We start from the raw sequence: 57172 nt of genomic DNA, 5'->3' as shown, positions 1-57172 counted from the left end.
TGGCGATCTGGGTGCGGCCGGCGCCGTAGAGCTTGCGCAGCACGATTTCGCGCGCACGGCGCTGCACGATCGAAGCCGACAGCGCCACCATGCCGAAGGAAGTGATCGCCAGCGCGATCAGGGTGGCCAGCGCCAACAACTGGGCCAGGCGGCGGTCGTCGGCGTAATTGGCGGCCAGTACGTCGCCCGCGCGCTCGGTATGCAGGATGGCATCCGGGAAGTAACGGTTCCATAGCGCCGCCACGGCGCGCTCTGCATCGAGCACCGACGTGGTGCTGCGCACGCTGAGCACGGCGGCCCAGTCGGTATTGAGCACATATAGCGTGGCGCGCGGCGCGTCGTGCAGCGAGCGGAAGCGCAGCTCGGGTGCGATGCCGAGCACGCGATAGGGAATCATCTTGCCGTCGTCGCCCGGGTGCAGCAAGGTCTGGTCCACCGCGGCCTGGGGCGTGGCAAAGCCGAGCTGGCGCGCGGCGATGGCATTGATCACGACCGGCCCGACGGCGTTTTCCTGGTCGAGGCGCGGGTCGAACAGGCGGCCCGCCACCGGCTTCAGGTCATACACCTCGAAGAAATTGGTGTCGATCATCTTGGTTTCTGCCGATACGCTGGCGCCGCCGTCGCGCTTGATGTCCTGGATGATGCCATTGCCGGTGCGCCCGACCACGTGCTCGGACAGCACCATGCTGTGCACGCCGGGCTGCTGGCCCAGCGCCGTCATGAAGCCGCGCACGGCCTCGTTCTTCTTGCCGCGCTCGGGCAAGTCGACGATCAGCAGCGGGGCCGCGTCGAAGCCGGGCGAGGCATCGACCGCAAAGCGGGTTTGCAGCGCGATGCCCATGGCCAGGCTGGCCAGGCCGACGGCGGTGGCGATCTGCAGCACGGTCAACGCCTTGCGCAAGCGCGCACCGGCGCGCGACTCGGTATTGGCGCGTCCGGCCAGGGCCTGGGCGGGGCGCACGCGCAGCGCCGTCCAGGCGGGCTGCAGGCCGGCGACCACGCCCAGCACGACGCCGATCGCGAGCGCCGCCGCCACGTTGACGGGCGCGAACAGCCGATCCAGATTGCGGTCGACCAGTTCGGCGAACAGGGGCAGGGCGAGACGGGCCAGCAGCAGGCCCAGCACCGTGGCCAGTAGCGACACCAGCAGCGATTCGGCCATGAATTGCAGGACGATCCGGCGCACGCTCGCGCCCAGCACCTTGCGCATGCCGATTTCGCGCTGGCGCCGCAGTACGCGCACCGTGGCCAGGTTCACGTAATTGATGGCGCCGATGGCCAGGATCAGCAGCGCCACCACGGCTAGTCCGGTCACGGTGGTGCGATCGCCCCGGTCGCCGGGCGGCGAGACGGGATTGCGCGCCACGTCGCGGTCGAAATACGCTTCGCGCAGCGGTGACAGCGCCAGGTCCATCACCTTGCTGTCGCCCAGGCGCGCACGCACGTCCGGCGGCACACCCTGGACCGCGGGCGCGGTGTCGAGCGCGCGCTGGAGCGCCGCCGCCACCTGCGGTACGGCCTCCGGGTTCTCGATGCGCAGCAGCAGACGGCCCCACGCGCCGTGTTCGCCCGTCTGCAGCTCGGTGCGCATGCCCGGGTCGTTCAAGACCGAGGTCACGCCATACAGGGCTTCGAAGGGAATGGTGGTGTTGGCCGGCGGGTCGGGCACGATCGCCGCCACGCGCAGCACCTTGTCGCCGACCTGGACGGTCCGGTCGAGCGCCCGCGCGGCGCCGAACAGGCGCCGGGCGGTCGATACCGTCAGCGCCAGGCCTTCGGGCCGGGTCAGGGCCGCATCCAGGTCGCCCTCGATTGCACGCAGTCCCAGCACCTGGGCGAAATGGGGCAGCACCAGCAGGCTCGGCATCTTGTGCAGGGCGCTGCCCACTTTGACGGTCGGCGGCTCGGGGCGGAAAAATGCGGTGGCGTCGTCCACGTCCGGGGTCTTCAGTGCGATCGTGCGCAGCAGCAGCGGGGCCTGGTCGAACCAGGGCGCCACCGGGTCGACGTTGAAGCGCTGCTTGACGACGTAGATCTGTTCCACCTGCGGCACGTGGGCATCGTAACGCCACGAGTACTGGACAAAGCCGAGCAGCAGCAGGCAGGCCGCGAAGCCGACCGAGAGGCCCAGGATGGCGATGGCGCTGTAGCCCGGCTCGCGCACCAGGTGACGTAGCCCGATCCGGAAATCGTCCAGTCTCATGGCGCCACCTCGGCCAGGACGGCACTATCGGCAGCGGCTTCGATCCTGCCGTCCAGCAGGCGCACGGTGCGTCCGGCCTGGGCCGCGTGCTCGGGCGAGTGGGTGACCATGACCACGGTGGTGCCCTCGTCGTTGATCTGGCGTAGCAGGCGCATGACTTCATTGCCGTGCCCGGTGTCGAGGTTGCCGGTCGGTTCGTCGGCCAGCAACAGGGCGGGGCGCGCCACCAGCGCCCGCGCGATGGCCACGCGCTGCTGTTGTCCACCCGAGAGTTGGGACGGGCGGTGCCGGGCCCGATGGCCCACGCCGAGTTTTTCCAGGATCGCCGCCACGCGCTCGCGCCGCTCCTGCCGCGATACGTCGGTGTAGGTGAGCGCCAGCTCGACGTTCTCGGCCACCGTCAGTTCTTCGAGCAGATTGAAGTCCTGGAAGATGAAGCCGATGCGCCCGCGCCGCAAGGTGTTGAGCGCCATCTCGCTGTGGCCGGCAACGTCCTGGCCATCGAACCAGTACTGGCCGCTGTCACAGGTTTCGAACAGGCCCAGCACCGACAGCAAGGTCGATTTGCCGCACCCCGACGGGCCGATGATGGCCACGTATTCGCCGGCCTGGATGTCGAGCGAAATATGGTCCAGGGCGGTCGTTCGGACCTCGCCACCGGTAAAAGATTTGCTGAGGTTGACAAGCTTGAGCATGCGGTCTCCTGTTGGACGATGCGGCTGCGCCGCGTGGGGGCTAGTCGATGAGCCGCAGGCGTTCGGCCTTGCCGAACGCGGCGACACTCGACACGATGACGCGCTCGCCGGCAGCGATACCGTCGAGCACTTCGATCTGGCTATTGCTGCGCCGGCCAAGCCGGATCGGACGGCGCACGGCGCTGCGGCCATCGCCCGCCAACACATAGGCCCAGGCGCCGCCGCTGTCGTTGACGAAGGCGCCGTTGGGTAGCAGCAGGCATTGGCTGGCCGCGCCGAGGGTGATGCGGGTATCGGCGCTCTGGCCTGGACGCAGCGAGTCGGGCTGCGCCTTGGCAAAGACCAGCTCCACGACGAAGCGGCCATCCTTGATCTGGGGGAAGATGCGGCTGACGTCGACCGCGTAGCTGCGTCCGTCGACCTCGACACTGCCGCGATGGCCGATGGCCACGCGCCGCAGGTAGAACTCATCGACCTGGGCCGTGAGCTTGAAGCGTGCCGGGTCGTCGATGCGGCCGATGCGCTGGTCGGGCCTGACCGTTTCGCCCACCTGCAGGCGGAAGTCGGTCAGGCGGCCGGCCGCCGGCGCGCGCACGGCGAGCGCATTGACTGTGTTGCCGACCAGGCCCAGGCCAGTCTCCAGGCCCTCGATCGCCTTGTGCATCTGGCGCACCACATCCTGCTTGATGGCCAGGTCGGTGCGCGCCGCGCCGTTGGCTTCGGCCAGCAGGTGCTGCTGCTGGGCCAGGCGGTCGGACGCTTCTTCGGCCTGGGCCGGGGATAGAAAGCCCTTGGCGGCCAGTTCGGCGGCGCGCTTGTGGTGCTTGTCCGCCTGCGCCGCTTCGTAACTGAGCTCGGAGATGCGGCGCTGGTGGTCGGCGCGGCTCGTTTCGAGCGCGACCCGCATGCTCGAGAGGTTGGAAATCTGTTGGGCGTGTTCGGATTGGCGGGCCAGCAAGTCGAGGTGGCGCTGCGGGTTCGACAGGCGAAACAGCAGTTCGCCTTTGGCGACGACGAGGCCATCGCGTGCAATCACTTCCTCGACCCGGCCCGATTCGGTCGAGTCGAGCATCACCGAGGTCAGCGCTACCGCCTGGGCACGCACCACCAGGTCGTCGCGAAACGCGCCGGGTTCGGCGCTGGCGATGTGGACGTCGGCGCGCGCTACTTCCAATCCGCGCGGCCAGGCGGTGTAGCCGGCAATGGCGATGGCGACGCCGGCCAGCACGGCGGCGGCAAGCGCGCGCCAGGCAGGGCGCTTGGTCGTGATGGGTGCATCCATGGCCGCCCCGGTTACCGGGCCGGTGCGGGCAGGGTCCAGGCCGGACCCGTTCATATAACGCCCGCTGCGTTGTCCGGCTCGTGCACCTTGCATTCCCCTCGCTGATGTGTGTTATTAGCTTAGCACGATGATTCCATTTGGTAGCAAGAAAATTACCAGCTTATAGAAATAAAAATTCCTAATTTACGAATTGATGCATGCCACATAAAGTCAGTGAAACGTACTGCCTCAGAGACTACTGGCCGTTGTCGTTGTATTCACCCCTCACTCTCGATGGATAAATTGCCGTTGGGAAACTGCTGTGATACAGTCGCCCCCGAGCGTGCGCCAGTCCGGCCGCGCCACTGACCGACAGGATTCACGATGGCTTACCGAGGCGCCTGCGCACTCGCCGCCGGCCTGCTGCTCGCAGGCTGCGCCATGCCCTACAGCCCGGCCCCCGTGGCCACCAATTTCCCCAGCACGCACCAGCCCAAGCTCCAGGCCGCGGCCCATTGGGGCGTGATCGCGCGCCATATGGCGACCGAGTTGGGCCCGACCCTGAAGACGGCGCCGAGCCGCTCCCTGTACGTGGAGCCGCTGCAACCGTCGATTTTCAGCACGGGCGTGAAGTCGCACCTCGTCACCGCCCTGGTCAACGATGGTTTCGTGGTCGTCAAGAATCCGGTGCCGGGTGCCCTCAAGATCGAGCTCGACACGCAAGTGGTTGCCTTCTCGGCGGATCGTCCGCAGTACCGCTATGCCGGCCTGCCGACCGCGCTGGCCAGCGGCGCCTGGGTCCTGACCAGCATCCAGCACAGTCCCGAGTGGCTGCTGACGGCCGGCGTCTACGGCTTTGACGCGCATCGCTGGTTCACCGCCCAGTTCGCGCCAGGCGATACGCCGAAGACCGAAATGATCGTGACCGTCTCGGTCGCGGACGAGCAACGCTATTACGCGCGGAACACCTCGGTCTACTACACCAGCGACGAGGATCTGGCGCTGTACGACGCCGCCCTTGCCGCGCCGGTGCCGACATCGAAGACCTTCGCGGTCAAGGACCATTGAGCTGAACATGCGCACATTGAAATTATCGGCGGCCGCACTGGGCCTGTCCTTGCTGCTGGGCGGCTGCGCGCTGATCGAGCAGCCCAACTACACGTCGGTGAGCGCGAACGATTTCGTCGCCGCCAACTACCGTGCTGCCGACGCCTTGCAGGCCCAGCTGGCCGGCAAGCTGACCGGCGACCAGCCCCTGATCATGGCCACCCTCGTCAACATCGACGCCCTCGAACATAGCTCGATGCTGGGCCGCGTGGTGTCCGAGCAGATCGCCACCCGCCTGGCCCAGGGCGGCCTGCCGGTGCTGGAAATGAAGCTGCGCAACAGCGTCTACCTGAAGCGCAACCAGGGCGAGCTGATGCTCACCCGCGAGCTGGGCGAAGTGGCCGGCACGCACAACGCGCAGGCCGTGGTCGTCGGTTCGTATGCCGAGACGCGCGACACCATCTTCATCAACGTCAAGGTGATCCAGCCGACCACGAATCTGGTGCTGGCGGGGCATGACTACGTGCTGGCCAAGCAGGGGACGATCCGTTCCATGCTGGTGCCGGACTGATCAAGGCGACCTGGCGCACGATTTCCGGCAGCTGATTGCGCACCCAGCGCAGCTCGGCGTCGTCCAGCGCTTCCGGCGCCTGCGCCAGCATGGCCAGCCGGGCCATGACGTCGGGGGCGATCCCGACGTCGTCCGCCGCGTCGATCGCCAGCACGAAGCGCTGCGCCACCGGGCCGACCGGCCCGCCTTGCGCGCGATAGCGCTGCAGCTCGCCCATCAGGTGAAGGGCGAGGGCAGGCTGGCCCGCATCAGGCGGCGTCGCCGCTGGCATTGAGTTCACGCACCAGCGTCTCCACCAGTTCCGCCGCCGGCATGGCCCGCGCGAGCGGCGCGCCTTGTCCGGCCCAGTGGGCCGCATATTCATGGTTGCCCGACTTCGCCGCCGCCGCGTGCAGCTGCTTGGCCGCGTCATACGCCACCGGATAGGCGGCCGGGACGCTCGAGGCGCCATGGCTGACCAGGCGGTTGACGATGCCGCGTGCCGGGCGTCCCGAGATCGCCGCGGTCAGGGCCGTGGTGGCAGCGCGTTCTCCCTGCAGGTTGGCGCGGTAGGCGTCGTTCGCCGCTGATTCCGGCGCCAGGATGAAGGCGGTGCCCAGCTGGGCGCCGGCCGCGCCGAGGTCCAGCGCGGCCCTGATGCCGGCGCCATCCATGATGCCGCCGGCTGCGATTACCGGCAGCCCCGTCCGCTTGACCAGCAGGCGCACCAGCACCGCCATGCTCAGACGTTCGTCGGTCGCATCGAGGTCGAACATGCCACGGTGGCCGCCGGCTTCGATGCCTTGCGCCACGATCGCGTCGATTCCCGCCTGTTCTATGCGCAGCGCCTCAATCAGGTTGGTGGCGGTGGCCATGGTGCGGATCCCGGCCGCGCGCAGCGCCGCCAGCCGTTCGCCCGACGGCAGGCCGAAGTGGAAACTGACGACTTGCGGGCGCAGGTCGAGCAGCATCCGGAACGTCTCTTCGTCATCGTTGAAGCTGCGGTAGATTTCATCGAGCGTGGAGGGCGGCGTCGCGCCGGCGTCGGCGAACAGCGGCGCCAGGTGGGCCAGCCAGGCCGACTCGCGCGCGGCATCGCGCTGGGCCGGCGCGTGGCAGAACACGTTCACATTGATCGCTTTCCCCGTCAGCGCCTGCGTTTCTTCGATCGTCGCGCGCGCCTGCGCCGCCGTGCTCGCACCGATTCCCAACGAACCCAGCGCGCCGGCATTGGATACCGCCGCCGCCAGCTGCGGCGTGCCCACCCCCGCCATCGGCGCCTGGATGATCGGATGCGCGACGGACAGCTGGGAAAAGAATGGATTGGACGGTTGCATGGCGGCTCCTTTCGTTTGAAGTTATTCTCAATTTGAGAATGAAGTGATGGTATCATTCTGTTTTGAGAAAAGATATATGGAAACTGAATCTTTGCGCATTTTTTGCGCCGTGGCGGTGGAGCTGAGCATCACGCAGGCTGCGGCGCGGCTGGGGCGGGCGCCATCGAATGTGACGACCCGGATCCAGCAACTCGAGGCTGACCTTGGCGTCGGACTGTTCGTGCGGACGGCCAAGCGCATTGCCTTGTCGCCAACGGGCGAGCAGTTCCTCGTCTACGCCGAACGGCTGCTGGCGCTGGAAGACGAGGCGCGGCAGGTCGTGTCGAACGGCGCCTCGGGCGGCGTGCTGCGGATCGGCAGCATGGAGAGTACCGCGGCCAGCCGCTTGCCGGGCGTGCTGGCCGCCTTCCACGTCGACCATCCTGCCACGCGGCTGGTGTTGCGTACCGGCCCGTCGCGCCAGATCGTCGAACAGGTGAGGACGGGTTCGCTCGATTGCGCCTTCGCCGCCCTGGTGGATGGCGGCGCCGACCTGGCCGAGGTGGGCTTGCGCTCGATGCCGGTCTGGGTCGAGGACTTGCTGTTGCTGCTGCCGCCCGGCGAAGCCGATGTCGATGAGGTCCGCAAGATGACGGCGCGGTCCCTGGCTGCCTTCCCGCAGGGCTGCACCTATCGCAGCCTGGCGGAAGACCGGTTAGGCATCGCCGGCGACCCGGCCTGGCGGGTGCAAGAGATGAATTCCTATCACGCGATGATCGCCTGCGTGGCCGCCGGCGCCTGCGTGACGGTGCTGCCGGCCAGCGTGCTGGCGCTGGGCGGTGCGCCAGCTTCGTTGAAGACCCTGCCATTGGGCCGTCTCGATACCTGCCTGGTCTGGCGGGATGGCTTCGCGACGCCGGCATTTCGTGCGTTCGCCGAGCGGCTGGGAGTGGGGCTCGAACCGCGATAGCGGGCAGCCAAATGCGCGTACAATGTGTCGTTCCAGATACCACATTCGCCCCATGCTGAAAGTCGACCTGCACTGCCATTCCACCGTCTCCGACGGCGTACTCGCTCCTTCCGACGTGGCGGCCTACGCGCGCAAGGGCGGGGTCGACGTGTGGGCGCTCACTGACCACGACGAGGTCGGCGGCATCAAGGCCGCGCGCAAGGCGGCGGGCGAGCTGGGCATGCGTTTCGTGGCCGGGGTCGAGATCTCGGTCACCTGGGCCAACGAGACCGTGCACGTGGTCGGCCTGCAGGTCGACGAAGACAATCCGGCCCTGATCGCCGGCCTGGCCGCCACCCGCAACGGCCGCGAGCAGCGCGCGCGCGAGATGGCGGCCCAGCTGGAGCAGGCCGGTATTCCCGGCGCCTACGAAGGCGCGCTGCGCTACGTCGCCAATCCCGACCTGATGTCGCGCACCCATTTCGCGCGCTTCCTGTGCGAGATCGGCGTGTGCGACACCACCTCCGAAGTATTCCGCCGCTTTCTCACCGAAGGCCGGCCCGGCTATGTGCCGCACCGCTGGGCCACGCTGGCCGAGGCGATGGGCTGGATCCGCGGTGCGGGCGGCATCCCCGTGATCGCGCATCCGGGCCGTTACCGGTTCAGCGACACGGCGCAAGGCGTCCTGTTCGACGAGTTCCGCCAACTGGGCGGCAAGACCATCGAGGTCGTCACCGGCAGCCACACGCCGGACCAGTACGGGATCTATGCCGAATTGGCGCGGCGCTATGGTTTCTTGGCCTCGCGCGGCACCGACTTCCATGCGCCGGGCGAGGCGCGGGTCGAGTTCGCGGAGTTGCCGCCCTTGCCGTCGAACGTGACGCCGGTATGGCATGACTGGTTCTGATCCCGCGCTACCGTCGATAAATGCCCGGGCGACCTGAGTGATCTCGAGCCAATTACTCTTTCTGTTCAGCGTCCTTGGCGGGGTCAATGGCGTTTTCCTGGCGCTGTATTTTTTTACCCGCTGCACCAACCGCCTCACACATGCCATGCTGGGCGCCTTGCTGATCGCGGTCGGCTTTCGCACGGTCAAATCGACGTTCTATTATTTCAATCCCGATCTCGCCATCGAGTTTCTGCAGATCGGCCTGGCGGCCTGCCTGCTGATCGGGCCACTGACCTATCTTTACGTGGATAGTCATCTGGCCGACCTGAAGGCCAGCGCCGCAAACGGTCGCTGGCGCTGGCATCTCTCGTCGGCGTCGTGCATCATCCTGATCGCGGTGAATTTCCCATATTCCCAGTATCCGAACGCATGGTATTACTATGTTTGCGGCATCCATGCGTATTGGTTCGCGTATCTGCTATTGGCCGGGAATGCACTGTGGCAATCGCGTGCGGTGTTGCGCGATACGGACGGCAAGCTTAATCGCAGCAATATATTGTTGTTGAGCGTATATTCCGGTAGTTTCCTGCTGCTGGCCGCGTATGTGACAACGCCGCTGACCTCATATATTGTCGGCGCCTTGTCATTCACCTTCTCGGTACATGTCGCCATGTTGTCGTGGATCGTGCACCACGGAGCGAAAGCCGAGGTCGCCAAAAAAGAAAAGTACCAGAATCGTAAATTGACTGACCAGGATGCTGGCGAGTTGATCGAATCGCTCAACCGGGTGATGCGTGAACAGCAGCTCTACCTGAATCCCAATCTGAGCCTGGCGCTGCTGGCAAAGAAGGTCGGGAATCTGCAAACCACGGTGTCCCAGGTAATCAATGAGAATCTGGGTAAAAGTTTTAACCTGTATATCAATGAGTTCCGCATCCAGCATGCCCAGGACTTGTTGATCAGTGAGTCTCGCATGAATATGGAACTCGTTGCCGAGCGCAGCGGTTTTAATTCGACCTCCACCTTCTTCGCTGCATTCAAGAAGACCACCGGACAGACACCGGCGAGCTACCGCGCCGCCCGCGCGTCTGCCTCGCGTGCATCCTGTACGGATCGCACCGTGGGTACGCCCGCCTCATAGCCTTCCGGGCCGACGTCCGGTCCCTGGAAATACGCCACCAGCCCCGGCTGCGGCCACCTCTCTCCCTGATCGTTTCTTGCTCCCGCCCCGGGTGAGCCGCGGCGCTGCGCATGCCAGCGGCTGCGGAATCATGTATCCGGAGTCCGAAATCATGGTTCATGAGCGCGGCGCCGGGCGGTCCTCCTATATTGGCTAGCGATGCCGTGTGTCGCCCCCGGACGACCGATCCGGGCGGGTGCGCGGCCGGGCAACCGTATCTACCTTCGGTAACAGGTATTTCTACATTTCAGGTGAATGTATGTGTCGACCTCTCTTTATTCAGATATTAATGGCGCTTTATCTTCTGCTATTCCGGCCTGACTGCGCATTCGCATCGCCGGCGATTGCCCAGGATGTGTTCAGGAAAAACAGCTATGTGGTGGATGTGGTGAACTCGGAGGGAGGAGCTGTTCCACTGAATTATATTGACACTGCTAATAAAAACAGGAATCGGTCCATATGAAGAAACACGGTCTCATCGCACTGCAATTTGTGCTGGTAGGTCTCGCATCGCTGTCGCTGCCGGCCCATGCCGGTAGCAGCATCGACGCCGCCACCATGCAGAAGTTCGACGCTGTGTTCAGCGACTTCAGTATTCCCCGACCGGCGCTGGCGGTAGCCATGTTCAAGGACGGCGAGCTGGTTTATCAGAAGGCCTACGGCCAGGCCAATCTCGAGCACGGTATTCCGGCAACCGTCGATACCAGCTTCCAGATCGATACGCTGGCGTGGGAATTTATCGCCTATTCTGCGCTGATGCTGGAAAGCCAGGGCAAGCTCAAGCTGGGCGACGACATCAGAACGTATGTGCCCGAGCTGCCCGATCTTGGCGAGAAAATCACCGTCAATCACCTGCTGAGCTCGACCGACGGCGTTGCCGGCTACAAGGTCTTGCAAGCCCTGGCCGGGTGGGAGGCGAGCGGCCCCGGGCAGAACGCAGCCGTCCTTGAACTCCTCAAGAGTCAGAAGACATTGCATTTCAAGCCAGGCGAAGAATTCTCGCCAGGCGGCGACAGCAGGTTCATCCTGTTGGCCAGGATCGTCGAAGTCGTCTCCGGGGAGGCCTTCGATGCTTTCTGCAAGAAGAATATTTTTGCGCCCCTGGGCATGGTGAACACGCAGTTCGTGGTTGACGACGCCCAGTTCATGGCCAACAGGGCGGTTCCTTACCGGAGTGCAGGAGATGGCGTCTACAAACACGATGTGGGTGGGCGCAACACTCCCGGCCTGGTCAATCTGTATTCCTCGATACGCGACCTGTCACTCTGGCGCACCAGCCTGGCATTGCCCGCGCCCGGCAATCAGGCGCTGGCCGACAAGCTGAATCAGCCGATCAAGCTCGATAGCGGGGTAATCATCCGCGATATCGCCAGGGTCTCGACCTACGGCCAGCAGCATGCGGGCCAGGAAAGAGGGATCTCGAAGAAATACCAGATCGGCGGCGTCGGCGGATACGCGAGTTCGGTGTTCAGCTTTCCGGATCACGATGTCTCGGTCGTCGTACTGAGCTCGGGGCTAAATTACAACGGAAGTTATGGCATGCGGCTCGCGTCAGTCCTGCTCGAAAAGCAGTTTGTCGAACCTCTGACGATCGACTATTCGCGCATCGAGCGCGTGAAGGTCGCGCCGGCCCAGCTTGCGCAGTACGCGGGCAATTACTGGACCGCGGTCCGGGCGGTTCCTGCTGCTATCTACGTCAAGGACGACGTCCTGTATTACGGCAGGGCAGGCGGAGCGCCTGGGCGTGAACTGATTCCCCTGGGCGGTACGAGATTCCAGCTGAAGATCGAGGGCGACGACCATTATTTCGTCGAGTTCGTCGCTGGCAAGCATGGACCGGAAATGCACTACAGCATGGGGGCCAGTGACCCGGTAGTGTTCGAGTCCTATACGCCCGTGTCGTACAGCGACCGGGACCTGGACCAGTTCACGGGCGCCTTCCATAACGAAGAACTCAATGCCTCTTATGTTTTCACTGTCAGCAAAGGGGTGCTCAGCGCACACAATCTACGCGTCGGCCAGATCGACTTCAAGCCGCTCGACGCCAACAGGTTTTCGGGCAACAAGCCGTTCATGGGCGGGCTCAGGTTCCAGCGCGGCACTGATCAGGAGGTGACCGGCTTCCAGATCATTGGCGATGAAGCCCGGGGGCTGCAGTTCAAGAAGATCCGCACCCCTGGCGCCTGATCGTCCCTTTCGTCTCCCGCGAAGCCAGGCAGCGCCTGGCTTTTTGCGTTCCAGCGTCTTCCTGCGTGCTCTGTTGTGCCCCTGCAACTCAAGTAAATTCCCTCAGCCACCTTGAAATTTGCAGTTTATACTCCAGATGGAGTATGTGAAGAGTATAGGAGGCGATATGAAGCTAGTTTCCCCAGAAAAAAAGCTCCCCGACAGTGACAAGGTTACGGTCAACGTTGGACTGGTCGACCTGGCCCAGGTCGATCTGCTGGTCGAAGAAGGGTTTTATTCGAACCGCACCGACCTGGTCCGCACCGCGATCCGCAATCTGTTGCAGCAGCACGTGGATGTCATTCGGCAAACAGTCGTGCGCAAACGCTATGTGATGGGCCTGTACCGCTACACCCGGCGTGAACTGGAACAGATTGTTGCAGACGGGCAGCAGCTTGAGATCCATGTCCTTGGCCTGGCCGTGATCGAGGACGACGTCCCCGCCAGCCTGGCGCGCGAGGCGATCGCATCCCTCCAGGTGCTGGGCGCCTTTATTGCATCAACGGCCGTGCGCGAAGCATTGGCCGACCGCCTCCAATCATGAAGAAGGATATACCCATGAAACCTTTCGAACAGTTCATCGGCCAGATGATGGAATCGGCGCGCCGCGTGCAGACGCGCGACCCGCAGGCCGCCACCGATATCATCCAGCAGGCGCTGGCCCAGGCCGGCCTGCTCACGCCCCAGCAAAAGACCGACGCATCGCCGCAAGCGCCGCAATTCGTCGACCTCAATTCGCCGCCGGCCTGGAGCAAGCCGAAGTCACGGCCCCGTCCGGCTACGAAGCCGCAGTCGCGCCTGCCCGGCCGCTTCATCGCCGGCAGCCACGGCGGCGAAGCGGGCAGCCGCCGCTACAAGTTGTACATTCCCGCGAAACCGGCCGAGGGACGCCGTCCGCTGGTCGTGATGCTGCACGGCTGCACCCAGAACCCGGACGATTTCGCGGTCGGCACCGGCATGAACGCGTTGGCCGAAGAACTCGGCGTCCTGGTGCTGTACCCCGAGCAGGACGGCCGCGCCAACCATTCACATTGCTGGAACTGGTTCGAGCCGGGCCACCAGGCGCGCGACGCCGGCGAGCCGGGCATCCTCGCCGGCATGACGCGCGAGGTGTTGCGGGAATACGATGCCGAGCCGTCGCAGGTGTTCGTGGCCGGCATGTCGGCCGGCGGCGCGATGGCGGCGGTGCTCGGCGCCGAGTATCCGGAACTGTTTGCCGCGATCGGCGTCCACTCCGGCTTGCCGGCGGGCAGCGCGCGCGACATGATCACGGGCTTGCAAGCCATGAAGAAGCCGGGCCGCGGGCGCAGCCTGCGCGAGGCGGTGCCGGTGATCGTCTTCCATGGCGATGCCGATCATGTGGTCAATCAGGGCAACGGTGAAGCGGTGTTGAAGCAATTCGTCAGCGCCCACGCCGGCCTGCGCGCCACGCCGCTGCACGCGAGCGAAACCGAATCGACCCAGGGCGGGCGCCGCGCTACCCACCGCACCTGGCGCGACGAAGAAGGGCGGGCAATGGCGGAACACTGGATCGTGCACGGCGCCGGCCACACCTGGGCGGGCGGCGATGCGGCTGGTTCGCATACCGATGCGCTCGGCCCCAATGCTTCGCGCGAGATGCTGCGCTTTTTCCTGCAGCGCTAGGGACGGCCCGGTCCGCTAATGGCTGGGCCTTGAATTTTCCCCGGTTCAGCCCAACCTTGGCATCCTGTCATCAATTTTCAGGAGATGTCTGCCATGAAGCGTGTTGTGCTGTTCCTTGCCACTAACCTTGCCGTCGTGCTGGTGCTGACGCTGGTCATGAACCTGCTCGGCCTGGGGCGTGCCGTGTCCGCGCAAGGGCTCAACATTCCTGCCCTGGCGGTCATGTCCATCGTCATCGGTTTCACGGGCGCCTTCATTTCTCTCCTGATGAGCAAGCCGATGGCCAAGTGGTCGACTGGCGCGCGCGTCATCGAGCAGCCGGCCAACTCCACCGAGCAATGGCTGGTGCAAACCGTGCGCCGCCTGTCCGAGCGCGCCGGCATCGGCATGCCCGAAGTTGCCGTGTATGAGGGCGAGCCGAACGCGTTTGCTACGGGCGCGTTTAAAAACTCGGCGCTGGTCGCGGTCTCGACCGGCTTGCTGCAGAGCATGAACCAGGACGAGGTCGAAGCCGTCCTCGGCCACGAGGTGGCGCACATCGCCAACGGCGACATGGTCACCCTGACCCTGATCCAGGGCGTGGTCAACACCTTCGTCGTGTTCCTGGCGCGTGTGGTCGGTTTCTTCGTCGACAAGGTATTGTTCCGCAAGGAGGGCGAGGGCCCCGGCATCGGTTACTTCGCCAGCGTGATTGTGCTCGAAATTTTGTTCGGCCTGCTGGCCTCGATCATCGTCGCCTGGTTCTCGCGCCAGCGCGAATTCCGCGCCGACGCCGGCGCCGCGAAACTGATGGGCAGCCCGGTGCCGATGCAGCATGCACTGGCCCGCCTGGGTGGTTTGGCGCCGGGCGCGCTGCCCAAGACGATGTCAGCGTCGGGCATTTCCGGCAGCGGCGGCGGCTGGGGCGCGCTGTTCTCGACCCACCCGCCGATGGAACAGCGCATCGCCGCGCTCCAGCAACTGCGTTAATCAATCAAGGACGTTTAGATGGGCCAATATTTCCAGATCCACCCCGAAAATCCCCAGGCCCGCCTGATCAAGCAGGCGGCGCAGATCGTCAGCAGCGGCGGCATCGTCGCCTTGCCGACCGATTCCGCGTATGCGCTGGTATGCCGCCTGGATGACAAGGCGGCGGTCGACAAGCTGCGCCGGATCCGCGGCATCGACGACAAGCACCACCTGACCCTGCTGGTGCGCGACCTGTCCGAGGTCGCGCAATATGCGCGCGTGGATAACACACAATATCGCCTGCTCAAGGCCACGATGCCGGGCCCATACACGGTGATCCTGGAGGCGACGCGCGAACTGCCGCGCCGCCTGTCGCACCCGTCGCGCAAGACCATCGGCCTGCGCGTGCCCGAGAACCGCATCACGCTGGCGCTGCTCGAAGAACTGGGCGAACCGCTGATCGGCACCACCCTGCAACTGCCGGGCGACGACCACATGCTGTCCGACCCGGAAGAAGTGCGCGAGCGGCTGGAAAAGCAGATCGAGCTGATCATCGACGGCGGCGCCGGCTTGCTGGAGGCGACCACCATCATCGACCTGACCGGCCCCGAACCGGAACTGGTGCGCGAGGGCAGGGGCGATCCGGCGGCCTTCGGTCTATGACACTGCCTTAAGAATTCCACAGGACAAGTGCGTACCGGCCTCTGATAGAATCCCTCTTATGGATGAAACGATACGCAACATCGCCGTCTACGCGCTGCCCGTTCTTTTTGCGATTACCCTGCACGAAGCCGCCCACGCCTACGCTGCCAAATTTTTCGGTGACAACACCGCCTATTCCCAGGGCCGCATGAGCCTGAATCCGCTGGTGCACGTGGACATCTGGGGCACCATCGTGATTCCGATCATGATGTATCTGTTTACGCCCTTCGTGTTCGGCTACGCCAAGCCGGTGCCGGTCGATTTCGGCCGCCTGCGCAATCCGAAGCGCGACATGGCCTGGGTCGCGCTGGCCGGCCCCATTGCCAACCTGATCATGGCCGCGCTGTGGCTGCTGTTCGCGGCATTGCTGGTGTTCTTCGGCGTCAGTGAAACCTTCCCGCGCCGCATGGCCGAGGCCGGCATCCTGACGAACCTGTTGATCATGGCCTTCAACCTGCTGCCGATCCCGCCGCTGGACGGCGGCCGGGTATTGACCAGCATGCTGCCCAACAGCCTGGCCTTTAAATTCGCCCGCATCGAGCCCTACGGCTTCTTCATCGTGCTGGGCCTGGTGTTCCTGCAGCTGGTGGGCTACTGGGTGGTGCCGGTGATGCAGCTGGGCCGCTGGATCGTCGACATGATGGTCCTGCCGTTCACTTTCGTGCTGTTCTGACGCCATGCCAGTCGACGCGCCGCGTGTGAACATGCAGACTCTGCCGCCGTCGCCATGGGTCGAGCGTTTCGTTTCCCTGGCGCCGCCCGGTGAGGCGCTTGACTTGGCTTGCGGCAATGGCCGCCACACGCGCCTGCTGGCGGCGCGCGGCCTGCAGGTGCTGGCGCTGGACGTCAAACCCGAGGCGCTGGCCGCCAGCGCGGGCCACAATGTCACGACGATGGCCTACGACCTCGAGGCCGACGGTTCGCCCTGGCCCTTCGAGGCGGGACGTTTTTCGGCGATCGTGGTCACCAATTACCTGCACCGGCCGCTGTTCGCGGCACTGGCGGCCAGCTTGCGGCCGGACGGCATCCTGATTTACGAAACCTTCGCACAAGGGAACCAGATCTACGGCAAACCATCCAATCCTGCCTTCCTGCTGGCGCCCGGCGAGTTGCTGGGGCTGGCGCAAGACGGCGGATTGCAGGTGCTGGCCTACGAGGACGGCCATGTGCAACGGCCGCATCCGGCCCAGGTGCAGCGCCTGTGCGCGGTCGGCGCGGGATTTGCCAAAACCGAGGCCCGGCTCGACCATATTGTGGTCAGGAATGAACCATAGCGGCGGGCTATCCGCTACAATCAGATTTTTTAATGAATGGCACGGCCAAGATTATGATTAAGGGCAGTATCGTAGCACTCGTCACTCCGATGTTCGAAGACGGCAGCCTTGACCGCGATAGTTTGCGCAAGCTGATCGACTGGCACGTCGCGGAAGGCACGGACGCGATCGTCATCGTGGGCACGACGGGCGAATCGGCCACCGTGTCGCCGGAAGAGCATTGCGAACTCGTCAAGCTGGCCGTCGATCACGTCGCCGGCCGCATCCCGGTCATCGCCGGCACCGGCGGCAACTCGACCGCGGAAGCGATCGCGCTGACCCGCCATGCGAAGGAATGCGGCGCCGATGCTTCGCTGCAGGTTGTTCCCTATTACAACCGTCCGACGCAAGAGGGCATGTACCGCCATTTCCGCGCCATTGCGGAAAGCGTGGACCTGCCGATCATCCTGTACAACGTGCCGGGCCGTACCGTGGCCGACATGGCCAACGAGACCGTCGCACGCCTGGCGCCGATCGAGAATATCGTCGGCATCAAGGACGCCACCGGCAATATCGGCCGCGGTATCGAGCTGCTCAAGATGGTCGACAAATCGTTCGCCGTCTATTCGGGCGACGATCCGAGCGCGATGACCCTGATGTTCTGCGGCGGCGCCGGCAATATCTCGGTGACGGCCAACGTCGCCCCACGCGCGATGCACGAGCTGTGCGTGGCCGCGATGGCCGGCGACGTTGCCCGTGCGGTCGAGATCAACAACCGCGTGCTCGGCCTGCACGGCAAGCTGTTCGTCGAACCGAACCCGGTGCCGGTGAAGTGGGCGCTGGCCGAAATGGGCAAGATGCCCGCCGGCCTGCGCCTGCCGCTCGCGCCGCTGTCCGCCCAGTACCACGAGACCGTGCGCGCCGCCCTGGTGGAAGCCGGCGTTCATTCCTAATCCCGGGCCCGCAAGGGTTCGGGTTCCTGACCTGATATCGAACGACATGACTAAAAGCAAGTACTCGGCATTCAACTCCGCGCGTTCCAATTTCTCGCCCCTGGCTTCCGCTCCTGCTGCCGCACGCGTGCTGACGCTGACCGCGCTCGCTTTCAGCCTGGCGGCCTGCACCACCATCTTTGAAGGCGACAAGGTCGATTACAAGGGCGCCAAGAAAGCCGCGCCGCTGGACGTGCCGCCCGATCTGACCAAGCTGCAGCGCGACAACCGCTACGCCATCCCTGACGGCCGTGGCGTCGCCACCGCATCCGGCCAGGCGGCCGCCGCTGCCGCCGGCACGGGCGGCGGCTTCGTCCCCGGCGTCGCCGCGAGCAACCAGCAGATCGGACCGATCTCGAGCGATGCGATCAGCGTCCAGCGCAACGGCGACCAGCGCTGGCTGGTGGTCAAGCAAACCCCGGAACAACTGTGGCCGCAACTGCGCCAGTTCTGGGAAGAGCAGGGCTTCGCCATCGAAACCGAATCGGCCACTACCGGCACCATGGAAACCGCCTGGGTCGAGAACCGTTCGAAGATTCCGCAAGACTTCATCCGCAACGCCATCGGCCGCGTGTTCGACCGCGCCTACTCGACCGGCGAGCGCGACAAGTTCCGCACCCGTCTCGAGCGCCTGCCGGACGGCTCGACCGAGATCTGGGTCAGCCACCGCGGCGCCGAGGAAGTCCTGACCGGCCCGCAGAGCGAAACCACCACCTGGACTTCGCGCCCGAACGATCCTGGCATGGAATCGCAATTCCTGGGCCGCATGGTCGCGATGCTGACCGGCACCAAGGAAGTCGCGACGGCCGAAGCGACGGTCGCCAACGCACCGGTGGCGCCGCAGCACGCCAAGCTGGTGGGCGATACGGTCGAGGTCGACGAAGGCTTCGACCGCGCCTGGCGCCGTGTCGGCCTGGCGCTGGACCGCGTCGGCTTCACCGTCGAAGACCGCGACCGCGTGCAGGGTGTCTACTTCGTGCGCTACGTCGATCCGGACGCGGCCGAGCAGAAGGAAGGCTTCTTCAAGCGCCTGTTCTCGTGGGGCGGCAAGTCGGAAGACGAGCTCAAGGAAGCCCAGCGCTACCGCGTGCTGGTCAAGACCGAGCAGGGCGCCAGCGTCAGCAAGGTCACGGTACAGACCAACGAAGGTCAGGCGGATACCTCGGCGACCGCAGGCAAGATCCTGAATCTGCTGCATACCGAGCTGAAGTAATCCCTGACCCGGTAGCTGGCTTCAAGCCCGGCTACCGGCTTCAAATACGTCGTCCCCGCGCAGGCGGGGACCCAAGTTTTCCAGCGTTTCGATAGCGCTGGCAGTACTTGGGTCCCCGCCTTCGCGGGGACGACGTTTTTGGGCAAGCGGTGGAGCTTGCAGCGGCGGCCTGCGTACATTACAAAACGACAGACGTAAAAAAACCGGCCCGCAGGCCGGTTCTTCTTACCGAAGTAACGAATTACTTGGTGGTAGCAGCAGCGTCAGCAGCTTGCTCAGCCGAACCTTGAGCAGCAGCAGCTGCGTCGGTTGCGGTGTTGGCAGCAGCAGCAGCGTCAGCGGCAGCAGCGTCAGCAGCAGCTGGTGCGGTTGCGTCAGCAGCTGGGGTTGCGGTTGCGTCAGCTGGTGCGACAGCTGCTGGGGTTTCGGTAGCAGCTGGTGCGACTGGAGCTTCTTCTTTCTTAGCGCAAGCAGCCAGGGTAACAGCGAACAGGGAGGCGATCAGCAGGGTTTTTTTCATGATTTTTCCTTAGTATTTACAAGAGTCGAACACTTGTTGCGATTAATAATTACCGGTAATTATTTCTCGGTGGAATTCTCGTGCTTTCACAAATAGCGTTAACGCCATAGACGCAACGGAACCTTCCTGATTGATATTATAGACAATTTTACAGTTTCGCAATAGCGAACACATGCCGTAATGAAAGAAATTTGCGGATGAATAAGCTTCATATTGTTACAAGATGCAACGTGGCTAAGAAACACGGCGATATGTAACTATCTGGCGTTTTTGACGCAACTATTGCTCTTGCTTACAAGCCTGTTGTGGACATTTGCAATGCAAGATGTGACTCTTGCCAGATGGCCTCGAAGCGGTGCCGTGAAAGTTCGCAGGCGGCAGGATCGTCGAAAGCTGCCTCGCCACGCAGATGGTCGCTATGAAAGCGGCGCACGATGTGCCGGTCGTCGCCGATACAGAAGGAGTCGGTGAGCTGGCGCAGGCTGCGCGGTGTTTGCCGGCACTCGCACAGGTGGCTGTAGTCGCGCAGCAGGCGCAAGAAGCGCGGATAGTGGCGCTCGATGTGGGAAGGATCGTGCAGCGCCAGGCGCAGCCGGCCGCCGCGGGCAAGAAAGGCCCGCAGCGCGGTGTCGGTGATGGTGCTGCCGAGTGGAAAGACCGAGAAGTCGGGATCGAAGACGGCCAGGGTGGCCCGTGACGCTTCGATGCAGGCGTGAAACTGCGCCTCGCAGTCGAGGCGGGTGTCGAAAGCAATCGTGCGTGGTTCGCTCATCGACACCTCGTCCATCAACCCAGCTCGACCCAGCCGTCCTGGTACCAGGTGTACAGGGCTTCGAGCACGTCGTCGGTGGCCTTGTCCAGTACGGCGCCGGCGATGCGGCGCTCGTTGGCCAGCACGTCCAGCACCGCCTTGTCGGCGCGGCCGACGGCGAACGATTCGCCGTTGATGAAGACGTGCTTGCCGCGGTACAGCATCAAGGTCTTGCTGGACAGCTTGATGCCGCGCTTGGCGGCGGTTTCCATGAAGCGGCCCACGGTCAGCGGTTTTGCCGGGCCAGTAAAGAAGACATTATGCTTGGGTTCGGACATGTGTTCGCCCAGGAACACGGTCACGTCTTCCTCGTCCCAGCGCACCTTGTTCAATTCTTCGGTGACGGTGTCGAGCATATCGCGTGGGATCTCGGCCGGGTTCTTGGCCGGCTTCAATTCCGGATCGCCATAACGGCCAGGCAAATCGATGGAGTCGGCCATGAATTGCAGGAAGGCCTCGCCCAATTCCTGGAACGAAGGGGAGCGGAAACCGATCGAATAGGTCATGCATTCGCCTTCGGCAATGCCGTCGTGGGCGTAATGCGGCGGCAGGTACAGCATATCGCCCGGTTCGAGCACGAATTCTTCTTCGGGCCTGAAATTGGCCAGGATCTTGAGCGGCAAGCCTTCGACCACCGTCAGGTCTTGCTGCGAACCGATCTTCCAGCGGCGCTTGCCGTGGGCCTGCAGCAGGAATACATCGTAAGAATCATAGTGGGGGCCGACGCCGGCGCCATCGGTGGCGAAGCTGATCATCAGGTCGTCCAGGCGGGCATCGGGCACGAAGCGGAACTGACGCAGCAGATCGTCGGCGCGTTCATCGTACAGGTTTACGCCCTGGACCAGCATCGTCCAGTTGGGTTCGGTGCGGGCCGGGAGCTCGGCCAGGGGGCCGTGCTGCATGTCCCAGTTGCCACCCTTCTGGGTGACCAGGCGCGATTCGACGTGATTCTGGCGCGCCATCTCGGCCAGTTTCTCGAACTTGAGCAGGGGCTTGAAGCCGGGGATGGCGCCACGGATCAGGAGCGGTTTCTTGTGCCAATAATCGCGCAGAAACTCGGCGGGAGTAATATTCCCGAGAAGCGGTAATTTTTTCATGCGTCATTATAACCAGCCGGGCAAGTCGTAGAACCCATCGGGGGTATAATCCGAGCCTTACAATGAAAGGATGTGCGATGAAGATTGCCAAAGACACGGTCGTGACGGTTAACTACAAGCTGTCGGATGCCCAGAACAACCTGATCGAAGAAGGCGCGCAGCCGATGGTTTACCTGCACGGCGGCTACGAGAATACCCTGCCGAAGATCGAAGAAGAACTCGACGGCAAGGAAGTCGGCTATTCGTCGACGATCCAGGTAGAACCGGACGACGCGTTTGGCGATTACGAGCCAGAGCTGGTCAAGGTCGAAGAGCGCGCCCGCCTGCCGGAGCCGATCGAAGTCGGCATGCAGTTCGAAGGCATGGCTGAAGGCGGCGACGACGAGCCGGTGATCTTCACCGTGACCGAGATCGCCGAAGACAAGGTGGTCCTGGACGGTAACCACCCGCTGGCCGGCATGGCCCTGCGCTTCGATCTGTCGGTGATCGACGTGCGCGCAGCCACCACTGAAGAAATCCAGCACGGCCACGTGCATGGCGCAGGCGGTCATCATCATGAGATGGACGATAGCGACGAGGGCGACCACTTCCGTAGTCAGCCACTGCAGTAATCATCGAATCGTTCGCGGTCCCTGCAGCGCAGGGCCGCGGATGCCTCATTGCTTCGCGTCTTCGACCGCGAACGTCGCTTCCTTCCCCGCCTTCACATTTACCTCGACCGCCTTCGTCCCTACCGACAGCTGTCCCAGGTTGCCGTTCCACTCGATCTCGGGTTTCTTCCCATGCGGCTTGCCGCCGTCGACCAGCAGCACCTTGCCATCGAATTTGAGCGCCTGGCCCTGGATCTGGCGCCGCACTGCCTCGAACCCATCCTTCTCCACCGGATCGCGCCGCAGAAGGCCGCGTAGCCCCGCTGGCTGGTCCAGGTAGAACGGCCGCACCGCGCCTTCCGAGAACAGCACCAGCGCCTCGGCCTTGTCGCTGCGCGCGATCGCGAACAGGCGGTTCAGCCAGAAGCGGTTGGCGACCGTCCGGTCTTCGTATTCGCTGTTGCGCCCGGCCGCCGGCAGGAAGTGATTGTTGCCGGCCGGGAGATTGATGGTGGCATACAGCACCTTGCCGACCTTCCAGTGGGCATTCTCGGCATAGCTGCGAAAACGCGGGCTGGCCGACAGCTGGGTCAGGTGGATTTTCTCGCGGCCCAGCGACTCGGGCTCGCCATGGAATAGTTCGCGCAGGCGGTTCAGGCGCTCGATCGCATTGGTGCGGTTGGCCGAGTTGCGGCAGGCCGTCCAGTCGCTGCCGGCCAGCGACACGACGGTCGGCCGCCGGGCGCGCTCGATGATGTCGCGCCGCTCCTGGTACAGCCGGTCGCCGCAGCTTTCCTTCTCGCCTTTGATGCCGTTGATGACGACGAAGGCCAGCGATTTTTCGGATGAATCGGCCAGCGCCGCTTTCAGGCGCGCCTCACCGTCCTCGCCCGAGTCGTTGCCGATCACCGCGAACCGGTGCGCGCTGCTGTCCGCCTTGTCCTTTGCGCCGGCAAGCGACGCGAAGGACAGCAGGGCGGCCAGCAGGAGTGATCGGCGCCGTGCTTGCATCAGGCGGCGAGGCGCTTGAGCTCGTAGAGACGTTCGAGCGCTTCGCGTGGCGTCAACGCGTCCGGGTCGATCGCATCGAGCGCGTCGCGCAGGCCGTCGTCCAGGGGCTCCGCAGCAAACGCCGGCGCCGGGGCCTCGTCGATTTCTTCCTCGGCGAGCGGCGCGGCGAACAGGTCGCGCTGCGGCGTCGCATCCAGCGCCTGCGCTTCCAGGCGCGCCAGGTGCTTGCGCGCGGCCTTGATCACAGGCTGCGGCACGCCCGCCAGCTGCGCCACCTGCAGGCCGTAGCTTTGCGAGGCAGGACCATCCTGCACCGCGTGCAGGAACACGATGCTGTCCTTGTGCTCGACCGCCGACAGGTGCACGTTGGTGGCGCTCGGATAGGTCTCGGGCAGCTGGGTCAGCTCGAAGTAGTGGGTTGCGAACAGCGTGAAGCTGCGGCTGGTGTCGATCAGGTGGCGCGCGATCGCCCAGGCCAGCGCCAGGCCGTCGAAGGTCGAGGTGCCGCGGCCGACTTCGTCCATCAGCACCAGCGAGTGCTCGGTGGCGCCATTCAGGATCGCGGCCGATTCGGTCATCTCGACCATGAAGGTCGAACGGCCGTTGGCCAGGTCATCGCTGGCGCCGATGCGGGTGAAGATGCGGTCGATCGGGCCGAGCGTCGCGCTGGTGGCCGGCACGTAGCTGCCGACGTAGGCCAGCAGCGTGATCAGGGCCACCTGGCGCATGAAGGTCGATTTACCGCCCATGTTCGGGCCGGTAATCAGCAATAAGCGCCGCTCGTTGGACAGCTTGCAGTCGTTGGCGATGAAGCGTTCGATCTGGTTTTCCACCACCGGATGGCGGCCTTCGACGATGGTCAGGCACGGCGCATCGCTCAGCGTAGGCGCGCACCAGTTGTGGCGCAGCGCGTGGCTCGACAGCGCCACCAGCACGTCGACCTGGGCCAGGGCGCGCGCGATGGTCTGTAGAACGCCGATATGGGGCGCCAGGTCGGCCAGCAGCTGGTCGTACAGGATTTTTTCGCGCGCCAGCGCGCGGTCTTGCGCTGACAGGGCCTTGTCTTCGAAGGCCTTCAGTTCGGGCGTGATGTAGCGTTCGCAGTTCTTGAGGGTCTGGCGGCGGCGGTAATCGTCCGGCACCTTGTCGGCCTGGCCGTTGGTGACTTCGATATAGAAGCCGTGCACCTTGTTGTACTCGACCCGCAGGTTGGCGATGCCGGTGCGGGCGCGCTCGCGCGTCTCGAGGTCGACCAGGAACTGGCCGGCGTTCTCAGACAGCGCGCGCAGCTCATCGAGCTCGGCGTCGAAGCCGCGCGCGAACACGCCGCCGTCGCGCACCATCGCCGCCGGCTCTTCCATCACGGCGCGCGTGAGCAGGTCGACGCACGCGCCCGGCGTGGCGAGATCGTCGTGGATCTCGCGCAGCAGGCAGGTGTCGCCCGGGATGAAGCAGCGCGCCACCTGTTCGCGCACGACAGGCAGCGCTGTCAGGCCAACGCGCAGGGCGGCCAGGTCGCGCGGCCGCGCGGTGAGCAGGGCGATGCGGGTGGTGATGCGTTCAATGTCCGGCACTTGGGCCAGGGTCGACGACAGCGCGTCGTTGGCATCGGCCTGGATCAGTGCTTCGATCGACTGGTGGCGGCTGCGTGCGATGGATTGGTCGCGGCGCGCGTGGTGCAGCCAGTAGCGCAGCAGGCGCGAGCCCATCGCGGTGCGGCAGCCGTCCAGCAGCGAGAACAGGGTCGGCGACTCCTGGCCGCGGATGGTCTCGGTCAGTTCCAGGTTGCGGCGGGTGGCGGCGTCCAGGCCGATGTATTCGTTCTCGGTTTCGCAGGCGAGGCCGCGCACGTGCTGCAGGCCGCGGCCTTGGGTCGACTGCGCATAGCGCAGCAACGCGCCGGCTGCGCCGAACGCGGCGCCGAGACCATCGGCGCCGAAGCCGGTGAGGGTGGCCACGCCCAGTTGCTCGAGCAGGGCGCCGTGGCCCTTGACCACATCAAAGTGCCATTCGGGCACACGCTGGAGGTGGGCATGAGAAGCATCAGTCTCGAACATGTCAGCGCAATCTGCGCGCAGGATCTCGGCCGGCGCGATGCGTTCGAGTTCGTGCGCCAGGCGCTGTTCGACGGCGCGCGCATCGCCCGAGAATTCCATCAGGCGCAGGTTGCCGCTGGCGAGCGACAGCCACGCCAGGCCGGCGGTGACGGTTTTACGCTGGTTGATCAGGCACAGCGCCAGCAGCGGGCGCTCGGCCTTCTCGGGCAGCAGGTCGGAATCGGTGAGGGTGCCGGGGGTGACCACGCGCACCACCTTGCGTTCGACCGGACCTTTCGACAGGGCCGGGTCGCCGATCTGCTCGCAGATGGCGCAGGATTCGCCCAGCTTGACCAGCTTGGCCAGGTAGCCGTCTAGCGAGTGGAAGGGCACGCCGGCCATCTTGATCGGCTGGTCGCCCGACTTGCCGCGCGCGGTGAGGGTGATACCGAGCACGCGCGAGGCTTTTTCGGCGTCCTCGAAGAACAGCTCGTAGAAGTCGCCCATGCGGTAGAACACCAGCATGGTGGGGTAGTCGGCCTTGATGCGCAGGTATTGCTGCATCATCGGAGTGTGCTTTTCCGTCGCGCTGTTCTTGATGGCGGCGGCGTTGATTTCTTTGGGGGCGGTGGTCATGTCGTCTGAATCGGTACGGCTTGGCGCGTGAAAGGCCAGGACTTGACATTTTAACCCGATCGACCCGGCAGTCCGCTGCAAAGATCGTCGTTGCTCAAGAGTTTTTTCTCGAGTGCTAGCCGCTAAAGTGCATTGTCAATAGAGGACGCTCGTGCTTCAAGCGGCGTGCGCGATATTGCTGAAGCTTTGCCTCGGCGCTGCCATCCGTTACAAGCGAGTCACCACGCGGTCCAGAAGCGCTTCGAGCGAATCCATTCGGCAATTGTACGCGTCGATATTCGCATCCAGCCATTCGCTACGGCTGAGCGGCTCCCAGCGCAGGGCGTACCCGGCATTAATGCTGATGACTTCAAACAGGAGCCGTTGGGCGCGACCATTACCATCCCGAAAAGGATGAATGACGTTGAGTTCGCTGTAGTAATGAGCCAGCCGACTGACAAAGCTCTTGCGCGATGAATTTACAAGGTAGTTTTCTTGTTCCAGCTGTCTGAAGAGCTTTTCCGCCTCGGGTTCGATCCTGCTCACGTTGGCGAAACGAGTTCCGCCTTTGCTGATGTCGACGGTGCGCAGTTCGCCGGCCCAGCGGTAGACGTCCTGGAAGAGATGGCGATGGATGGCACACAGCGCGGACAGCGAAATGTCGTCGAAGTCAGGTTCGAACTGTTCGATGCGCGCCTGGGTCAACTCGACCTCGGCGACTTCGAGGCCATCCTCGTCGGTGATGGCAAGCTTGTTGATCAGGCGTCCGAATTGGCGTAGCAGTACTGCGTGTCTCCGCCAACGCCATACTTATCAGGCACGGGTCGGCTTCAGCGTCGGCTTGGCTGTCGAGGGCTTCTTGGCAGCGACCGGCTGTGGCGACAGGCCCTCCAGGCGTAGGCTGGCGCGATAGTTCTCGGTACGGAGTTTCAGGAAAGCCCTGCGCTTCATCTCATTCGTCAGCATTGCACGCTTCCTTAAAGAGTTTCGGATATTGTAACCCTCTCTTGACGGCCAGGATACAGGGGCGCAGTCCATTCGTTGTAACGCGATTGTTCGGCGTGCTCATGGCGAGCGCATGGCGCTTGCGTCAAACAAAAAATCGTTGCTGCTCGCGAGTTTTTCGTCTGAAACACCGGCGGCCGGCAGAAGCCGGCCACCCTTTTCAACAATTACGGTTTCGCCGCAGCCTTCGCCTGTGCAATCCAGCTATCGAACAGTTCCTGATGGAACTTGATCCACCCGGCCGTATGGCGCGCGATATCGTCCTGCGACCCTTGCCCATTGCGCACGCGCTCGTTCTGCGCATTGATATCGGCAATCGGCAAGCGCATGACCTCGAACAGCTTGACCGCCGCCGGATTCTTCTCGGCCCAGGTGCGATTGACGACGAAGCGCGTGGTGTTGACGGCAAATCCATAATCGCTGCCGTCGGCCATGCGGGTATTGGTGTTTTGTGGATTCGATGAGTGCGGCACCTGCAGCCATACGACGTCCTTGCCCGGCACCAGCACGCTGCTCACCCAGTAGGGCGTCCAGGTGTAATACAGGATCGATTCGCCGCGCTTGTAGCGGCCGATCGTATCGGCGATCAGCGCCGAATAGCTGCCCTGCACATGCTTGACCGTCGGACGCAGCTTGTAGCCGTCCATATGGTGTTCGATCATCGCCTCGCAGCCCCAGCCCGGATCGCAGCCGGTCAGGTCGGCCTTGCCATCGCCGTCATGGTCGAACAGCTTGGCGATGGCCGGGTCGCGCAACTGGTCGATATTGGTGATGTTGTGCTTCTCTGCCGTGGCCTTGTCGATCAGGTAGCCCTGGGCGGCAGGGCCGGCATACTGGCCTACACGCAGCAACTTGGCGTCGCCGCCCGCGTTGTCGTAATAGTCCTTGTGCAGCGGGTCCCAGTGCACCGCGAGGAAGGTCGCGTCGCCATTGCTGACGGCGATGTGCGCGGTCGGGTAGGCGATTTCCTTGCTCGGCTGCGTTTCATAGCCCAGCTGTTCCAGGGCGCGATTGGCCAGCATGGTCTGGAAGGTTTCTTCGGCCAGCGGGCCTTGCAGGGCCTGCACCTTGATGCCCTTGCCGGGCAGGTCGGCGCTTGGCGTTTGCGCCGTCGCGATGCCGGTGCAGAGGGCGAGCCCGGCAAGCACGAGGGCCGAGGTCCAGCGAAACGCGCGCTGCGTTTTATAGGTGGCGTTGAAGTGTTCGGTTTGACGCATCGTTATCCTTTCCAGTCTTATTGTGCGGTGGTGGGCGTGGCGGCTGGGGCCGCATCGGAGCCGGCGGCACCGCCGAGGCGGCGCAGGACGAAGCCAACTGGACCGGTCTGGTGCCAGTGGCGCACGCCGCGGCGCGGTTGCCCCATGGCCTGGGTCAGGCGGTCCAGCATGATGGCCAGCAGGACGATGCCGAGACCGCCCACGGTGGCCAGGCCCATGTCCAGGCGGCCAATACCGCGCAGCACCATCTGGCCGAGGCCGCCGACCGCGATCATCGAGGCGATCACCACCATCGACAGCGACAGCATCAGCGCCTGGTTGATGCCGGCCATGATCGACGGCATTGCCAGCGGCAGTTGCACGCGGGTCAAGAGCTGCCAGGGCGAGGCGCCATAGGCGCGCGCCGCTTCGATCAGGTCGGGACGCACCTGGCGAATGCCGAGGTTGGTCAGGCGCACCAGCGGCGGCAGGGCGAAGATGATGGTGACGATCACGCCTGGCGCATTGCCGATACCGAACAGCATGACCACCGGCACCAGGTAGACGAAGGCTGGCGTCGTCTGCATGGCGTCGAGCAGCGGGCGCAGGATGTTCTGCGCGCGGTCACTACTGGCCAGGAAGATCCCCAACGGTAAGCCGATGATCAGGCAGAACACCAGCGAGGTCAGCACCAGCGACAGGGTGATCATCGCTTCCGGCCACACGCCCAGCGCGGCGACCGCCACCAGCGCCAGCACGGTGCCGACGGCCAGCGCACGGCTGGTGAACTGCCATGCCAGCAGGCCGATGATGGCGATCAGGGCGAGGGACGGCACGGCCAGCAGCAGCTGGCTGGACCCGGTCAGCGTTGCGTCGATCGGCGCACGCACGGCCTGGAAGAAGGGGCGGAAATGCTCGACCACCCAGCCCAGCCCATCGTTGATCCAGGATTGCAGCGGCAGCGCGCCATCGAGGGCGTGCGCCAGGTCGAAACTGCTGGCGTGCTCGGGCGTGACAGCCGGCCCCGCCGCGTCGAGCCAGGAAGTGTCGCTCGGTGGCGTCGGCAGCCAGGGGTTGGTCTGGGCGACTTGCTCTGCCGCCTGCTGTACTGCCGTGATGCTGTTTTCGGTCGTGCTCATGCTTGTCCTTTCTGATGCTGTGCCTCGGGAATGGCGGGCGTGTCGGGGTCGAGGAATTTCAGCAAGGTGGTCTTGCTGATCGCGCCGCACAGGCGTCCGTCATCGCCCACCACCGGCACCGCGTACGGCAGTTGCGCCACCTGGCCGAACAGGCCGGCGACGGGTTCGTCCGCCTTGATGGTCTGCACGTCCGCCAGGAAGGCATGCGCCAGGCCCAGCGGGCCGGTATGGCCGTCGAGGGCGCTGCGCAGGGAGTCCACCGACACCAGGCCGAGGAATTCGCGCTGCGGATTGACGACGTAGGCATAGGTGCGGTCCTGCTCCTCCAGCATGGAGAGCGCCGCGCGCGAACCGCGGGTCGGCGATTCCGACACCACGATCTGGCTCTTGCGGGCGATGTCGCTGGCCTTGAAGACCGCCGCCGCATCGACGCCGCGCACGAAATTGCGCACGTAATCGTCGGCGGGCTTGCGCAGGATTTCCTCGGGCGTGCCGACCTGCACCACGTGGCCATCCTTCATGATGGCGATCCGGTCGCCGATACGCATCGCTTCGTCCAGGTCATGCGAAATGAAGACGATGGTGCGGCGCTTGATCTGCTGCAGGCGCAGCAGCTCGGATTGCATCTCGGTGCGCATGATCGGGTCGAGCGCCGAAAACGCCTCGTCCATCAGCAGGATCGATGGATCGCTGGCCAGCGCACGGGCCAGGCCCACGCGCTGCTGCATGCCGCCGGACAGTTCGTCGGGATAGCTGGCAGCATAGCCCGCCAGGCCAACCTGGGCCAAAGCTTGCCGCGCCTGCTCATGGCGCTCGGCCTTGGGAATGCCGGCCAGCTCCATGCCGAAGGCGGTGTTGTCGAGCACCGTGATATGCGGCAGCAGCGCGAACGACTGGAACACCATGCTGATGTCCTTGCGGCGCAAGGCGCGCAACTCGGCGTCCGGCAGCGTGTTGATGTCGTTGCCGTCGACCAGGATGCGGCCGTCGGTCGGCTCGACCAGGCGGTTGAGCATGCGCACCAGGGTCGACTTGCCCGAACCGGACAGGCCCATGATGACGAAGATCTCGCCCGCTTCGATAGTGAAGGTGGCGTCGAACACGCCGATCGTGCAGCCGGTCTTGGCCAGGATGTCTTGCTTGTTGGCGCCTTGGCGAACCAGCGCCAGCGCGTCGTCGGGCTGGTCGCCGTACACCTTGAAGACATGGTCGATGATGATTTGTTTTGCCACGTTGTTGTTCTCCTTCGATTTGGCGAATGGAATGAAACCCTGCAGCCAATGGCGTTCATGGGAATCGATGGACCCGAACCGTCGGCAGTGCGAACGGTGCGCAAGCGCGCAGGCGACGGAAAGGGCGGACGCTTTGCCGGCGGGCGGGTGCTGACGCGCATTGCGTCAACGATGTCGGGATGCTGGCGCTAGGCCTAAGAGCTATTTCCCACCCAACGGATGGCAAATATGGTGCAGCAGGGGTGTTGCTACGAATAACTATTGTCTAGTGGGCATGAATTATAGAGCAAGTCGAATGATAAGTCAATTTGATTTATTTATTCGACGTGCGCGACGCTGGAGCGACTATCGCTTGTGCTCGGTTCGCCATGCGCCCGGCGCCAGGCCCATCATTTTTCGGAACGTCCTGCCAAAGTGAACCGGATCCGCAAAGCCCGTGGCGTGCGCCACCTCGCCCAGGCTCGCATCGGAAGCGGACAGCAACTGCTGTGCGCGCCGGATGCGGGCGTCGAGCTGCCATTGGTAGGGCGCCAGGCCGGTCGATATCTTGAACGCGCGGCTGAAATGGGCTTGCGACAGGTTGACCAGCGCCGCCAGGGTTTCGAGCTCGACACGGTGCGGGAGATTCGCATCCATATAGTCGATCACCCGTCGCAGCTGCCATGGCGCGAGTCCACCGGCTTTGAATTCCGTGATGCGCGGCGCTGCGAATAGCTGGGACGATACGGCGGTAATAATGCCGTCGCCATATAAATGCATCGACGGGTCGGGGTTATGGACTGCCTCGGAAAGCAGCTTGACCAGATGCCAGATCCGGTCGTTGGAAAAACGCAGCCTCGGGACGCCGATCCTGTCCGGATCCAATGTCGTTTCGAGGCGTTCGCTCAGGACGTCGAGGTCGAACACGAGCACGGCGTCGACGACGCGGCGCGCGTATTTTGTGTGGCCCCAGATCTCCATGCCGGCCGGCGCGAAATACATATGTCGCGGCACATGCTCGACGGGGCATGGTCGATGCTGTTGCAGACGCGGCTCGCATGCGCCTCCATGCTCTTCCAGCACGACGCTGAGGCGTGCGTGATCGCGGTGCGGCAGGATGCTCGTGCCCTCGCCGTCACAGTCGTAGCCTGTGACGACGAGCTGGACGCCGCTCCACGCGCGGCCCGCCTGCGAGAGACCGATGATGTTGTGGGGGAGCGGCGGGGGCGTGACCATTGGGGCGCTAATAAGGTTCTCCTAACACTGACTTCGTAGATCCGGCGCAGCAGGAATGAACCAACGATAGCAGGATTGAACATTGTCGCGCCTATATCGGATTGGTATCGTTCTATCTCCAACGCATGGGCGTCGGGACGATTTTGCTGGCCGCGCGTGGTGCGCGCTAGTGCCGTTCCCGGATGTGCTGTGTTGCGCATCCGGGAACGCCTGCGCCTGCCGTTGCGCCTGGCGCAATGTCCGATATATGCATCAAATGAATGAGATAAGCGAGGAGAGTTGATGGCTGGAGCAAGCCTGGGGCAGACGATCGGCCCGGTGGTCGTCCTGATGGGGGCGGCCGTGATCGCCGTGCCGTTGTTCCGGCGGCTGGGCCTTGGAGCGGTCCTTGGCTATTTTGGGGCGGGCATCCTGGTGGGACCGTCGGTGCTGGCCCTGGTCACCGATGCGCGCTCGATCCTGCATATCTCCGAGCTGGGCGTGGTGATGTTCCTGTTCGTGATCGGGCTGGAGCTGCGGCCGCACAAGCTGTGGGCGATGCGCGGCCAGATCTTCGGCCTGGGCCTGGCCCAGGTGTCCGCCGCGACCGCCGCGCTGGCGCTGGCCGGCTATGCGATGTTCGGCCTGTCCGGGCCGGCCGCCTTCGTCGCCGGCGCGGGCTTCGTCCTGTCCTCGACCGCCGTCATCATGACGGCGCTGCAGGACCGGGGCGAGATCGCGAGCGAGCAGGGGCAGAAGTCGGTCGCCATCCTGCTGTTCGAGGACTTGATGATCGTGCCGCTGCTGGCGGTGGTCGCCTTCCTGGCGCCGCCGCTTCACGGACAGCAGGGGCAAGGATGGTCCGACCTGCTGCTGGCGATCGGCGCGCTGGCGGTGCTGCTGGGCGTGGCGCGCTGGGGGCTCGATCCGTTCTTCGCCTTGCTGGCCAGGTCGCGCACGCGCGAAGTCCTGACCGCGGGTGCGCTGCTGGTGGTCCTGTGCGCGGCGCTGCTGATGGAATTGGCCGGCCTGTCGATGGCGATGGGCGCCTTCCTGGCCGGCGTGATGCTGTCGAGTTCGAGCTACCGGCACCAGGTCGAAAGCGATATCGAGCCGTTCCGCGGCCTGCTCATGGGGCTGTTCTTCCTGGCGGTGGGCATGTCGCTCGACCTGGCCATCGTCGCGGCCGAATGGCGGCTGCTGCTGGCCATGTTGTTCTGCTTCATGGTCGCCAAGGGCATCGTCGTCCACGTGGTCGCGCGCCTGTTTGGCGCTTCCAACCACCAGGCCCTTCACCGCACCTCGATGTTCCTGCAGGGCGGCGAGTTCGCCTTCGTGCTGTATGCCGCCGCGCTCTCTGCCGGCGTGCTCGACGAACGCGAAAACGCCTTGTTCGCCACTGTCGTGATCCTCTCGATGGCGCTCTCGCCGCTCCTGACGCTCGTGACCGACCGCCTCTTGCGGCACGAGAAGTCGATGGACGGCGTCGAGCATGCGCGCGACCTGAAGGGGCGGGTGCTCGTCATCGGCTTCGGCCGCTTCGGCCAGATCGCCTCGCAGGTGCTGCTGTCCAGCGGCGTCAGGCTGGCGGTGATCGACAAGGATCCGGACCGCATCCGCGATGCGCAGCGCTTCGGCTTCAAGGTGTTCTTCGGCGAAGGCACCAGGATGGATACCCTGCGCCATTCCGGCGCCGGGCAAGCCGATGCGATCATGGTGTGCGTCGACGAGCCCAAGGCCGCGAACGACATCGTCGCGCTGGCCAGGCGCGAGTTTCCGCAGGCCCGGCTGCTGGTGCGCAGCTACGATCGCGGCCATGCCATTACCCTGATCCGCGCCGGCGTCGATTACCAGGTGCGCGAGACCGTCGAATCGGCCTACCTGATGGGCGCCGAGGGCCTGCGCGCGCTGGGCTTTGCCGAAGCCGACGTCCACGAGGCGGCGCTCGACATCCGCCGGCGCGATGCCGAGCGCCTGGCCGAGCAAATCCACGGCGACGAGCTGTCGGGCCGCGATCGCCTGCACCTGCCCGTCATGCCGGAGCCGTTGGGCAAGCCGGCGACGCAGGGCAGTATCATCTAGGCGACGCCGCGTGGCGCAACCGGGAGCAGCGTAGTGGATATCGAAGAGTTGCAGACATTCGTGGAAGTCGCCGATGCCGGCGGCATTTCGGCGGCCGCGCTCCGGCTTGGCGTGTCCAAGTCGATCGTCAGCCGGCGCCTGGCCCGGCTCGAGGAGGAGCTGGGCATCCAGCTGCTGTCGCGCACCACCCGCGGCGCGGCGCTCACCGAGGCCGGCACCACCTTCCGCGACTATGCGGCCAGGGTCTGCGCCGAGATCGCCCTGGCGCGCGAAACCATCCTGCCCGCCGGCGAGCTGCGCGGCCGCCTGCGCATCGCCGCGCCGCTGTCGTTCGGACCGACTCACTTCGCGCCGGTGCTGGCGGAAATGGCGCGCCTTCACCCTCGGCTGCAGATCCACACCTGCTACAGCGACCACAATGTGGACCTGATCGCGGACGGTTACGACTGCGCGATTCGGCTCGGCTACCTGCAGGATTCCAACCTGGTGGCGCGGCGGATCGGGCCGATTTATGGGCTCACCGTCGCGAGTCCCGCCTACATCGCCGCCCACGGGGCGCCCGAGACGCCGGACCAGCTCTTGTCGCACCAGGCCCTCATGCAGGGCACCGAGGCCTGGCAGTTCCTGGATGGCGAGAAGATCGTGTCGGTCCGGCCCCAGGGCCGCTTCAAGGCGGATAACGGCACCGCACTGGTCGCGGCCGCGCTGGCGGGGGTGGGCGTCGCCTACTTGCCCTATGGCCTGATGCATGAGTACCTGGATTCCGGCGCGCTCGTTCCGGTCATGACGCGCTATCCGCCGCCGCCGGCCGGCGCCTACGTCGTGCGCCCGCCAGGCCAGCATCCGGCGCGCAAGATCCGCATCCTGACCGATCTGCTGGTGGCGTATTTCGACACCAAGCCGCCGATCGCCAGCGCCTGGCCCCGCGCCCAGGCTTCCCACAATTGACCAAGGAGCAAGAAAAACCATGATTGACATGATCATCGAGCAGCGCCGCCGCAGCCTGGGCGGCAGTTTCGAAGTCGGCCGCGTGCTGCCGTTCGCCAAGCAGCGCATGGTGGGACCGTTCATCTTCTTCGACCATATCGGGCCGCTCGACCTGGCGCCGGGCCTCGACCGCAGCGCCGACGTGCGCGCGCATCCCCATATCGGCCTGTCGACGGTGACCTATCTGTTCTCGGGCCGGATCATGCACCGCGACAGCGTGGGCGTCGAGCAGGAGATCCATCCGCACGAAGTCAACTGGATGACCGCGGGCAGCGGCATCACGCACAGCGAGCGTTTCGAGCATGCGCGAGCGCACGGCGACCACCTGCACGGCATCCAGGCCTGGGTCGCGCTGCCGAACGGGATGGAAGAAATCGCGCCGTCGTTCTCGCACCACTCCGGCGCCGACCTGCCGCAGTGGAAGGATGGCGGCGTCACCGGCCAGCTCATCGCCGGCAGCGCCTATGGCCTCTCCGCCGCCGCGAAAACCTGTTCGCCGCTGTTCTATGCCCATCTCGACATGCAGCCGGGATCGACCGCCGAGATCCCCGGCGGCTACAAGGAACGCGCCCTGTACATCGCCACCGGCGCGGTGGAAATGGACGGCATGCGCCTCGAGAGCGGCCGGATGCTGGTGCTGGGGGCGGCGGCCTCGCGCGTCAAGGCGCTGGAACACGCGACCGTGATGGTGCTCGGTGGGGACCCGGTTGGCGAGCGCCATCTGTACTGGAACTTCGTCTCGTCGTCCAAGGATCGCCTGGCGCAGGCGGCGGCCGACTGGCAGGCGGGCAGGATGAAGCTACCGGATGCGGACGACAAGGAGTTCACGCCGCTGCCGGATGCGCCGCCACCGCCGGTGATGGGCGGTAGCGCTGCCGCCGATCGTGCATCACCTTTGTGAAAGCTCCGGCCGTGTCGATCGACCATTTCCCCATCGGCCTCGAGATGGATGTCGCCTATCCCGAATTCCAGGTCAGCCTGACGCTGCTGTCGTCGACACAGCTGAAATTCGAGATCAAGGACGGGCCGTTTGCCCGCGCCGAAATCGTCGCCATCCAGGTCGTCCCGCTGGGTAACGGCATGTTTGTCGTGAGCTGGCAAGAAAGAGACGGCGCCAGCGTCGTCAATGTCCAGGACTACGATCGTGGCGTGGTCCACTCGTATGCGACGCTGCCCGGCGGCAGATTCCTGCGCATGGAAGGCACCATCACCGTCACGCGGCCTGCGCTACAGGCATCGGACGAGCGGCCGCGACGCAACAAGGCGCTGGTGCTCGAGGCGATGACCTCGCTGTTCCAGGCGCACGATGCGTCGGCGGTCGACCGCCTCTATGCCGCGGATTACATCCAGCACAATCCCGACATCCCGCAGGGGCGAGACGCCCTGCGCGCGCTGGTGCCCGGCATGTCGAAAGACGTACACTACGAACCGGGCATGATGGTGGCCGAGGGAGACATGGTTGCCATCCACGGACGCATCCGGGGCTGGGCCGAGGCGCCGCAGGTGGTGGTCGACCTGTTCCGTATCGAGGATGGCAGGTTGGCCGAGCACTGGGACGTGTTGCAGGATGAAGCGCCGGTCAGGACGGCTGCGGGCGTGGCGATGTTCGATCCTCGGGAAGGACAGTGCAGCGTCCCTCGATGACGATGCGGTCATCGCACACGGCCGCGAATCCGCCCGCGGTATCGCTCTGGAACAGCGCAACGCTCGAACCCAGGGGGACCGGCCGTCGGAAGCGGCACCAGACCGATGTGATGTCCTGGCCAGAAGCCGTTTGCAGCAGCGAACAGGCTTTCGCCAGGGTGTGCGCGCCGTGGATGATCGGCGCGCCCATCCCCATCAGGCGCGCCGACCACCGCCACAGGTGGATCGGATTCCAGTCGCCCGACAAGGCCGCATAGCGCCGGCCGGCGTCACGCGCGACGGTCCATTCTCCAAGCGCCTTGCCATGCGGCGCCTCGGGCGGCGGCGCATCGCGGCGCGCGCGGCTACCGCGCCGGATCAGATAGGTGCTGTCGCAGGAAAAGGCCAGCCGTTCGCCATCGAAGGCGCGCGTCTCGAGCACCGCATGCAGCGCGCCGTTCGAGGCGGGAGGCGGCAATTGCAAGGCGGTCGTCACCGTCAGCGGCGCGTCAATCAGGATTGGCCCGTGCATCGCCAGCCGGTTCTCGACATGGATCAGGCCTGGAATGCGAAACGGGATCGGGCAGGCCAGCATGGTCGCCAGCTGCGCGCGCTGCGCCAGCAGGTACAGGAAGGTGAGTGGAACGGCGTCGCCTTTGAATCCAAACGCGGCGTTATAGCGGCGCAGGTGATCGGGGTCGATCCGGTCGAGGCGCCAGGTGGCGCCGTCCTGGCCGGTCGACGCGCGTGCCGGACGCTTGAGCAGCGCCCGCAGCAGCATGGCTCCGCCAAAAGGAGGAAGCGAAGATAGGGAAGATAGGGGCGGAGTGCTCATCGGCGCAGGATAACATCCTCCCTCTCAAGTCCTGACGCAGCAAGATCCGTCAGCTAACCGCAGGAACCGTCATTGCCGCTCGACCGTCGCATTGCTACCTTATTGCTTCCCAAGCGCGCCCCGGTGCTTGGCCAATTTAAGGATAGACAAAATGAGCAAGAATGGACTCAAGGCGCTTCTGCGTCCAGAAGACAGCATCGTCGTTCTCATCGACCACCAGCCATTCCAGTTCGCATGCCTGAAAAGCCATGAGCCGACCATGATCATCAATAATGTGGTTGGCCTGGCCAAGGCAGCGAAAGTCTTCAATGTGCCAACGATCCTGACCACCGTGCTGGAAGAACGCGGCGGCTATCTCATCAAGGAACTGCAGGCAGTCTTCCCTGAACAAAAGCCGATCGACCGCACCTTCATCAACACCTGGGAAGACACCAAGGTCACCGACATCGTGAAAAAGAGCGGCCGCAAGCAGCTGGTGCTCGCCGGTCTGTACACCGAGATCTGCCTGGCGATGCCGGCGATCCAGGCTGCAGGCGAAGACTACGATGTCTTCGTCGTCACCGACGCATCCGGCGGCGTGAGCGAGGAAGCGCACGACATGGCCGTGCGCCGCATGGTCGCAGCCGGCTGCACGCCGATTACCTGGTTTGCCATCGTGTCCGAGTGGCAGCGCGACTACGCACGCGAGAGCACTCTCGAGGGCGTCACCAACATCATCTACGAAAACGGCGGCGCCGCCTCGGTGGCCCTGTCGTGGGAAACCCAACTGCTCAGCGCCCCCCGCGCCAGGAATCAGGCCTGATCAGCGGCAGCGCGCCACGAGCGCGTGGCGCGCTGCCATGCCACACAGAGGAAAACAATGCGACAGCAGGGTATCGTGGTGCTCGCCGACGCGTCGACGGGACGATTCGGCATGCGCCTGGCCGATGGCAGCCATGTGCTGGCCGAGCAGCTGGATGTCCAGCCGCTGCATGCGGGCGATGAATTCTACGGTTGGATGGATGCGGTCGGTGTGGAAGCGCTGACCGCCGATTCCGGGAACGGCGTCAGCGTCTTCGTTCTGGCGTATGGCCTGTCACGCGAGGCCATGGAGGGAGAGCTCGGCGGGTGACGATGCCGTGGCATCGTCACTGCCCTTTTTTCCGGCGAGATTCAGGCCGCCTTGGCCTGGGTCACGCGCCGCGTGATGTGCGCCAGCGCCGCATCGACCTGGTCGATCAGCACCAGGCACAGGTCGCCCTCGTCCAGGCGGTCGAGGGCGCGGTCGATGGCGACGAACTCGCCATCGATCTCTTCCACGTGCCCGGTGCGGGTGGCGCCGGCCAGGCCCGCGCGCAGCAGCGCGATCACCTCGCCGTCGGCGCGGCCGCGCTGGCACTGGTCCTGGTACAGCAGCACATCGTCGAATGACTTGCCGAGGATTTCGGTCTGCTGGCGGATGTCCTGGTCGCGGCGGTCGCCGGCGCCGCTGATCACCACCGAACGGCGCTTGGCCGGCATGCCTTCGACGGCATTGACCAGCGCCGCGATTGCGTCCGGATTGTGGCCGTAGTCGGCGATCACGGTCGCACCGCGGTAGTCGAACACATTGAAGCGGCCCGGCGCATTGTCGCTCTCGCCCACGAAGGTTTTAAGACCCAGGCGGATCGCATCCCACGACGTGCCCACGCCCCAGGCGGCGGCCACCGACGCCATCACGTTCTCGACCTGGAAGCCCACCACGCCGCCACGGGTGATCGGCACTTCCTTCAGGTCGATGCGCTCCACAAAACGGCCCTGCGCGGCCACCAGGTAGCCTTCTTCGACGAACACGACGCGGCGGCCCTGGGCGCGATGCATCGCCATGACCGGATTGCCGACGTCCTGGGCGAAGAAGGTGACTTCGCCGCGGGTCTTCTCGGCCATCGCCGCCACTGTCGGATCGGCGGCATTGAGCACCGCCATGCCGCCCACGGCCACGTTCTGCACGATCACGCGTTTCAGCACGGCGAGATCTTCCAGGGTGGTGATGTAGTTCAGGCCCAGGTGGTCGCCGGCGCCGATATTCGTCACCACCGCCACCTGGCACTTGTCGAAGGCCAGGCCTTCGCGCAGCAGGCCGCCGCGCGCCGTTTCGAACACGGCGGCATCGACGTCCGGGTGCAGCAGCACGTTGCGCGCGCTGCGCGGACCGCTGCAGTCGCCGCTGTCGATGCGGCGGCCTTCGATGTAGACGCCGTCGGTATTGGTCATGCCGGTGCGCAGGCCGGAGGCGGTGAGCAGGTGCGCGATCAGGCGCACGGTGGTGGTCTTGCCGTTGGTGCCGGTCACGGCCACCACCGGGATGCGGCCGTCGTCGCCATCCTTGAACAGGGTGTCCATGATCGCTTCGCCGATCGCGCGCGGCTTGCCGAACGATGGCGCCAGGTGCATGCGCAGGCCTGGCGCGGCGTTCACTTCGACGATGCCGCCGCTCACGTCCTCGATCGGTTTCAGCACGCTGTCGGCCACCAGGTCGACGCCGCAGATGTCCAGCCCGATCATGTGGGCGGCGGCGATCGCGCGCTCGGCCACTTCAGGGTGGACGTCGTCGGTGACGTCGGTGGCGGTGCCGCCGGTCGACAGGTTGGCGTTGTTGCGCAGGACCACGCGCTGGCCCAGGGCCGGGACCGAGTCGGCGTTCATCCCTTGCTGCACCAGGGTGCCCAGGGCGATGTCGTCGAAGCGGATCTTGGTCAGCGAGGTCGCGTGGCCGTCGCCGCGGCGCGGGTCGCGGTTGACCGCGTCGACCAGCTCGCGCACGGTGTGCTTGCCGTCGCCGATCACCTGCGGCGGTTCACGGCGCGCAGCGGCGACCATCTTGTCGCCGACCACCAGCAGCCGGTAGTCGTGGCCCGGCAGGTAGCGCTCGACCAGGATGTCGTCGCGGAACTCGCTGGCTGCTTTAAAACCGGCGTCGAGCTGTTCGCGGGTGGTGACGTTGACCGTCACGCCTTTGCCCTGGTTGCCGTCCTTCGGCTTGATCACGACCGGCAGGCCGATCTCCAGGGCCGCGGCCCAGGCGTCGTCCGGGTCGGCCACGCTGCGGCCCTGCGGCACCGGCACGCCGGCCGCGTCGAGCAGCTTCTTGGTCAGTTCCTTGTCCTGGGCGATCGACTCGGCGATGGCGCCGGTGGCGTCGATCTCGGCGGCCTGGATGCGGCGCTGGCGGCTGCCCCAGCCGAACATCACCATGCTGCCTTCGGTCATGCGGCGGAACGGGATGTTGCGGGCCACGGCGGCCTGCACGATCGAGCCGGTCGATGGGCCCAGGCGCACGTCTTCATCGGTATCGCGCAGCTGCTTGAGCGCGGCGGCCAGGTCGAACGGGGTGTCGGCGCGGGCCGACCCGATCAGCTGCTGCGCCAGGTCCAACGCCAGGCGGCCGACGTCTTCCTCGCTGTATTCGACCACGACCTGGTAGATGCCGGTTTCCAGGGTGGCGGTGGTGCGGCTGAAGGTCACCGGGCAGCCGGCTTCGGCCTGCAGGGCGAGCGCCACCAGTTCCAGCACGTGCGACAGCGGCACCGTGTCGTCGTGGCCGAAGGGTTGCAGGGCGCCCATCTGCGGGAAGCGCACGCGCAGGCGCGATTCGAAACCATTCAAGGTGGCGATCGATTCTTCTTCCGGCGTGCACGCCACGATGGCCTCGACCGAAGTGTGATGGCTCCAGAGATTTGGGCCACGCAGGGCCCGTACGCGAGATACTTCCATAAACCGTCTTCCTTTATTAATGGATTACTTCTTCGGCGTCGCGTCGAAGGCGCGCAGGCCACCGCACAGCAGGTCGCTCGGCACGCCGAGGGCCCACGCGGCGGCCACTGCGGCCAGCACGTTCTCCGGATACTTCACGGTCGACGGCTTCATTGCCGCCAGCGCGATCAGCGGCGTCTCCTGTTCGCCCGCGGCCAGCACGATGCGGCCGTCGCGTGCGAACACCACGCGTTCGCCGTCCTGGCGGTGCGCGGCCAGGACAGGGTTGGTTTCGTCGGCCGCGTAATAGATCACGCTGCCGTCGCACAGCTCGGCCAGGCCGGCCACCTGTTCGTCGGCCGCGTTCAACACCGCCACGCCGTCCGGCAGGATCACGTCGACCTGGCTACGGATCACGGTGCGCATCGCATCTGCGTCGCGCACATGGAACTCGGCCACGTCCTCGATGCCGTTCATATCGGTCACCACGCCCACCGCGCAGCGGTCGTAGGGCAGGCCGTCCTGCAGGATCGAGCGCGCGTTCGATTCGAACACGGCGGTTTCTACGTTGCGGTTGATCAGGATGCGCTGGGCCGCCTCGACGCCGGTCGAGTCGCGATTGGAGATGGCGCGCGCGTTCAGGTACAGGCCTTCGCCGTTGGCGACGCCGACTTCCTTGCGCGTGATGTTGACCAGGCAGCCGACCAGGCGCGTGATCAGGCTGCAGCCCTTGGAGCCGGTCACGCCGACCACCGGGATACGGCCTGTCTGCTCCTGCTCGAACAGATGGTCGACGATGTCCTTGCCAACGTTGCGCGGGGTGCCGCTGGCCGGCTTCATGTGGGCCAGGAGGCCCGGGCTGGCATTGACTTCGATGATGGCGCCGCGCTGCTCTTCGAGAGGCCGCGAGATGTCTTCGCACACCAGGTCGATGCCGGCGATGTCCAGGCCGACGATGCGCGCGGCCAGGGCGGCGGCGTGGGCGACGTCGGGGTGCACCAGGTCGGTCACGTCGTCGGCGACGTTGCCGTTCACCTGGATCAGCACTTTCTGGCCTTCAGGTGGGACGGAGTCGGGGCTCAAGCCCTGGCGCTGCAGCTGCAGCTGGTTCTCTTCGCTCTCGCGCGGCTTGACGGGGCTTAAGGGGAATTCCTCGCTCTCGCCGCGGCGCGGATCGACGTTGATCTGGGTTTCGCACAGCTCGGCCACGTTCTGGCGGCCATCGCCCGTCACCCAGACCGACTCGCCGCGCGCGGCAGCCACGACCTTGCGGCCGACCACCAGCAGGCGGTGTTCGTTGCCGGTGATGAAGCGTTCGACCAGCACCGATTTGCTCTCACCCTCCACCGAAGCGATCGTGTAGGCGGCCTTGACCTCGGCTTCGGTCAGCAGGTTGAGCGACACGCCGCGGCCATGGTTGGCGTCGATCGGTTTCACGACCACTGGCAGGCCGATGTCCTGGGCCTCGTCCCATGCGTCCTCTGGGCTGCGCGCGATCGCGCCTTCCGGTACCGGCACGCCGCACGACGAGAGCAGCGACTTGGTCATGTCCTTGTCGCTGGCGATGCCTTCGGCGATCGCGCTGGTGCGGTCGGTCTCGGCGGTCCAGATGCGGCGCTGGGCAGCGCCGTAGCCGAGTTGCACGAGGTTGCCGTCGGTGAGGCGGATCGACGGAATGCGGCGATCGGTGGCGGCGTCCACGATGTGGGCGGTGGACGGGCCCAGGCAGTGGCGGTCGACCATATCGGTCAGGCGCGCGACTTCGCTGGAAAGGTCGAACGGCTCGTCGTTGATCGCGGCCATCATCAGGCGGTGGGCGACGTCGAGCGCGGCGCGGCCGACGGTTTCGTCGCGGGTGCGGAAGGCCATCTTGTAGATGGCGTGTTCGCCGGTCGAGCGGGTCTTGCCGAAACCGGTCTTCATGCCGGCCAGGTTCTGCACCTCGAGCACGATGTGTTCGAGGATGTGGCCGGCCCAGGTGCCGTCACGCAGACGCTCCAGGAAGCCGCCGCGGTAGCCGACGCCGCAGTGGTGCTCGACCAGTCCGGGCAGCCAGGCGGTCAGGCGCTCGGTGAAGCCGGGAAGAAGGTTCGAGGGATAGTCTTCCAGCTCGCCGATGTCGAGCCAGGCCTCGAGTACCGGACGGTAGGTCCAGATATTCGGTCCGCGCAGATAGGTCACGCGCAGGAATTTGATGTCATTCTTCTTGGTCATGTAATCACTTTTGCCACCTGGCGACTCTCTTGCGCTGGCGACTTGTCCTTGTCTGCCCGACTTTCAAAACGGTGCCGAAAGCGGCCGCGTACAGATCGACTCATGTACACTTGCCGGCCTGCTGCGCCGCAACATTCCTACTAACACGTTTCTTGTGTCATCCAAACGATACGCACAAACGTTCTAGCGCTCTGTGGAGCGTTTCACGCAATGGCGTAACGACGATCCTCGTGCATCGCCGAACCGGCGCCATGTCCACCCTTAGAGAACAAAAGCCTGTTATCGGGCGCAATACATGACAACTCAACAACCTGCTATTCCATCGTCGCTTGCCTTGGCCGCCAGTTCCGTACCTGAACGGTGGCAAAGTGACGTCGCGAAACAGCTTGCACCAGGGGAAAACGTTTTAAGCAGCGTGGAGGTTGACCTCGACGCGAAATTACATTTTTCAAAAGGCCTGGTGCTGGTGACGGATCGCCGCCTGCTGGCGCGCGCGCCGGGCGAGACCGTCTGGCGCGACTGGCCGCACCGTGCGGGTACCGAACTGCGCCACCATGACCATGCCGGGGTCGGCCACCTGGAGCTGATCGACGATGGCGGGCTGCTGTCCGCCTGGCGCTTTACTCTCGGCCAGAACCTGCACGCGATCCGCGTCGCCGACCATTTCCGCGACCAGGTCCAGAGCGTGGCCTCGGGCGTGCCGGTGCAGGCGCCGGACCAGCATACTTGTCCAAGTTGCAAGGCCCCGCTCGAGCCGGATCAGGAAGATTGCCCGATCTGCGAGAAAGTGCTGCATACGCCGCCGTCGACCTGGACCCTGTTCCGCCTGTGGCGCTTCGCCCAGCCCTATAAAGGGCAATTGCTGCTGGGATTCTTGCTGATGCTGGGCTCGACCGGCGCGCACATGATTCCGCCGTACCTGACGATGCCGCTGCTGGACAATGTGCTGATCCCGTACCAGAACGGGCAGCAGATCGATACCAATCTGGTCTATATGTATATGGGCGGCCTGTTTGCGGCCGCGCTGCTGGCCTGGCTGCTGGGCTGGGCCAAGACCTATGTACTGGCGCTGGCCTCCGAGCGCATCGGCGCCGACCTGCGCTCGACCACCTATGAACACCTGATGCGGCTGTCGCTGGAATTCTTCGGCGGCAAGCGCACCGGCGACCTGATGGCGCGCATCGGCAGCGGTTCGGACCGGATTTGTGTCTTCCTGTCGCTGCACTTGCTCGACTTCCTGTCGGACGTGCTGATGATTGTGATGACGGGCATTATCCTGTTCACGATTAATCCCTGGCTGGCGGTGGTGACCCTGCTGCCGCTGCCATTTATTGCCTGGATGATCCACATCGTGCGCGACAAGCTGCGCACCGGTTTCGAAAAAATCGACCGCGTCTGGGGCGAGGTGACCAATGTGCTGGCCGATACCATTCCCGGCATCCGGGTGGTCAAGGCCTTTGCCCAGGAAAAGCGCGAGGCGGCCCGTTTCCGCGAAGCCAACAAGCACAATCTTGCCGTCAACGATAAGCTGAACCGGGTGTGGTCGCTGTTTTCGCCTACCGTGTCGTTCCTGACCGAACTGGGCCTCCTCGTGATCTGGTGCTTCGGCATCTGGCAGGTGTCGCGCGGCGACATCACGGTCGGTACCTTGTCGGCCTTTATCGCCTATAGCGGCCGCTTCTATGTGCGCCTCGATTCGATGAGCCGCATCGTGTCGGTGACGCAAAAGTCGGCTTCGGCCGCCAAGCGCATCTTCGACATCCTCGACCACGTCTCGAGCGTGCCGGACCCGGTCAACCCCGTGAAAGTCGACAAGATCGAGGGCAATATCGAGCTGCGCGAAGTCGGTTTCCGTTACGGCAATCGCGCAGTCAACCGCGGCATCTCGCTCAAGATCAAGGCTGGCGAGATGGTGGGCCTGGTCGGCCACAGCGGTTCGGGCAAGAGCACGCTGGTCAACCTGATCTGCCGCTTCTACGACGTGGCCGAAGGCGCGATCCTGCTCGATGGCCAGGACATCCGCTCGTTTGCCGTGGCCGACTACCGCCGCAATATCGGCCTGGTGCTGCAAGAGCCTTTCCTGTTCTTTGGCACCATTTCCGATAACATCGCCTACGGCAAACCGAACGCCACGCGCGAAGAGATCATTGCTTCGGCCCGCGCCGCCCACGCCCACGAATTCATCCTGCGCCTGCCGCAGGGCTACGATTCGATGGTCGGCGAGCGCGGCCAGGGCCTGTCGGGCGGCGAGCGCCAGCGCATCTCGATTGCGCGCGCCTTGTTGATCGATCCGCCGATCCTGATCCTGGACGAAGCGACCTCGTCGGTGGACTCGGAAACCGAAAAAGAAATCCAGAAGGCGCTCGACAACCTGGTGCAGGGCCGCACCACCATCGCCATCGCCCACCGCCTGTCGACCCTGCACCGGGCCGACCGCCTGGTGGTGCTGGACCGCGGCGTGGTGGTCGAAGAAGGCAATCACGACGAGCTGATGGCGCGCGAAGGCGCTTATCACCGACTCTACGAAGCGCAGGCGCGCAACGTGGACCAGGATCTGGACGACAAGGACGCATGATGACGCAAATGAGGAGCATTCAAACTATCCCCTTCCAGCTGCGCCGCGACAGCTTTGGCAAACTCATTATTACCCTGGAAAATGGCGAGGAATGGGTCGGCGTGACGCCGGTGCGCGCCTTCCCGATCCAGGCGCCGACCAAGGGCATTTCACTGGTGCGGGAAGGCGGCAAGGAAGTCGCCTGGATCGACGACCTGGCCGATATGCCGGACACCATCCGCACCCTGATCCGCGAGGAAATCGACGGCCGCGAGTTCATTCCCGAGATCCTGGCCATCAAGGACGTGTCGAGTTTTGCCACACCCTGCACCTGGACCGTGCAGACCGACCGTGGCGACACCGCCTTCGTGTTGAAGGTCGACGAAGACATCCGCCGCATCGGCGAAGCCTCGCTGCTGATCGCGGACAACCACGGCATCAACTTCCTGGTGCGCGATATGTTCAAGATCGACAAGCACAGCCGCAAGATCCTCGACCGCTTCCTGTGAACCTGTGTTGAACCGGGCGCCGGGCGATTCAATTGCCCAGCGTTCGGCTACCCACATACCGGCGGCGGCGATCCGGCTACAGTCTTCTCATCGGCCACATGGCCATCCTTTCAGGAGAAGACTATGGATTCCATCAACCGCAACCAACCCGAAGAAAACCGCCGCGACCTGGCCGGCGTCGATGCCATCGAGCGCATCAAGGACATGATCGACGACGCCGACTCGTGCTTCTTCTGCACCGGCAATGGCCACGGCTCGAGCCGTGGCGTGCGTCCGATGAGCGTGCGCGAGACCGACGATGCCGGCGCCATCTGGTTCTTGAGCAGCATCGACAGCCACAAGAACCAGGAATTGCAGGCCAATCCCACCGTCAAGCTGTTCTTCCAGTCGGGCAAGCATTCCGGCTTCCTGGAACTGGACGGCCACGCCGAGGTTTCGCAAGACAAGGCGCGCATCAAGCAGTTGTGGAACTCGATGCTCAAGACCTGGTTCACCGGGGGCGAGGACGATCCACGCATCACCGTCATCAAAGTCACGCCCAAGGCCGGCTATTACTGGGACAACAAGCATGGCGACGCGGTGGCCGGCGTCAAGGTCGCGGTCGGCGCGGTGATCGGCAAGACGCTCGACGATTCGATCGAAGGTACACTGTCCTTCTGATAAACAAAGAGAGGCAGGCGGGTGCATTTCATCCTGGCGACGATCGGCTCGGCCGGCGACCTGTTTCCCTTCCTCTGGATCGGCCGCGCACTGCGTGAGCGCGGCAACCGGGTCGATTTCCTCGGCCCGGAACAGCATGCGCAATACGTCGAGGCGGCCGGACTCACTTTTCACGGCTTGCCGGCCGATATGGCCGTGCTCGACCACCCCGACCTGTGGCACGCCACCCGCGGCCTGGCCGTGGTGTGGGAAGCGACGCGGCCGGCGATGGCGCAGCTGCCGCGGGTGGTCGAAGCGCTTGCCCGCAAACAGCCGAACGAGCGGCGCGTGCTATTGGTCCATCCGCTGGCGCTGCCCGAGGCCGACCTGTGCCGCCACGCCTGTCCCGGCCTGAAAATCGCGGCGGCCTGGCTGGCGCCTTCCAATCTGCCGACCGTGCACGATCCGCTGCTGCTCGGCCCCTGGCCGGTGCCGGCCTGGGTGCCGCATGGCGCGCGCCGCTGGCTGTGGCGCGCATTGGCGGCGCGCTTCGTCGATCCGGTGGCCTTGCCCGGCCTGAACACGGCGCGCGTGGCGCGCGGCTTGCCGCAGGTCGGCAATATGGTGGACTACATTCCTTCCATCCCCGACCTGTCGCTGGCATTGTTCCCCGACTGGTTCGCCGCGCCGCCGCCGGATTGGCCCCGGCCGCTGTACCAGGCTGATTTTCCGCTGTACGACCCCGATCCGAACGCCGCGCCGAGTGTTGGGCTGCGCGCCTTCCTCGATGGCGGCGCGCCGCCGGTCGTGTTCACGCCAGGCACCGGCAACCGCCAGGCACGCGCCTACTTCGAGGCGGCGGCGCAGGCGTCGACCGAACTCGGCCTGCGCGCGGTGTTCCTGACGCCGCACGTCGAACAGGTGCCGGCCACGCTGCCGCTTAATGTCTGCTGGCAGGAATACGTCCCGCTGAACGCCTTGCTGCCTCACGTCGCGGCCCTGGTCCATCACGGCGGCATCGGCACCACGGCCGAAGCCTTGCGGGCCGGCACGCCGCAACTGGTGGTGCCGCTGGCGCACGACCAGTTCGACAACGCGGCGCGGGTGGTGGCGATGGGAGCCGGCGCCAGCCTGCATGCGGCGCGCGTTACGCCGGCAAGCATGGCGAAGGCCTTGCAGGAGGTGGTCGGGAATACGCAGGTCGCGGCGCAGTGCGCCAGGCTCGCCGCGCGGTTCGAGGGGCAGAGCGGCGTCGATGGAGTGTGTGCGCGCCTGGAAACCCTGGCTTGACCGCACTGTTGGCAAGCGCACCGACGTCGGGCGCCGGCAGGCGTCCAATGGGGCATTCTCGATAATGCCGGAGGGCAGATGCCCAGCAAAACTTCCAACAAGAAAAACATGGCCAAAAACATGGCCGAAGACGGCTACGTCCACGTGCGCGGCGCGCGCGAACACAATCTGAAAAACGTCGACCTCGACATTCCGCGCGGGCAGCTGGTGGTGTTCACCGGGGTGTCCGGCTCGGGTAAATCCTCGCTGGCCTTCGGCACCCTGTATGCGGAAGCCCAGCGGCGCTATCTGGAATCGGTCTCGCCCTATGCGCGCCGCCTGTTCCACCAGATGCCGGTGCCCGAGGTCGACGAGATCGAAGGCTTGCCGCCGGCCGTCGCCCTGCAGCAGCAGCGCGGCACGCCGACCGCGCGCTCTTCGGTCGGCAGCGTCAGCACCTTGAGCAATTCCCTGCGCATGCTGTATTCGCGCGCCGGCGATTATCCGAAAGGGCAGGAGCTGCTGTATGCCGAATCGTTCTCGCCCAACACCCCGCAAGGCGCCTGCCCGCGCTGTTCGGGCCTGGGCCGCATCTACGACGTGACCGAACACTCGATGGTGCCGGACGACAGCCTCACGATCCGCGAGCGGGCGATTGCCGCCTGGCCGCCGGCCTGGCATGGCCAGAACCTGCGCGACATCCTGGTCACCCTCGGCTACGACGTCGACACCCCGTGGCGCGACTTGCCCAAGAAGGACCGCGACTGGATCCTGTACACGGACGAGAGCCCGACGGTGCCGGTGTATGCCGGCTTCACGCCCAAGGAAACGAAGGCGGCCCTCAAACGCAAGGAAACGCCCAGCTATCAAGGCACCTTCACCGGCGTGCGGCGCTACGTGATGCAGACTTTCGCCAATACCGAAAGCGCCTCGATGAAAAAGCGCGTGGCGCGCTATATGGTCAGCAGCGCCTGCCCCGAGTGCGAAGGCAAGCGCCTGCGGCGCGAATCGTTGTCGGTGACATTCGCCGGCCACGACATCGCCGAGATCTCGCGCCTGCCGCTGGCACGGCTGGCCGAACTGCTCCAGCCCTATGCGCAGGGCAAGCACAAGGATGAGGACAAGCGGCACCTGCACAACGAGCAGCTGATCGTACGCCGCCGCATCGCCGCCGACCTGGCCGCGCGCCTGGAAGTGCTGCTCGCGCTGGGTCTGGGTTACCTGGCGCTGGAACGCAGCACGCCGACCCTGTCGCCGGGCGAGTTGCAGCGCCTGCGCCTGGCCACGCAAGTGCGATCGAGCCTGTTCGGCGTGGTCTACGTGCTCGATGAACCATCGAGCGGCCTGCATCCGGCCGACACCGAAGCACTGCTCGACGCGCTGGCCCAGCTGAAGGCGGCCGGCAATTCGCTGTTCGTGGTCGAACACGCGCTGGACGTGATCCGCCAGGCCGACTGGCTGGTCGACGTCGGCCCGCTGGCCGGCGAGCGTGGCGGCCAGGTGTTATACAGCGGCGTGCCGGAAGGGCTGCGCAAGATCGAGGCGTCGCAGACCCGGCGCTACCTGTTCGGCGAAGCGCCGCCGCCGCAGCGCACGCCGCGTGAGCCGGGCGGCTGGCTGAAGCTCGCGGGCGTCCACCGCAACAACTTGAAAGACCTGGAAGTCGCTTTCCCGCTCGGCGTCTTGACGAGCGTGACTGGCGTGTCGGGCTCCGGCAAATCGAGCCTGGTGAGCCAGGTGCTGGTCGAGCTGGTGAGCCAGGCCCTGGGGCAGGGCGGGGCGGCGCAGGATGAGCAGCCGGACGAGCCGGACCTGGAACGCGACGAGCAACTGCCTTTGGCCGGCCACATCGTGTCCGGCATGGAGGGCGTGCGGCGCCTGGTGCGGGTCGACCAGAAACCGATCGGCCGCACGCCGCGCTCGAACCTGGCGACCTACACTGGCCTGTTCGACCAGGTCAGAAAGCTGTTTGCCGCCACCAAGGATGCAAAGAAGCGCCGCTACGATGCCGGCCGCTTCTCGTTCAACGTCGCCAAGGGCCGCTGCGAGCATTGCGCCGGCGAGGGCTTCGTGATGGTCGAGCTGCTGTTCCTGCCCAGCGTCTACGCGCCATGCCCGACTTGCGAAGGGGCGCGCTACAACGCCGAGACGCTGGAGGTGACTTATCGGGGCAAGAACATCGCCGAGGTGCTGGGCATGACGGTGGGTGAGGCGATCGACTTCTTCAAGGACGAAGTGTCCGTCGAGCGTTCGCTGGAAGTGCTCAACGAGGTCGGCCTGGACTACCTGCGCCTGGGCCAGCCAGCCACCGAGCTGTCGGGCGGCGAGGCCCAGCGCATCAAGCTGGCCTCCGAACTGCAGCGGGCCACGCGCGGCGATGCGCTGTACGTACTGGACGAGCCGACCACCGGCCTGCATCCGGTCGACGCCGACCGCTTGATGGTGCAGTTGAACCGCCTGGTCGATGCCGGCAACACCGTGATCGTGGTCGAGCACACCATGCGGGTGGTGGCCGGCAGCGATTGGGTGATCGACGTCGGCCCCGGCGCCGGCGACGAAGGAGGATCCGTAGTGGCTTCCGGCCCACCCCAGGATGTCGCGCGCAACAAGAAAAGTCGCACTGCACGCTACCTGGCGGCGCAGATGAATTAGTAAAAGTCAGGAAAGCTAGCGCGCCGAGCGGTGCGCCGGATTTGGTTGCATTTTGTTAAGATCGTTCTTTCGCCAGCCGGAACGCGCTTACGCACGACCGTGCCACTTTGGTGTGCGCGCAATTTCACATTTGCGTTACACTTAGGATATTTTTTTTCTAACAGAACAACAGGCATGGCCGGTCCAACCATACAAAACAGCGAGTTTCGCCGCATTCTTACCCGTAACGTCGCGCTGCCGCTAGGCATGAGTATCGTTAGCGCGATCGTGTTTGTGGGCATCATCGCCTACCTGATCAATAGCCTGACCTGGGTCGAGCATTCCCAGAAGGTGATCGGCGGCGCCCATGAAATTCGCAAGCTGTCGGCCGAGATGGAATCGGGCATGCGCGGCTACCTGCTGGCCGGTGACGAGGAATTCCTGTCGCCCTATGTCCTGTCAAGGCAACGCATGTCGTCCAGCCTCGATGCGCTGAGTGACCTGGTCAAGGACAATATCGCCCAGGCCGAGCGACTGACCCGGATCAGCCAGATCCAGAAGCAGTGGGAAGCCTTCGCCCAGGAGATGATCGACCGCCGCCGCTCCAATGACCTGAGTTATATCGATGCCGTCAGCAGCGGCCGCGGCAAGGCTCTGACCGACGAGATGCGGCGCAACTTCGACCTGGTGCTGGCCTCCGAGATGCGCCTGCTGCAGGAGCGCAGCGACGGCGCGCGCAGCACCACCTTCTGGTCGGTGGCGGCTTTCCTGATCCTTTCCGCAGTCGTCGGCGGCAGCCTGGCCGCCTTCGGCCGACGCCAGCTGGTGCACCTGTCCGACACCTATAACGAGGTGCTGGGGCACGAGGCCGAGCACAATGAGAAATTGCGCCACCAGGACTGGCTGCGCAGCGGCCAGAACGAACTGAATGTGCGCAGCGCCGGCCAGATCAACCTGGAGCCGCTGGCCGATGCATTGCTGCCCTACGTCGTGAAGTACCTCGATGGCGCGATTGGCGCCATGTACGTGCGCAGCGACGATGGCGCCATGCGCCGCATCGGCGCCTATGGCTTCAAGCATACGGACACCGAGCGCGCCGAGATCATCGCGCCGGGCAGCACGCTGGCCAGCAAGGCGGCCGAGGAAAACCGCCTGATGGTGCTCGAGCAGCTGCCGCCCGACTATATCAAGGTCAGTTCGAGCCTGGGCGACGCGCCGCCGCGCGCGCTGATCATCGCGCCGTTCCACAACCACGGCAAGGTCAAGGGCGTGTTCGAGATCGCCTTCCTGCGTCCGGTGGAGCAGCGCGACCGCGAGTTCCTCGGCTTCATCGCGCAGTCGGTCGGCGCCGCCATGGCCGCGGTGCTGTACCGCCAGCGCCTGCAGGACGCGCTGGAAGAAAGCCAGACCCTGAACGAGGAATTGCAGGTGCAGCAGGAAGAGCTGCGCACCGCCAACGAAGAGCTGGAAGAACAGTCGCGCGCGCTGGAAGAGTCGCAGTCGGCGCTGGAAAACCAGCAGGCCGAGCTGCGCACCACCAACGACCAGCTGGCCGAACAAGCGCTGAACCTGGACATGAAGAACTCGGCCCTGCAGTCGGCCCAGGAACAGCTGCACCAGCGCGCGGTCGAACTCGAAAGCGCGAGCCGCTACAAGTCCGAATTCCTGGCCAATATGTCGCACGAGCTGCGCACGCCGCTGAACAGCTCCCTGATCCTGGCCAAGCTGTTGTCCGACAATACCAGCGGCAACCTCTCCGACGAACAGGTGCGCTTCGCCCAGACGATCTACTCGGCCGGCAACGACCTGCTGCAGCTGATCAACGACATCCTCGACATCTCGAAAGTCGAGGCGGGCAAGCTGGACCTGGTGCCGGAAGACGTGCCGGTGCGGCGCGTGGTCGAGGGCCTGGCGCGCACCTTCGAGCCGCTGGCGCGCCAGAAGCAGCTCGAGTTCAAGATCGCCGTCGATCCGGGCGTGCCGGCCAGCCTGCATACCGACCGCCAGCGCATGGAGCAGATCCTCAAGAACCTGCTGTCGAATGCCGTGAAGTTCACCGAAGTCGGCTCGGTCAGCTTTACCGTATCGACCACGCCCGAGGGCGACATCGCCTTCCGCGTGCAGGACACCGGCATCGGCATCGCGTCCGACCAGCAGGACAAGATCTTCGACGCGTTCCACCAGGCCGACGGCACCACCAGCCGCCGTTTCGGCGGCACCGGCCTGGGCCTGTCGATCACGCGCGATCTGACCCGCCTGCTGGGCGGCAGCGTGGCCGTGTCGAGCGCGCCGAACGAGGGCAGCGTGTTCACCCTGGTGCTGCCGCGCGGGATCCCGGCAGTGCCGGCGCCGGCCGAACCGCCGGCGACGATGGCGCAGCTTCCGCATTACACGCCGGCGCCGGCTGCTCCCGCCATGCCGGCCGCGGCCAGCGCACCCGCTGCCAGCGCGGAACCGATCAACAGCTTCCCGGACGACCGCGACAAACCCGCCGGCGGCCGCCGCACCGTGCTGGTGGTGGAGGACGAGACGCCGTTCGCGCGCATCCTGTACGACCTGGCGCACGAACTCGATTACCGCTGCCTGGTGGCGATGAGCGCCGACGAGGGCCTGGCGCTGGCCGTGAGCCAGCGTCCTGACGCCGTGCTGCTGGACGTGCGCCTGCCGGACCGCTCGGGCCTGACCGTGCTGCAGCAACTGAAGGACAATCCGTCGACCCGCCACATCCCGGTGCACGTCATCTCGAGCATCGAGAACGGCGGCGAAGCCCTGCACCTGGGCGCCATCGGCTATGCATTGAAGCCGACCAGCCGCGAAGAGCTGGAAGACGTGTTCCGCAAGCTGCAGGAAAAATCGAGCCAGAAGATCAAGCGCGTGCTGCTGGTCGAGGACGACGAGCGCCAGCGCGAGAGCGTGGTGGCCCTGATCGCCGACGACGACGTCGAGATCGCGGCCGTGGGCACCGCCAGCGAGGCCCTGACCCACCTGAAGAACGAAGTGTTCGACTGCATGATCATCGACCTCAAGCTGCCCGATATGCAGGGCGGCGAGCTGCTCGAGCGCATGTCGCACGAAGAGCTGTGCTCCTTCCCGCCGGTGATCGTGTACACCGGCCGCAACCTGACGCGCGACGAAGAGGCGGAACTGCTGCGCTATTCGCGCTCGATCATCATCAAGGGCGCGCGCTCGCCTGAGCGCCTGCTGGACGAAGTGACGCTGTTCCTGCACAAGGTGGAATCCGAGCTGTCGACCGAGCGCCAGAGCATGCTCAAGGCGGTGCGTGGACGCGACCGCGTGTTCGAAGGCCGCACCATCCTGCTGGTCGACGACGACGTGCGCAATGTGTTCGCATTGACGTCGGCGCTGGAGCAGCGCGGCGCGAAGATCGAAGTCGGTCGCAATGGATTCGAAGCGATCGCGAAACTGGATGAAGTGCCGGGGATCGACCTGGTGCTGATGGATATCATGATGCCGGGCATGGATGGCCTGGAAGCGACGCGCCGCATTCGCGCCGACGGCCGCTTCGACCGCCTGCCGATCATCGCCATCACCGCCAAGGCCATGAAGGACGACCAGGAGCAGTGCCTGGCCGCCGGCGCCAACGATTACCTGGCCAAACCGATTGACCTCTCCCGCCTGTACTCGCTGCTGCGGGTCTGGATGCCCACCCTGGAGCGAATTTGAGCCAACCCCCGAGCGACTTCGACATCGAGCTGCGGATGCTCGTCGAAGCCGTCTACCTGAAGTACAACTACGATTTCCGCGACTACACCGGCGCTTCGCAAAAGCGCCGGGTGCTGGTCGCCATGCGTGAGATGGAATGCGAGACGGTGTCGGAACTGCAGTCGAAGGTGCTGCACGAGCCGAACGGTTTCGCCCAGTTGTTGCAATACCTGACGATTCCCGTCACCGAGATGTTCCGCGACCCGGAGTACTTCCTGGCGGTGCGCGAGCAGGTGGCGCCTTTCCTCAAGACCTACCCGTCGCTCAAGATCTGGGTGGCCGGCTGCAGCACCGGCGAAGAGGTGTATTCGCTGGCCATCCTGCTCAAGGAAGAGGGCCTCCTCGAGCGCAGCATCATCTATGCGACCGACATCAATCCCGAGTCGCTCGAGGCGGCGCGGCGTGGCGTGTTCCCGCTGGACCGCATGCGCTTGTATACCGAGAACTACCAGAAGTCCGGCGGCAAGGCCGCGTTCTCGGACTATTACACGGCGGCCTATGGCGGCGCGCTGTTCGAGCGCAGCCTGATGGAGAACGTGACCTTCGCCGACCACAGCCTGTCGACCGACAGCGTGTTCTCGGAAACCCACTTCGTCAGCTGTCGCAACGTGCTGATCTACTTTAACCGGCGCCTGCAGGATCGCGTGCTCGGCCTGTTCCACGACTCGCTGTGCCATCGTGGTTTCCTGGGCCTGGGCAGCAAGGAAAGCATCGACTTTTCCAGCTATGCCGAGCGCTTCGAATCGCTGGCCAGGCGCGAGCGCCTGTTCCGCAAGGTGTCGCCATGAACCTGGACCAGCAACTGGCCGCGGCCATGGGGTCGCGCCGGATCGAGATGGTCGTCATCGGCGGCTCGGCCGGCGGCGTCGACGCCCTGGTCGGCCTGGTGCCGGCGCTGCCGGCGGGATTCAGGCCGGCCGTGACCTGCATCCTGCACGTGCCGCCGGACCGCGACAGCCGCCTGGCCGAGCTGTTCGCCCTGCGCGCGGCGCTGCCGGTGCGCGAAGCGCAGGACAAGGAACCGATCCAGCCCGGCACCGTGTATTTCGCCGGTTCCGGCTACCACCTGTCGATAGAGCAGGACCGCAGCTTTTCGCTCAGCTGCGAGCCGCCGGTGCAGTTCGCCCGGCCGGCGATCGATATACTGATGGAGTCCGCCGCCGACGTGTATGGTTCTGCGCTGGCGGGTATACTGCTGACTGGCGCCAATTTTGATGGCGCCGAAGGCATGTGCCGCATCCGCGAACGCGGCGGCCTTACCATCGTCCAAGACCCCGAAGAAGCGCAGGCCAGTACCATGCCCGAAGAGGCGATCCGGCGCTGCGCTCCGCACATGGTGCTGCCGCTATCGGCGATCCGTGCCGTGCTGCCCCTGTTGGAGACCCCATGAACCAGGACCCAAGCAAAATTCTGATCGTCGACGACCTGCCGGAAAACCTGCAGGCGCTCGAGGCGCTGCTGCGCCATGACCAGCGCGCCATCTACCAGGCCGCCTCGGGCGAACAGGCGCTGGCGCTGCTGCTCGAGCACGAGTTCGCGCTGGCCATCCTCGACGTGCAGATGCCGGGCATGGACGGCTTCGAGCTGGCCGAGGTGATGCGCTCGACCACGCGCACGCGCCACATCCCGATCGTGTTCGTCTCGGCCGCCGGGCGCGAACTCGATTATGCCTTCAAGGGCTACGAGAGCGGGGCGGTCGACTTCATGTACAAGCCGCTCGACGCCGACGCGGTGCGCAGCAAGGTCAACGTGTTCGTGGCGCTCGACCAGCAGCGGCGCGAGACGCGGCGCCAGATGCTGGCGCTGGAACGGAGCCGGCACGAGCAGGAGGTGCTGCTGCGCGAGCTGAACCAGACCCAGCAGGAGCTGCAGCGCTCGCTGAAGATGCGCGACGAGTTCATGTCGCTGGTGGCGCACGAGCTGCGTACGCCGCTCAACACGCTGTTCCTGGAAACGCAGATGCGCAGCCTGCAGCTCAAGCGCGGCAACACGGCCGCCTTCGCGCCCCAGCCGATGGAGGCAATGATCCAGCGCGACGAGCGCCAGATCAAGTCGATGATCCGGCTGATCGACGACATGCTCGACGTCTCGCGCATGCGCAGCGGCAAGCTGTCGATCCGCCCGGCCCAGGTCGAACTGATGAACCTGCTGGAACGGGTGGTGAGCGACCTGTCGCTGCAGGCGGCCACCACCGGCAGTTCCCTGACGCTGCGCCCGCACGACGGCGTGACCGGCTGCTGGGACGAATTCCGCGTCGAGCAGGTGATCGTCAACCTCTTGACCAACGCGCTGCGCTATGGCTGCGGCCAGCCGGTCGAGGTCAGCGTCGAGCGCTCTGGCGACCTGGTGCGGATCGACGTGCGCGACCAGGGCAAGGGCATCGCGCCCTCCGACCTGGAACGCATCTTCGAGCCCTACGAGCGCGGCGCCCGCAACGGCGAGCCGAAGGGCCTGGGACTGGGCCTGTACATCTCGCGCCAGCTGGCAATCTCGCACGGCGGCGAACTGCGTGTGATCAGCAAGCCCGGCGAAGGCTCGGTATTCAGCCTGGTCCTACCCTGCACCGACATCCCCGTCTGCGCCGAAGCGGACGTCTAACCCCTCCACCCACTCCAGACCCAATTAGGGTCACAATCATGGTCAGAGTCGAATTGTTTGACAACTTTTGCGGATGAGCCGCTAATTCGACTGACCCTCGGTGGTGGCCGGGCAATTGGCCAATAAATCGACTCTGAGATAGCCCGGGTTTGGTGGACATCCAAAATAGGAGACAATACGTCCTATGGATGACACTACAACTTCGACGGCTAAGCGAACCGTTCGCAGCGCCGAATTCAAACGTGACGCGGTAGCGCGTCTCAAAGGTGGGTGCAACGCTACC

General features: G+C 65.0%; 49 protein-coding genes (1 of these 49 cut by a window edge). 30 read left to right on the top strand and 19 right to left on the bottom strand.

Going from position 1 to position 57172, the window contains the following annotated elements; all coding sequences use genetic code 11:
- The 3 genes in view from AC3A6F_RS08505 to AC3A6F_RS08495 are tightly spaced (at most 40 nt apart) and all read right to left on the bottom strand, a layout consistent with a single transcriptional unit that may run on beyond the window.
- On the bottom strand, positions 1 to 2203 hold the 5' portion of the coding sequence (locus AC3A6F_RS08505; protein WP_487679758.1) for an ABC transporter permease. The gene continues 230 nt to the left of window position 1, outside the view; 2203 of the gene's 2433 nt are visible here — the first part of the coding sequence; its start codon is at positions 2201 to 2203; its stop codon lies off the left edge, out of view.
- Positions 2200 to 2898: an ABC transporter ATP-binding protein gene (locus tag AC3A6F_RS08500; RefSeq protein WP_487679756.1), complete on the bottom strand. Its 699-nt coding sequence runs from the start codon at positions 2896 to 2898 to the stop codon at positions 2200 to 2202. Before AC3A6F_RS08500 ends, AC3A6F_RS08505 begins: the two co-directional genes overlap by 4 nt.
- A gap of 40 nt (positions 2899 to 2938) precedes the next feature.
- Positions 2939 to 4180, bottom strand: coding sequence for an efflux RND transporter periplasmic adaptor subunit (locus AC3A6F_RS08495; protein WP_487679754.1), 1242 nt, complete (start codon positions 4178 to 4180; stop codon positions 2939 to 2941).
- A 363-nt stretch (positions 4181 to 4543) separates the two neighbouring features.
- On the opposite strand from AC3A6F_RS08495, the gene AC3A6F_RS08490 reads away from it, so the two are divergent.
- Positions 4544 to 5227: a hypothetical protein gene (locus AC3A6F_RS08490; RefSeq protein ID WP_487679752.1), complete on the top strand. Its 684-nt coding sequence runs from the start codon at positions 4544 to 4546 to the stop codon at positions 5225 to 5227.
- Positions 5228 to 5234: 7 nt separating this feature from the next.
- The gene (locus AC3A6F_RS08485; RefSeq protein WP_487679750.1) at positions 5235 to 5777 is read left to right on the top strand and encodes a FlgO family outer membrane protein; all 543 of its coding nucleotides are present in this window, start codon (positions 5235 to 5237) and stop codon (positions 5775 to 5777) included.
- Here AC3A6F_RS08485 and AC3A6F_RS08480 read toward each other — a convergent pair.
- Positions 5680 to 6057: a hypothetical protein gene (locus tag AC3A6F_RS08480; RefSeq protein WP_487679749.1), complete on the bottom strand. Its 378-nt coding sequence runs from the start codon at positions 6055 to 6057 to the stop codon at positions 5680 to 5682. The genes AC3A6F_RS08485 and AC3A6F_RS08480 overlap by 98 nt on opposite strands.
- On the bottom strand, positions 6026 to 7093 hold the full coding sequence (locus tag AC3A6F_RS08475; RefSeq protein ID WP_487679747.1) for an NAD(P)H-dependent flavin oxidoreductase: 1068 nt from the start codon (positions 7091 to 7093) through the stop codon (positions 6026 to 6028). Before AC3A6F_RS08475 ends, AC3A6F_RS08480 begins: the two co-directional genes overlap by 32 nt.
- A 76-nt stretch (positions 7094 to 7169) precedes the next feature.
- On the opposite strand from AC3A6F_RS08475, the gene AC3A6F_RS08470 reads away from it, so the two are divergent.
- The 12 genes from AC3A6F_RS08470 to bamC all read left to right on the top strand — a co-directional run bounded on the left by AC3A6F_RS08470 (position 7170) and on the right by bamC (position 19068).
- Positions 7170 to 8042 (top strand): LysR substrate-binding domain-containing protein, encoded by an 873-nt coding sequence (locus AC3A6F_RS08470; RefSeq protein WP_487679745.1) that lies wholly within the window; start codon positions 7170 to 7172, stop codon positions 8040 to 8042.
- Positions 8043 to 8094: 52 nt separating this feature from the next.
- A complete protein-coding gene (locus AC3A6F_RS08465; protein WP_147936869.1) occupies positions 8095 to 8928 on the top strand; it encodes a 3',5'-nucleoside bisphosphate phosphatase in 834 nt (277 codons plus the stop codon).
- Between the two features lie 37 nt (positions 8929 to 8965).
- Positions 8966 to 10051, top strand: coding sequence for a helix-turn-helix domain-containing protein (locus tag AC3A6F_RS08460; RefSeq protein ID WP_487679743.1), 1086 nt, complete (start codon positions 8966 to 8968; stop codon positions 10049 to 10051).
- A 498-nt stretch (positions 10052 to 10549) separates the two neighbouring features.
- Positions 10550 to 12277 carry a serine hydrolase domain-containing protein gene (locus tag AC3A6F_RS08455; RefSeq protein ID WP_487679741.1) on the top strand — a complete coding sequence of 576 codons (1728 nt, stop codon included), beginning with the start codon at positions 10550 to 10552 and terminating at the stop codon, positions 12275 to 12277.
- Between the two features lie 166 nt (positions 12278 to 12443).
- Positions 12444 to 12860, top strand: coding sequence for a CopG family transcriptional regulator (locus AC3A6F_RS08450; protein ID WP_487679740.1), 417 nt, complete (start codon positions 12444 to 12446; stop codon positions 12858 to 12860).
- A 14-nt stretch (positions 12861 to 12874) separates the two neighbouring features.
- Entirely contained in the window at positions 12875 to 13960 is a 1086-nt protein-coding gene (locus AC3A6F_RS08445) for an extracellular catalytic domain type 1 short-chain-length polyhydroxyalkanoate depolymerase (protein ID WP_487679738.1), read from the top strand.
- 93 nt (positions 13961 to 14053) lie between these two features.
- Positions 14054 to 14929, top strand: coding sequence for a protease HtpX (gene htpX / locus AC3A6F_RS08440; RefSeq protein WP_487679736.1), 876 nt, complete (start codon positions 14054 to 14056; stop codon positions 14927 to 14929).
- A gap of 18 nt (positions 14930 to 14947) precedes the next feature.
- Positions 14948 to 15571, top strand: a complete 624-nt coding sequence (locus AC3A6F_RS08435; RefSeq protein ID WP_147936861.1) for an L-threonylcarbamoyladenylate synthase — start codon at positions 14948 to 14950, stop codon at positions 15569 to 15571.
- A 58-nt stretch (positions 15572 to 15629) separates the two neighbouring features.
- A complete protein-coding gene (locus AC3A6F_RS08430) occupies positions 15630 to 16283 on the top strand; it encodes a site-2 protease family protein (protein ID WP_487679734.1) in 654 nt (217 codons plus the stop codon).
- A gap of 31 nt (positions 16284 to 16314) precedes the next feature.
- Positions 16315 to 16884 carry a class I SAM-dependent methyltransferase gene (locus AC3A6F_RS08425; RefSeq protein ID WP_487680441.1) on the top strand — a complete coding sequence of 190 codons (570 nt, stop codon included), beginning with the start codon at positions 16315 to 16317 and terminating at the stop codon, positions 16882 to 16884.
- A gap of 53 nt (positions 16885 to 16937) precedes the next feature.
- Positions 16938 to 17816 (top strand): 4-hydroxy-tetrahydrodipicolinate synthase, encoded by an 879-nt coding sequence (gene dapA, locus AC3A6F_RS08420; RefSeq protein WP_071361795.1) that lies wholly within the window; start codon positions 16938 to 16940, stop codon positions 17814 to 17816.
- Positions 17817 to 17862: 46 nt separating this feature from the next.
- Positions 17863 to 19068, top strand: coding sequence for an NlpB/DapX family lipoprotein (bamC, locus tag AC3A6F_RS08415; protein WP_487679732.1), 1206 nt, complete (start codon positions 17863 to 17865; stop codon positions 19066 to 19068).
- Between the two features lie 241 nt (positions 19069 to 19309).
- Here the strand turns inward: bamC and AC3A6F_RS08410 are convergent, their stop codons facing one another.
- The 3 genes from AC3A6F_RS08410 to AC3A6F_RS08400 form a co-directional block, all read right to left on the bottom strand.
- Positions 19310 to 19588: a hypothetical protein gene (locus AC3A6F_RS08410; protein WP_487679730.1), complete on the bottom strand. Its 279-nt coding sequence runs from the start codon at positions 19586 to 19588 to the stop codon at positions 19310 to 19312.
- 292 nt (positions 19589 to 19880) lie between these two features.
- Positions 19881 to 20360, bottom strand: a complete 480-nt coding sequence (locus tag AC3A6F_RS08405; RefSeq protein ID WP_487679728.1) for a DUF7931 domain-containing protein — start codon at positions 20358 to 20360, stop codon at positions 19881 to 19883.
- A gap of 14 nt (positions 20361 to 20374) precedes the next feature.
- Positions 20375 to 21496 carry a JmjC domain-containing protein gene (locus AC3A6F_RS08400; protein ID WP_487679726.1) on the bottom strand — a complete coding sequence of 374 codons (1122 nt, stop codon included), beginning with the start codon at positions 21494 to 21496 and terminating at the stop codon, positions 20375 to 20377.
- Between the two features lie 77 nt (positions 21497 to 21573).
- Here AC3A6F_RS08400 and AC3A6F_RS08395 point away from each other — a divergent pair, with 77 nt between their 5' ends.
- Positions 21574 to 22107 (top strand): FKBP-type peptidyl-prolyl cis-trans isomerase, encoded by a 534-nt coding sequence (locus tag AC3A6F_RS08395; RefSeq protein WP_487679724.1) that lies wholly within the window; start codon positions 21574 to 21576, stop codon positions 22105 to 22107.
- A 45-nt stretch (positions 22108 to 22152) separates the two neighbouring features.
- Here AC3A6F_RS08395 and AC3A6F_RS08390 read toward each other — a convergent pair whose 3' ends face one another.
- The 8 genes from AC3A6F_RS08390 to AC3A6F_RS08355 form a co-directional block, all read right to left on the bottom strand.
- Entirely contained in the window at positions 22153 to 23097 is a 945-nt protein-coding gene (locus tag AC3A6F_RS08390; RefSeq protein WP_487679722.1) for a hypothetical protein, read from the bottom strand.
- Complete coding sequence (gene mutS / locus AC3A6F_RS08385; RefSeq protein WP_487679721.1) at positions 23097 to 25769, bottom strand: DNA mismatch repair protein MutS; 2673 nt, start codon at positions 25767 to 25769, stop codon at positions 23097 to 23099. Before mutS ends, AC3A6F_RS08390 begins: the two co-directional genes overlap by 1 nt.
- Before the next feature lie 207 nt (positions 25770 to 25976).
- Positions 25977 to 26453 (bottom strand): Fic/DOC family protein, encoded by a 477-nt coding sequence (locus AC3A6F_RS08380; protein WP_487679719.1) that lies wholly within the window; start codon positions 26451 to 26453, stop codon positions 25977 to 25979.
- Between the two features lie 108 nt (positions 26454 to 26561).
- The gene (locus tag AC3A6F_RS08375; RefSeq protein WP_487679717.1) at positions 26562 to 26699 is read right to left on the bottom strand and encodes a YhfG family protein; all 138 of its coding nucleotides are present in this window, start codon (positions 26697 to 26699) and stop codon (positions 26562 to 26564) included.
- A gap of 221 nt (positions 26700 to 26920) precedes the next feature.
- Entirely contained in the window at positions 26921 to 27970 is a 1050-nt protein-coding gene (gene proX, locus AC3A6F_RS08370) for a glycine betaine/L-proline ABC transporter substrate-binding protein ProX (RefSeq protein ID WP_487679715.1), read from the bottom strand.
- Positions 27971 to 27987: 17 nt separating this feature from the next.
- Entirely contained in the window at positions 27988 to 29088 is a 1101-nt protein-coding gene (gene proW / locus AC3A6F_RS08365; protein ID WP_487679713.1) for a glycine betaine/L-proline ABC transporter permease ProW, read from the bottom strand.
- Complete coding sequence (proV, locus tag AC3A6F_RS08360) at positions 29085 to 30320, bottom strand: glycine betaine/L-proline ABC transporter ATP-binding protein ProV (RefSeq protein ID WP_487679711.1); 1236 nt, start codon at positions 30318 to 30320, stop codon at positions 29085 to 29087. Before proV ends, proW begins: the two co-directional genes overlap by 4 nt.
- 345 nt (positions 30321 to 30665) lie before the next feature.
- On the bottom strand, positions 30666 to 31535 hold the full coding sequence (locus tag AC3A6F_RS08355) for a helix-turn-helix domain-containing protein (protein ID WP_487679709.1): 870 nt from the start codon (positions 31533 to 31535) through the stop codon (positions 30666 to 30668).
- Positions 31536 to 31817: 282 nt separating this feature from the next.
- On the opposite strand from AC3A6F_RS08355, the gene AC3A6F_RS08350 reads away from it, so the two are divergent.
- Genes AC3A6F_RS08350 through AC3A6F_RS08335 form a run of 4 tightly spaced genes read left to right on the top strand, consistent with a single transcriptional unit; the run spans position 31818 to position 36227 of the window.
- A complete protein-coding gene (locus AC3A6F_RS08350) occupies positions 31818 to 33596 on the top strand; it encodes a monovalent cation:proton antiporter-2 (CPA2) family protein (RefSeq protein WP_487679707.1) in 1779 nt (592 codons plus the stop codon).
- Positions 33597 to 33629: 33 nt separating this feature from the next.
- On the top strand, positions 33630 to 34544 hold the full coding sequence (locus AC3A6F_RS08345) for a LysR family transcriptional regulator (protein WP_487679705.1): 915 nt from the start codon (positions 33630 to 33632) through the stop codon (positions 34542 to 34544).
- Between the two features lie 19 nt (positions 34545 to 34563).
- Positions 34564 to 35484: a pirin family protein gene (locus tag AC3A6F_RS08340; RefSeq protein ID WP_487679703.1), complete on the top strand. Its 921-nt coding sequence runs from the start codon at positions 34564 to 34566 to the stop codon at positions 35482 to 35484.
- Positions 35481 to 36227: a nuclear transport factor 2 family protein gene (locus tag AC3A6F_RS08335; RefSeq protein ID WP_487679701.1), complete on the top strand. Its 747-nt coding sequence runs from the start codon at positions 35481 to 35483 to the stop codon at positions 36225 to 36227. Before AC3A6F_RS08340 ends, AC3A6F_RS08335 begins: the two co-directional genes overlap by 4 nt.
- Here AC3A6F_RS08335 and AC3A6F_RS08330 read toward each other — a convergent pair.
- A complete protein-coding gene (locus AC3A6F_RS08330) occupies positions 36163 to 36987 on the bottom strand; it encodes a MaoC family dehydratase (protein WP_487679699.1) in 825 nt (274 codons plus the stop codon). The two genes, AC3A6F_RS08335 and AC3A6F_RS08330, sit on opposite strands and share 65 nt — an antisense overlap.
- Positions 36988 to 37192: 205 nt before the next feature.
- Here AC3A6F_RS08330 and AC3A6F_RS08325 point away from each other — a divergent pair, with 205 nt between their 5' ends.
- Positions 37193 to 37843 carry a hydrolase gene (locus AC3A6F_RS08325; RefSeq protein WP_487679697.1) on the top strand — a complete coding sequence of 217 codons (651 nt, stop codon included), beginning with the start codon at positions 37193 to 37195 and terminating at the stop codon, positions 37841 to 37843.
- A gap of 57 nt (positions 37844 to 37900) precedes the next feature.
- Positions 37901 to 38152 (top strand): hypothetical protein, encoded by a 252-nt coding sequence (locus tag AC3A6F_RS08320; RefSeq protein WP_487679695.1) that lies wholly within the window; start codon positions 37901 to 37903, stop codon positions 38150 to 38152.
- A 41-nt stretch (positions 38153 to 38193) separates the two neighbouring features.
- Here the strand turns inward: AC3A6F_RS08320 and cphA are convergent, their stop codons facing one another.
- Complete coding sequence (gene cphA / locus AC3A6F_RS08315) at positions 38194 to 40773, bottom strand: cyanophycin synthetase (RefSeq protein WP_487679693.1); 2580 nt, start codon at positions 40771 to 40773, stop codon at positions 38194 to 38196.
- A 24-nt stretch (positions 40774 to 40797) separates the two neighbouring features.
- Complete coding sequence (locus AC3A6F_RS08310) at positions 40798 to 42966, bottom strand: cyanophycin synthetase (RefSeq protein WP_487679691.1); 2169 nt, start codon at positions 42964 to 42966, stop codon at positions 40798 to 40800.
- Positions 42967 to 43261: 295 nt separating this feature from the next.
- On the opposite strand from AC3A6F_RS08310, the gene AC3A6F_RS08305 reads away from it, so the two are divergent.
- From AC3A6F_RS08305 to AC3A6F_RS08265, 9 genes are all read left to right on the top strand, one after another.
- Positions 43262 to 45541, top strand: coding sequence for a cyanophycin metabolism-associated ABC transporter (locus AC3A6F_RS08305; protein ID WP_487679689.1), 2280 nt, complete (start codon positions 43262 to 43264; stop codon positions 45539 to 45541).
- An 8-nt stretch (positions 45542 to 45549) separates the two neighbouring features.
- On the top strand, positions 45550 to 46029 hold the full coding sequence (locus AC3A6F_RS08300) for a cyanophycin metabolism-associated DUF1854 family protein (protein WP_487679687.1): 480 nt from the start codon (positions 45550 to 45552) through the stop codon (positions 46027 to 46029).
- 123 nt (positions 46030 to 46152) lie between these two features.
- Positions 46153 to 46689, top strand: a complete 537-nt coding sequence (locus AC3A6F_RS08295; protein WP_487679685.1) for a pyridoxamine 5'-phosphate oxidase family protein — start codon at positions 46153 to 46155, stop codon at positions 46687 to 46689.
- Positions 46690 to 46710: 21 nt separating this feature from the next.
- Complete coding sequence (locus AC3A6F_RS08290) at positions 46711 to 47958, top strand: glycosyltransferase (RefSeq protein ID WP_487679683.1); 1248 nt, start codon at positions 46711 to 46713, stop codon at positions 47956 to 47958.
- Between the two features lie 108 nt (positions 47959 to 48066).
- Positions 48067 to 50589 (top strand): excinuclease ABC subunit UvrA, encoded by a 2523-nt coding sequence (gene uvrA, locus AC3A6F_RS08285; protein ID WP_487679681.1) that lies wholly within the window; start codon positions 48067 to 48069, stop codon positions 50587 to 50589.
- Positions 50590 to 50763: 174 nt separating this feature from the next.
- Positions 50764 to 54252: a response regulator gene (locus AC3A6F_RS08280; protein ID WP_487679679.1), complete on the top strand. Its 3489-nt coding sequence runs from the start codon at positions 50764 to 50766 to the stop codon at positions 54250 to 54252.
- 35 nt (positions 54253 to 54287) lie between these two features.
- Positions 54288 to 55079, top strand: coding sequence for a CheR family methyltransferase (locus AC3A6F_RS08275; protein ID WP_487680439.1), 792 nt, complete (start codon positions 54288 to 54290; stop codon positions 55077 to 55079).
- On the top strand, positions 55076 to 55681 hold the full coding sequence (locus AC3A6F_RS08270; protein WP_487679677.1) for a chemotaxis protein CheB: 606 nt from the start codon (positions 55076 to 55078) through the stop codon (positions 55679 to 55681). The genes AC3A6F_RS08275 and AC3A6F_RS08270 overlap by 4 nt, the downstream gene beginning before the upstream one ends.
- Positions 55678 to 56889 carry a hybrid sensor histidine kinase/response regulator gene (locus tag AC3A6F_RS08265; RefSeq protein WP_487679675.1) on the top strand — a complete coding sequence of 404 codons (1212 nt, stop codon included), beginning with the start codon at positions 55678 to 55680 and terminating at the stop codon, positions 56887 to 56889. The genes AC3A6F_RS08270 and AC3A6F_RS08265 overlap by 4 nt, the downstream gene beginning before the upstream one ends.
- Positions 56890 to 57172: the final 283 nt, after the last annotated feature.

Source organism: Massilia sp. Soil_C_3 (assembly GCF_057657035.1).
This window is presented reverse-complemented; position numbering and strand designations above follow the sequence as displayed.

Bases quoted from the DNA above. Each gene is read 5' to 3' on its own strand.
- AC3A6F_RS08500 (WP_487679756.1), bottom strand. From the start codon at position 2,898: ATGCTCAAGCTTGTCAACCTCAGCAAATCTTTTACCGGTGGCGAGGTC.
- AC3A6F_RS08495 (WP_487679754.1), bottom strand. From the start codon at position 4,180: ATGGATGCACCCATCACGACCAAGCGCCCTGCCTGGCGCGCGCTTGCC.
- AC3A6F_RS08490 (WP_487679752.1), top strand. From the start codon at position 4,544: ATGGCTTACCGAGGCGCCTGCGCACTCGCCGCCGGCCTGCTGCTCGCA.
- AC3A6F_RS08485 (WP_487679750.1), top strand. From the start codon at position 5,235: ATGCGCACATTGAAATTATCGGCGGCCGCACTGGGCCTGTCCTTGCTG.
- AC3A6F_RS08475 (WP_487679747.1), bottom strand. From the start codon at position 7,093: ATGCAACCGTCCAATCCATTCTTTTCCCAGCTGTCCGTCGCGCATCCG.
- AC3A6F_RS08470 (WP_487679745.1), top strand. From the start codon at position 7,170: ATGGAAACTGAATCTTTGCGCATTTTTTGCGCCGTGGCGGTGGAGCTG.
- AC3A6F_RS08465 (WP_147936869.1), top strand. From the start codon at position 8,095: ATGCTGAAAGTCGACCTGCACTGCCATTCCACCGTCTCCGACGGCGTA.
- AC3A6F_RS08455 (WP_487679741.1), top strand. From the start codon at position 10,550: ATGAAGAAACACGGTCTCATCGCACTGCAATTTGTGCTGGTAGGTCTC.
- AC3A6F_RS08450 (WP_487679740.1), top strand. From the start codon at position 12,444: ATGAAGCTAGTTTCCCCAGAAAAAAAGCTCCCCGACAGTGACAAGGTT.
- AC3A6F_RS08445 (WP_487679738.1), top strand. From the start codon at position 12,875: ATGAAACCTTTCGAACAGTTCATCGGCCAGATGATGGAATCGGCGCGC.
- htpX (WP_487679736.1), top strand. From the start codon at position 14,054: ATGAAGCGTGTTGTGCTGTTCCTTGCCACTAACCTTGCCGTCGTGCTG.
- AC3A6F_RS08435 (WP_147936861.1), top strand. From the start codon at position 14,948: ATGGGCCAATATTTCCAGATCCACCCCGAAAATCCCCAGGCCCGCCTG.
- AC3A6F_RS08430 (WP_487679734.1), top strand. From the start codon at position 15,630: ATGGATGAAACGATACGCAACATCGCCGTCTACGCGCTGCCCGTTCTT.
- AC3A6F_RS08425 (WP_487680441.1), top strand. From the start codon at position 16,315: ATGCAGACTCTGCCGCCGTCGCCATGGGTCGAGCGTTTCGTTTCCCTG.
- dapA (WP_071361795.1), top strand. From the start codon at position 16,938: ATGATTAAGGGCAGTATCGTAGCACTCGTCACTCCGATGTTCGAAGAC.
- bamC (WP_487679732.1), top strand. From the start codon at position 17,863: ATGACTAAAAGCAAGTACTCGGCATTCAACTCCGCGCGTTCCAATTTC.
- AC3A6F_RS08410 (WP_487679730.1), bottom strand. From the start codon at position 19,588: ATGAAAAAAACCCTGCTGATCGCCTCCCTGTTCGCTGTTACCCTGGCT.
- AC3A6F_RS08405 (WP_487679728.1), bottom strand. From the start codon at position 20,360: ATGAGCGAACCACGCACGATTGCTTTCGACACCCGCCTCGACTGCGAG.
- AC3A6F_RS08400 (WP_487679726.1), bottom strand. From the start codon at position 21,496: ATGAAAAAATTACCGCTTCTCGGGAATATTACTCCCGCCGAGTTTCTG.
- AC3A6F_RS08395 (WP_487679724.1), top strand. From the start codon at position 21,574: ATGAAGATTGCCAAAGACACGGTCGTGACGGTTAACTACAAGCTGTCG.
- AC3A6F_RS08390 (WP_487679722.1), bottom strand. From the start codon at position 23,097: ATGCAAGCACGGCGCCGATCACTCCTGCTGGCCGCCCTGCTGTCCTTC.
- mutS (WP_487679721.1), bottom strand. From the start codon at position 25,769: ATGACCACCGCCCCCAAAGAAATCAACGCCGCCGCCATCAAGAACAGC.
- AC3A6F_RS08375 (WP_487679717.1), bottom strand. From the start codon at position 26,699: ATGAAGCGCAGGGCTTTCCTGAAACTCCGTACCGAGAACTATCGCGCC.
- proX (WP_487679715.1), bottom strand. From the start codon at position 27,970: ATGCGTCAAACCGAACACTTCAACGCCACCTATAAAACGCAGCGCGCG.
- proW (WP_487679713.1), bottom strand. From the start codon at position 29,088: ATGAGCACGACCGAAAACAGCATCACGGCAGTACAGCAGGCGGCAGAG.
- AC3A6F_RS08355 (WP_487679709.1), bottom strand. From the start codon at position 31,535: ATGGTCACGCCCCCGCCGCTCCCCCACAACATCATCGGTCTCTCGCAG.
- AC3A6F_RS08350 (WP_487679707.1), top strand. From the start codon at position 31,818: ATGGCTGGAGCAAGCCTGGGGCAGACGATCGGCCCGGTGGTCGTCCTG.
- AC3A6F_RS08340 (WP_487679703.1), top strand. From the start codon at position 34,564: ATGATTGACATGATCATCGAGCAGCGCCGCCGCAGCCTGGGCGGCAGT.
- AC3A6F_RS08330 (WP_487679699.1), bottom strand. From the start codon at position 36,987: ATGCTGCTGCGGGCGCTGCTCAAGCGTCCGGCACGCGCGTCGACCGGC.
- AC3A6F_RS08325 (WP_487679697.1), top strand. From the start codon at position 37,193: ATGAGCAAGAATGGACTCAAGGCGCTTCTGCGTCCAGAAGACAGCATC.
- AC3A6F_RS08320 (WP_487679695.1), top strand. From the start codon at position 37,901: ATGCGACAGCAGGGTATCGTGGTGCTCGCCGACGCGTCGACGGGACGA.
- cphA (WP_487679693.1), bottom strand. From the start codon at position 40,773: ATGGAAGTATCTCGCGTACGGGCCCTGCGTGGCCCAAATCTCTGGAGC.
- AC3A6F_RS08310 (WP_487679691.1), bottom strand. From the start codon at position 42,966: ATGACCAAGAAGAATGACATCAAATTCCTGCGCGTGACCTATCTGCGC.
- AC3A6F_RS08305 (WP_487679689.1), top strand. From the start codon at position 43,262: ATGACAACTCAACAACCTGCTATTCCATCGTCGCTTGCCTTGGCCGCC.
- AC3A6F_RS08300 (WP_487679687.1), top strand. From the start codon at position 45,550: ATGAGGAGCATTCAAACTATCCCCTTCCAGCTGCGCCGCGACAGCTTT.
- AC3A6F_RS08295 (WP_487679685.1), top strand. From the start codon at position 46,153: ATGGATTCCATCAACCGCAACCAACCCGAAGAAAACCGCCGCGACCTG.
- uvrA (WP_487679681.1), top strand. From the start codon at position 48,067: ATGGCCAAAAACATGGCCGAAGACGGCTACGTCCACGTGCGCGGCGCG.
- AC3A6F_RS08280 (WP_487679679.1), top strand. From the start codon at position 50,764: ATGGCCGGTCCAACCATACAAAACAGCGAGTTTCGCCGCATTCTTACC.
- AC3A6F_RS08275 (WP_487680439.1), top strand. From the start codon at position 54,288: ATGCTCGTCGAAGCCGTCTACCTGAAGTACAACTACGATTTCCGCGAC.
- AC3A6F_RS08270 (WP_487679677.1), top strand. From the start codon at position 55,076: ATGAACCTGGACCAGCAACTGGCCGCGGCCATGGGGTCGCGCCGGATC.
- AC3A6F_RS08265 (WP_487679675.1), top strand. From the start codon at position 55,678: ATGAACCAGGACCCAAGCAAAATTCTGATCGTCGACGACCTGCCGGAA.